A 57,671-nucleotide genomic window follows, 5' to 3' on the forward strand; every position below is an offset into this window, starting at 1 on the left:
CTGGTGGTTTTTGGTCAACTACCAGTCTATATTATACTTATTAATATATTCTTATTAATATCCTTATTGCTATATTCTTACTTATATATTATCCTATCATCTATAGAAGCAAGGTCCTGGCAACCCGTTAATACCATAGCTGCCTCTAGATCTGCCTTTAGTCTTGAAATATACATTTCAACACCTTGAGTCTGACCACCAAAGGAAGCTGTTATAAAGGGCCTACCTATAAGACAGGCATCAGCACCCAGGGCCAACATCTTTAAGACATCCACACCTGTCCTGATACCCCCGTCTACAAATACTTTAATCCTTCCATCTACAGCCTTGGCTATTTCAGATAATACATCTGCAGTTCCTGGAGTATAATCCTGGACCCTTCCACCATGGTTAGAAACAACTATACCATAAACACCAGCCTCTACTGCCATCAGGGCCTCATCAGGAGTCATTATACCCTTTAAGATAAATGGAAGGTCCGTTGAATTTACAAGCTCTCTTATTTCATCTATATTCTTAGCAAATACAGGTGTACCATGTAGCTTAAGTGTAACTAGACCACATGCATCCAGGTCAACACCAACGGCTAATGCCCCAGCCTTTTCTGCTTTTTTGATCTTTTCTATTATATTTCCATTTTCCCATGGCTTGATAAATACAATACCAGCCCCATCATACTTTTCCATAACCTCTAGGTTATCAAGAAGTATCTGTGGTACTGCTGTATCTCCTACCATGGCATAGGTACCCATATTTTTGCAGCCTTCTATTACAGGCTCAATATATTCCTTTTCTGTAACTAGGCCACCCATATTAAGGATTGTACCAGTTATTGGAGCTGCCATCACTGGTAGGTCTAGCTCCTTACCAAATAGGTCTATTGTCATATCTGGCTCAACCACCTTGTGGATAACCCTCATATTCAGCTTTATCCTATCAAGGGCTGCTACATTTTCTATAAAGGCCTTGCCTGTACCCTTACCGCCCATGCCTGGAACCTGACCACGACAGGCTACACCATCACAGACCCTACAGGCCTTGCATGATCCATTATACTTTTCTCTTGCCTTATCCAGCATTTCCTTGTATTCCATATCCATACCTCCATATAAATATACATAAAAATTTACCCTTAAAGATTCTTTAAAAAGCTATTTCTATGTATCTTGGTCCTACCAAATTTTTCTAGGCCTTGGTAGTGGTCACTGGTACCATAGCCCTTATTTGAAGCAAATCCATAACCTGGATATTCCTTGTCATAATCAACCATCATCCTATCCCTGGTAACCTTGGCTACTATACTGGCCGCTGCTATGGATATAGACTTGGCATCCCCCTTTATAATAGGCATTTGGGGAATATCGACCCCAGGTATCCTTACTGCATCATTAAGGAGACAATCCACTTCAACTTCTAGTTTTTCTAAGGCCCTCCTCATGGCTATATAGGTAGCATTTAAGATATTGTGTTCATCTATCTCAAAGTTATCTGCCATACCTATGCCATAGTCTATGGCCTCATTTATTATAATATCGTATAAGGCATCTCTCTTTTCCTCTGACAACTTTTTGGAGTCGTTTATGCCCTCTATCCTGGCATTTGGTTTTAAGACAACTACTGCTGCCACTACCGGTCCTGCCAAGGGACCCCTGCCAACTTCGTCAAGGCCGGCTACAAAGATTGCTCCATTTTTATAGCACTCGTTTTCGTAGTAGTTTAGGAGGTCTAGTCTTTCTTCCTCTGCCTGCTTTCTGGTCAGGGCCTTTTTCAGTTTTTCACAGATAGACTGGACTGACTTTCTCTCATCAGCAGAAAAAATCTCTATAAAGTCCATATATTCCTCTTCAGGAATCCTATCTGCCAGGTCCTTTATTTCCTTTGTTTTTAATTTATTAATTTCACTCAGGTCTAAATCTTTTAACATACAAAGCTCCTTATTTCAGTCAACGACATATATATTGCCGACCCATTACTTATCTTCATAAGTAGTCAACTATAGATACTATTTCTCCATGCCTATAGTAAACCCTAGGTACACGCCTGCTCATCATACACATGACCTCATGGGCTATGGTATCACATCCCCTGGCAACATCATCAACAGAAACCAGGTCATCACCAAAGATAACTACATCATCATTGACCTTTACATCCATATCCATTGGTACCCTAACCATGCATTGGTCCATACATATCCTACCAACTATAGAGCACTTTACCCCGTTTATGTATACGTAGGGGTTTCTCCTCCCCCTCAAAAAACCGTCCGCATAACCAGCTGCAATGCTTATAATCTTTTCTTTTACAGTTGTAAAATAAACCCTGCCATAGCTGATAGATGTACCTGCATCCAATACCTTGACATTTGAGACCTTGGCCTTAAAAGTCATGACTGGCTTGATGTCTATAGAATAGCTCACCTCATTTGAGGGGTATATACCATACTGGATTATACCTGGCCTAACCATATCATACTTTTCGTCACAGTCCAAGATTTCTGCACTGTTAGAACAGTGGATATATTCAATATTCACACCCATGGCTTTGACCTTGTCAACCATTTCGGAAAACCTATGTGTCTGTAGATTTTCAAATTCCTTATTTCTAGCATCAGCTGTTGCAAAGTGGGTATACATACCCTCTAATATTATGCCCTCAAACTGGCTTATATGTTTTATCTCATCTGCAATCTCATCTAACTTGTCATCAAGGACTACGTAGCCTAGCCTAGACATACCAGTATCTAATTTTAGGTGTATCTTGGCCTTAATTCCTATTTCCCTGGCCACCTTATCAATCTCTTGAGCCAATTCAAGGTCAAATACAGTCATAGATACATTGTTTCTAATAGAATCTTCTATAGTCAATGGATTGGTATAACCAAGGTTTAATATAGGTGTGGTAATTCCATGATCCCTTAGCTCCATGGCTTCATTTAACCTGGCTACAGCAAAAAAGTCAGCACCTAATTCTTCATAGAACCTTGCTATTTGAACAGCTCCATGACCATAGGCATTTGACTTTATGACCATGCACATCTTTGTGCCCTCAGGTATCTTATTTTTTATCCCCTTAAAGTTGTATTCCAAATTATCCAAATTTATTTCCAACCAATTAGAGGCCTTATTTACTAATTTATTCATCTAAACTCCTCCCATTCGATAACTTTTCTATCGGTGGATTATCTATAATAAGTTTCCTATAGTAATTATATTTTTTATTTATTTTTAAGTCAAGCACCGAGAAAATCAATCAAATTAGATTGAAGGCATTTCAAGTACTATCTTACCTATCTTACCTTCCCTAAACTCATTCAGGACTGTAGTTGCTATCCTAGTATAGTCAAGTTCCCTATTTCCTAGTATAAATCCCCTCTTCCTGCCTATGGCTTCCATGGTATCAATCCCCTGTGGACCAATAGATTCTAGCTTATATCTCTCCATCAAAAGGTCTGGGGCTATTTCCATAAGCCTTTCAATCAACCTCAAACCAAGTGTTTCAACATCTAGGATTTCATCCTTTATAGCCCTTGTAAAGGCGAGATTTAAGGCAACTTCCTGGTCTTCAAACTTTGGCCAAAGTATACCCGGGGTATCTAAAAGCTCCATGTCACCCCTGATCTTGACCCACTGCTTACCCTTGGTAACACCTGGCCTATCACCAGTCTGAGTTGACCTTCTACCAGATAGCTTGTTGATTAGGGAAGACTTGCCCACATTGGGTACACCAACTATCATAATCCTGATAGCCCTCTCTCTCCTGCCCTTCTCAGCCAAACTTTCCATCATAGACCTGGTAACTGCCTTACACTCAGATATTACCTTGTTAACACCCGTACCCGTCATGGCGTTAATAGGTATTGCCTTTACATCCTCCTTGGCAAAGTAGGCCACCCAGGCATCTATAGCAGGCTTCTCACACATGTCTGCCTTATTTAACAGGACTATCCTAGGCTTATCACCCACCAACCTATCTATGTCAGGGTTCTTACTACTAAGTGGTATCCTTGCATCTAAAAGCTCTATCACCACATCTACTAGCTTTAAATTATTCTGTACCAGCTCCCTGGTCTTTTTCATATGACCCGGATACCAGTTTATATTCAGGTTGTCATCCCTCAAATATTCATCATTGTAACTCATGCTTCCTCCTTCCTGCGACTGGACTGTCACAGCAGGGCTATAATAAAGCCCTCATATATATCAATCCCAAAGGCCCCTTGCCTTAAGGCTCTTTTACACTAAAAAAGGGCATCCTGAGACACCCTAATTTACTAATATACATAATTGTATATGCTAGATTATTTTCTTTTGCCTCTAGCTTCTTTGATCTTAGCAGCCTTACCAACTCTACCTCTGATATAGTTGATCTTAGCTCTTCTAACCTTACCAAATCTTGTAACTTCAATCTTTTCAATCTTTGGTGAATGAACTGGGAATGTTCTTTCTACGCCTACACCGAAAGATATCTTTCTAACAGTGAAAGTTTCTCTGATTCCTCCGCCCTGTCTCTTGATAACAAGACCTTCGAATACCTGGATTCTTTCTCTCTTACCTTCGACGATTTTAACGTGTACTCTTACTGTGTCCCCTGGTCCAAAATTAGGAACATCTGATTTTACCTGTGCGGCTTCTATAGCCTTAATTAATTCGTTCATTTCTTCCTCCTAATATCATAGACGTACATAAATACTTGACCTTTGTAAAAGAGGTACGCCCGTACTCAATAACCATTACATTATACCCTTAGATATTAGTATTGTCAATACTTTAAATGGTTTTTTATTATATTTTTTCAATAATCTTGTATATATCACAAACATATATATAAATCTTTGCTTTTCATTAAAGTCCACTCTTTCAATATAAATGTAAATGTTGTTAATATTAGGAATTGTATTGACAAATACTAGTAATAAGTGTTACAATTACTAATAAAATTTTAAGGGAGGTAGCCAAAATGAAAAGAAACAGTATAGACAATTCGACAAGCAAGTTAAATATAGCAATTTTTGGTTACGTTTATTATTATAAGATTTAAAGGGTCACATAGCAAATTCTAGTGGCTCTATTTCCGATGATAATAAAGGAGCCCTAATATAAACTGATAATTAAGGCTTCTTACATAGGTGTAGGAAGCCTTTTATAATTTGCCCCACTTTAAATTTGTATTTATATAGTGTATAATATATGTGGACTTATTACAAAATTATATACTTATTTAGTTTAGAAATAATATATTTTCAGAAAGAGGTGTACTAATGGGAGTTTTTGAAGAACTACAAGCACGTGGCTTAATAGCCCAAATAACTAACGAAGAAGAAATAAGAAATCTAGTGAATACTGGTAAGGCAGTATTCTACCTAGGATTTGACCCTACAGCAGATTCACTACACGTTGGTCATTTCATGGCCTTATCTATGATGAGAAGGCTACAGTTGGCTGGCAACAAGCCAGTAGTATTAGTTGGTGGTGGTACTGGTTACATAGGTGATCCATCAGGCCGTACTGATATGCGTACTATGATGACACCAGAAACTATCCAGCACAATTGTGACTGTTTTAAGGTTCAGATGTCTAAGTTTATAGACTTCAGCGATGACAAGGCTATAATGGTCAACAATGCTGATTGGCTACTTAAACTAAACTATATAGATATGTTGAGAGAAGTTGGCCCACATTTCTCTGTAAACAATATGTTAAGGGCTGAATGCTACAAGAACAGGATGGAAAAGGGGCTGTCATTCCTTGAATTCAACTACATGGTAATGCAGTCATATGACTTCTACCACCTATACAAAGAGTACGGATGTAATATCCAGCTAGGTGGTAACGACCAGTGGTCTAACCTACTTGGTGGTACTGAATTAATCCGTAGAAAATTAGGTGAGGATGCCCATGCCATGACAATACCTCTATTGACTAAGGCTGACGGAACAAAGATGGGTAAAACTGCTGGTGGAGCTGTATGGCTTGACCCTAATAAAACTTCTCCATTTGACTTCTACCAGTACTGGAGAAATGTAGATGATGCTGACGTTATCAACTTCATCAAAAAGCTAACTTTCCTAACACTTGAAGAAATCAAGCCTATGGAAGCCTGGGAAGGTGCTAAGTTAAACGAAGCAAAGGAACTACTTGCCTACGAAATGACTAGACTTGTCCACTCTGAAGAAGATGCTAAGAAGGCTCAGGAAGCATCTAAGGCCCTATTTGCTGGCGGTGCAGATGATTCTAATATGCCAACTACTGAAATTGACCCGGCAAAGCTGACAGACGGTGCAATAAATGTCACTGACCTTATGTTGGAATGTGACCTAGTGCCATCTAGGAGTGAAGTTAGAAGACTGGTTCAGCAGGGCGGTCTGACTATTGCTGACAAGAAGGTTGAAGACCTTAACCTTACAATCAGCCTAGATGACCTTAAGGAAGGTGTAATCATTAAGAAGGGTAAAAAGAAATTCCATAAGGCCCTTGTTAAGTAGGATTCACCAGGAAAACTAAAAATGGCTCATTAAAATCCAAATGATAAAACAAAGGCTATGCTCCAAATCTTAGATTTTCAGCATAGCCTTTTTATTATGTCTAATTAAGTTTTAATAAATTGTCCTTTAGTGAACTATTAACATAAATATTATATGGGCAAATATACCTGCGCATAGGCCACCTACTGTATGGGCAAGAATCGCCTTGCCTGCCAGGTCCCTAGACTTTAATGCATCCATCATACCTATATGAGTACTCAAGTAACCTGACCAGCACATGCCCATAGCTGTAAATACTGCTATATCGTTTGGTGCTATTGCCCCATTCTTTATAAACTCTGGTACTAGAGATATAGCTGCTCCAACTGCTCCTAGGGCTGTTATTGGGAAGGCTATAGCTTCTGGTGACTTAAATCCAAATAGTGGCTCAAGTATAAAACTTATCTTCTGACCTATATATGGTAATAGCTTTACACCCTCGTAAGCACCACCTGTATACCCATTTTCACCTGGTCCAAAAGTTAGCATCATAACTAGTGTACAAACTATTAAAACACCTGGTATAACTGCAACGCCCATTTCAACACCATTCTTACCACCTTCTAGCAAGGAGTCCAGAATCCTCTGGAATAAGTTCCCTTCTCTTACAAGTCTGAATTCGCCCTGGTCTTTCATATCTCCGCTAGTCATAGTCTCATCATATGGCTCCATAGCCTGGTCACCATAGTACTTCTTAGTCTGTCTTAGCATCAATCTTACACTTATTATAGAACCTATTATAGCTCCTAAGTTACCTATAAGGGCTGGAGCTATATATTCCTTACCCTGGGCTATCATAAATGTAGTAACAATAAGACCCATACCAAAGGCTGTACCTATGTTACAAAGGGCTGGTACCTGGTATTTCTTAAAGTACTGTGTAAATGTCTTATCCTTGGCAAATGGTATAATTGCTGGATTATCAGACAGGTATGTAGCGACAACACCTGTAATACTAGCACCTGGTAGACCCCATATTGGCTTCATCAAAGGTGCAAATATATTGTTGATCAAGGCTATAGCCCCGAATTCTGATAGTAAACTGCTGACAGCACCTGCTAGGACTGCCATTGCCATTATTAAAAATACTGTATTAAGCAGGAGGTCGTGGGCTGTGGCCATCATAGTCTTAAACATTGGACCTACTCCCATAACACTACCTAACCAAGAAAATCCTCCAATAAATATCATCAGAAAGACAAAGGTCTCTATGCCTATCGCCTTAACTTTTTTTCTATTTTCCATATTAATCCGCCTTTCGAGTTCGTCTCTTTTTTTTATTATCTTCCCTGTGAGAGGCCTGGTACTTGTCCCATAAATCTGGCCTCCTATCCTTCGTTATCTTCTTAGACTCTTCAAGTCTCCACTTGTCTATGTTACCATGATTGCCTGACACTAAGACAGGCGGCACCTCCGCCCCCCTAAAGTCCCTGGGCCTAGTATACTGGGGATACTCAAGTAGGTTATTCTCCAAACTTTCATCTTCAAAGCTCTCATTCCTGTTTAAAACACCTGGTATCAACCTAGATATGGCATCAATCATGGTCAGGGCGGGGAGCTCTCCCCCTGTAAGTACATAGTCACCGATAGATATCTCCTCGGTAACAATCATATCTATAACCCTCTGGTCTATGCCCTCATAGTGGCCACACAGAAGGATACAGTCCTCAGAGTGTGAAAAGTCCTTGGCCATCTCCTGGTTAAATATCCTACCCTTGGGTGATAGGTATATAACCCTTGGCTTATCAATATTATGAGTCTTGATTATATGCTCATAAGTTGAAATAATGGGCTGGGGTGTCATCACCATACCTGCCCCTCCACCAAATGGATAGTCATCGACCTTCCTATGCTTGTTTTCCGAAAAATCCCGGATATTATATAAATAAACTTCTAAAATTCCATTGTCTATTGCTTTTTTTATCATGCTTTCTCCTATATATGCAGCAAATATATCAGGAAAAAGTGTCATCACATGTATCCTCATTAGTCCAGTAGTCCCGGTATAGGCTTGATCTTCATCAACCTGTTTTCTGTGTCAATATCCGGCACAATTTCGTATGTTGCAGGAATAAGGTATTCCTTTGAATCCTCTCCCTTAACTACATATACGTCATTTGCTGCATACTGCAGAACATCGACTAATTTTCCAATTTTTTGACCCTCGATAGTCTCTACATCCATACCAATCATATCCGCTATAAAAAATTCATCCTCGTCCAATTGATATGACATCTCCCTATCAACAAATATAAACTTGCCAATCAGGGCCTGAACTGATTCAATAGTGTCATAACCTTTCAACTTAACAACTATAGAATTGTTGGATGCAGTTACAGCTCTTTCTACAAGGTACTTTTTTTCCCTATCATTACCTATAAAAAAGTATTCCAGGTCCTTAAACCTATCTATCTTGTCTGTATGGGGGTATATTTTAATTTCTCCTTTTAAGCCCCTGGTAGTTACTATCTTACCTAGCTTAAAATATTCCAGTTTATCAGTCACTTAATTACCTCCTAGCATTATTATTAAGGCTTTCTTGTTTGAATAAGCCTAGTCTCTAAGTCGCTAAGAAAATTTATTTTTTAGCAAAAAAGGATTAGGCAAGCCTAATCCTCTACTATTTCTAATGTTACATTTACTTTCTTCTTGTTGGACACTGATTTTAATACAGTTCTTATTGATTTAGCAATTCTACCCTTCTTGCCGATTACCTTACCCATATCTGAGTCATCAACCGTCAATTTAAGTAGGACTTCCTTGCCGTCCACAATTTCTTCGACTAGCACTTTGTCAGGATTGTCAACAAGAGCTCTTGCTATTCCTTCTACTAGTTGTTTCATATTCTCGTCTCCACCAAAATTTACTTAGATTCTTTAGCTGCTTCAAACTTTTCAATTATTCCGTTTGATACGAATAACTTCTTAACAACTTCAGTAGGCTGTGCACCTGTTACCAACCACTTGATTGCCTTTTCTTCGTCAATCTTAACCTGCTTAGGTTCTGTTAATGGGTTATAGTATCCTATTTCTTCAATAAATCTACCGTTTCTCGGCGATCTAGCATCTGCTACTATTACTCTGTAAAAAGGTTTCTTATGAGTACCCATTCTTCTTAATCTTATCTTAACTGCCATTTCAAAATACCTCCAAAAAATTTAATATTAATATAATTTATTTTCAAACAATGAATCTGCTGACCTAAAAAGGTAACTTAGGCATACCAGGGAAACCACCCTTCTTCATCTTGCCCATCATTCCACTTGACTGGAACATCTTCATCATTTTTTTCATTTCATTAAACTGCTTAATCAGTCTATTTACATCCTGGACACTAGTACCACTACCCCTTGCTATCCTTTTCTTCCTAGAAGCATTAAGTATCTGTGGATTCCTTCTCTCCTCCAGGGTCATAGACTGGATAATAGCCTTAGTCCTATTTATTTCCTTGCCCTTGCTGTCCAGGTCACCTATCTGACCCTTTATATTACCCATACCAGGCACCAATTCTAAAAGCTTGTCTAGTGGTCCCAGGTTTTGAACCTGTTCTAGCTGCATCAAGAAGTCTTCAAAGTCCATTTCATTCTTCTTTAACTTCTGACCTAACTCCTTGGCCTTTTCCATATCAAGGGCTGATTCAGCCTTTTCTATCAAACTTAGTACGTCTCCCATACCAAGTATTCTAGAGGCCATCCTATCTGGATAGAAAGGTTCCAAGTTATCAAGCTTTTCTCCCATACCAATAAACTTGATAGGCTTTTGTGTTACAGCCCTTATTGATAAAGCCGCACCACCCCTGGTATCACCGTCTAGCTTAGTTAAAACTACCCCGTCAATACCAAGTATTTCATTGAAGCTCTCAGAAACATTTACGGCATCCTGACCCGTCATAGAGTCAACAACCAAGAGTATTTCCTGAGGGTTTACCTGAGTCTTTATATCTTTTAATTCCTGCATCAAGACTTCATCTACATGTAGTCTACCTGCTGTATCTATAATAACCACATCATTTGAGTGGCTTTTAGCATGCTCAAGAGCCTTCTTGGCTATCTCCACCGGTGAAACCTGGTCTCCCATGGCAAATACTGGTAGGTCTAGCTTCTCACCTACAACCTGCAACTGCTTAATGGCTGCCGGCCTGTATACGTCACAGGCAACTAGTAGTGGTGACTTACCATCCTTTTTCAGGTAACCGCCCAATTTACCAGAAGTTGTAGTCTTACCTGCACCCTGTAAACCAACCATCATTATAACAGTCGGTGGCTGTGGCGAGTATGTCAACTTGCTCTGAACATCCCCCATAAGGGCTGTCAGCTCTTCATTTACTATCTTTACCACCATCTGACCTGGTGTCAAGCTCTTCAATACCTCTTCGCCTACACAACGCTCTTGTACAACCTTTACAAAGTCCTTTACAACCTTGAAGTTAACATCTGCCTCCAAAAGAGCCATCTTAACTTCCCTCATAGCTGTCTTAACGTCAGCCTCAGTCAGTTTTCCCTTAGACCTAAGTTTTCCAAATGCGTTTTGAAGTTTATCTGATAATCCTTCAAATATCATTATATCAACTCCCTAATCTTGTCAATTAATTCTATAAGCTGACTTGATTCCTCAAGGTTACCACTTTTCTTGCCTAAGTTTTCTACCTTATCAGCTAGCTTGTTAATCTCTTCATCTATATTCTTGAACTTTTTTACCATACCTAGCTTGGCCTCATAGTCTCTTAGAGACTTCTCCGACCTCTTCAAGGAATCAAATATGGACTGCCTGGATGTCCCTAGTATATTACTGATCTCTCCTAGTGAGTAGTCCTCTTCATAGTACATAGACAAGATATCCCTTTGCTTGTCTGTCAACAAGGGACCGTATTGACTATACAGTATTTCGATTTCTACCATCTTTTGAATATCCATACTGCCTCCTATCTGTAAAGGTCTTACACTTTACATAAATAATATGATAAACCAAGGTTTATAAAAAGTCAAGTATTTTAAGAAAAAAGTGTAAAGTATTTTTACTTTACACTTTTCCTTAAAATAAATGTATGAATCTATCTATCTTATCTACTCAAATAACTAATGTATGCATATTGCTACTACAAGAGGACCTAAGACTGTAAGTAAAATATTTCCCATTGCATATCCTGGTGTATATGCTATAGCAAAAATACTTGAATCACATTCCTCCACAACTCCGTTAAGTGCTGCTGTACACGTTCCAGCACCACATAGAGCACCAATGATATCTACAGCATCTAACTTTAACACAAATCTTCCAAAGTAAACGGAAGCAATATGAGGCAAAATGGTTACCAAAATACCAATTAATAGTACCTTTAAGCCCATAGATTGCAATGCAGATATGAAGGAAGCTCCAGAAGTAAGTCCCACAATGGCTATAAAGAGATTTAATCCAACACTCTTACAAAACCATCGGGTTGCTTTCGGCATCAGTCCATAGTTAGAATGTCTATCTTGATAATATCCGAACAGAAGTCCTCCAATTAAAGCTCCTCCACCAGATCCAAGTGTAATCGGAATTTTGGACACAACGAAGCTGATTGCACCTATTAATAAACCAACTACAAGCCCGATGCTGATAAAAGATATATCTGTCTCAGTTCCTGTATCCTTCACATACCCAAGTTTCTTTACAGCCTTAGAAATAGCAACTTTTGATCCCACCAATGTCAAGTGATCAAGAGCCTTTAACTCCTCCTCTTCAGGGAGAATATCGTTATCTCTCATCCTTTCTGAAATGACGATTCCATTTTCTGAAAGATTCTTTATAACATCTAGAGAGAAATTGTTAGTTAAAACTATTTCTTGCTTTACAACATCTAGCCTAAGAGCTTCTGAATCATTAGTTTCCTTCATGCCAGAAGCTTCAAAATTTAATACTGCATCAAGAAGTCCTATAATCGTAACTGTATCCTTCTCAAGAAGCTGCACATCCGGTGCAAGATTCACCCGTTTACCATCTCGAAGAATCTGAATTATTGTAAGAGAATCATCGTACTGTTCTTCAATGGAACCGATTGTTTTGCCAATAAGTTCTGCTCCTTTTTCTAAGCAAAATGCACGTGCTTTAATATTTCCAACCACAGTGTTTTCCGAAGAAGACTCATGGAAATTTGTTTGCTCAATTTTCTTCTTAACTGTATCTGTCAAATTTGCACCAATTAACTTTGATGCACCATTCCTCAAAAAAACAACTACCCCAATCGTTCCAAAAACATAGGTAAGTGCATAAGCAACTGCCATTTGACTTTCAGCCGTTTTCAGTTCTGTTCCTGAAAGCATACCCTTCATAGTAGAATCCGCTGTTCCTAAGATTGCTGACTGTGTAAGACTACCTGCCAAAATTCCGCCAGCTTCTCCAGCTCCAATATCAAAAGTCTTAAACAAAACAATCGAAACTGCAAAAGCCACCACGGCGAAGAATATGGATAGGACAATAATTTTAAGGCCAGATCTTTTTAAACTTGCGAAGAATGAAGGTCCAACCTCATATCCGATAGTAAAAATAAACAGTGAGAAAAAGATTGTCTTAACCGTTCCGTCAATTTCGTAAGTTCCTGCCCCCTTCAATATTAGGGAAATGAGAAGTCCTACCAACAAAGTTCCTACAGTGGCACCTACCGTAAAGGATTTTATCTTTACCTTTCCAATAAAATATCCAAGTGCAAGACATATAAAGATAGAAATGACTGGATTAGCAATCAAATAATGGGCTATATCAGAGAAGCCTGTTACCGTAATACGTTGTGCTGTTTCCAACACTTCATGTGAGATTAAACCTATATTCATTTAAAATTCCTCCATACTATAGCTTTTTTTTCTCTTTTGTATACTTTTCGTAATATTCTTTCAAAAGGGATATAATACGGTTTGCTATTTCCTTATAATCATTGTCCTCTAGGTTTGCTTCTGAAATTCTAACTGTACCAGGAGTTGCTCCAAAACCAACTCCTTCCATCAACACAACACCATCTTCCTTTGCTAGATGTAAAAGAAAATCTATTTCCTCAAATTCATTTCTAAGCCATGTTGCGAAGTTCTTATCATAATTTGTCTCTGCAAGTTGATATATGTCAATCAGTGTATAATATTTAGCATTGGAATCACTGTTATCCTCAGGTAAGCCTAATGTAGACATTAAATTGTGGTAACGAATCGCTGTAATTTCTTTACAAGCTTCAATGTATTGATCCTTTTCATTTTCAAGAACCAAATGGGTCATAGAGAAAAGAACCATCATAATCTGCTGTGGTGTAGATAGCCCGCTTGTATGATACAATCCAATAGATCTGCTGTCTGCACATATCCTTTCAACAAAGCCCATTTCCGAAGGATTAAATGTAACGATAGAATAATCGCTTTCTAGTTCTTTTTTCTTCTTCTCAGGAAGCTTCTTAATCAGTTCATCAAAAACATTATCTTCATTAATTGCTATAACTCCGAGTCTCCATCCTGTAACACCATAAAGCTTTGAATACGAATAAACCAAAATAGTGTTTCTTGGGCAAACGGAATAAACAGTACGGAAGCCATTTACAAAAGTACCGTATACATCATCTGTTATAATAATAAGATCCGGACGCTTTACAACTACCTTTCTTAACTGTTCCAAAGTCTCATCTGTAAGACTACGAGAACCCGGATTTGATGGATTCACTAAGAAAAATGCCTTGACAGAAGGGTCCAAAAGCTTTTCAAATTCAGAATCTGGAATATGCCACTGATTTTCTTCCCTTGCTTGAAGATAGACCTCTGCTAAATCAAAATTTGATAGTCTCGGAATCTGAATATAAGGAGTAAAGACCGGTGTGTTGATTGCAATGCGGTCTCCATCATTAAGTAGTCCATTATGCTTTAAGGAATCAAATATATAAACAATTGCAGCCGTACCGCCTTCTACTGGAAATACCTTAGTATTTTTTCTTAAATTAGCCTTCCCATATAGAATGCTTTGAAGAAATGCATTGATGATGTGCTCCGTATTCTCCAAACAACGGCTAGGAACCGGATAATTATTTCCTATAATGCCATTTGTAAGCTCCAAAATAAGGCTTTTCTTATCTAAATCTAGATGGTCTACGCTATACTCCACGATCTTTTTAAGAAATACATCCACCTCATCGTCACGATTTAAAAAAGCATTGTACCTCTCCTCAATTCCATTGGAGTCAACATATCCAGCTAAATCTCCTTTATCTAGAGTCCTTTTGCATTCTGACACGCCAAATTCCATCAGTCTTGCAAAAGCTAATCTTCCCAAGGTATTAATCCAATTAGGATTTCCTCTTCCTGCATTTAAAAATTTCAAATGTTTCTCATTCTTTTCTGATAATTTCAACATATCAAAGCTAATTTCAAATGCACCAAGTTTTTCTAATTTTCTTTCGAAGCTCTTTGTAATCATCTTTAATTCTCCTTTCCTTCTAACTGCATAAGTTTTTCTAACCACAATACAAAAAAACCATCAATATCTTTTATATTTTAATTATATCATTCGCAAGCTATTTTGTACATTATTTTTAGTTTAATACCGATAATGATCTCATTGCCAAATCAATATCCCTATTTTATAGCTCCTATATAATATGTAAGTATGTTTTTTACTATCTTGCATTGTTTCAGTCGCATTTTCATTGAAGTGTACAACAACTTCATAGGTAGTCTTTAAGTCCAAGGGTTACCGGCCAGCGTCTAAAGGTGCTGGCTTTCACTCTGTTCAAGCTCGGCCTTTGACTCGTCGCCACCCTTTAAAGGGTATTTGTACTACTTGCCATCCCTAAAGGGATCTTCATATTCTTTGACACTTAATTTATCAATGGCTATATCATGTTTTTCCTGTTCTTGAATATACTTCTTTATAGTTGCTTCATTCAATCCAACTGTACTTACATAGTATCCTTCAGACCAAAAATGCCTATTTCCAAATTTATATTTTAAGTTTGCGTATTTGTCAAATATCATTAGTGCACTTTTTCCTTTGAGATAACCCATAAATTATGATACACTAATTTTAGGTGGTATACTTACTAGCATATGTACATGGTCTGGCATAAGATGACCTTCTAGTATTTCTACACCTTTATACGAACATAACTGTCTCAGAATTTGGCCTATACTTTGTTTATACTGATTATATATTATTTTTCGCCTGTATTTTGGTGTAAATACTATATGATATTTACACATCCACCCTTGTGTCAAGTATTGGATACATATTTTTTTCAAATTTCCAATCCATTTTCCACTTCTATTTTAACTTCAACACCGGATTTTTCAAGAGGTTATCGATAAGGTCAGTATAAATCATCTGATCGACCACTTCCGTTATGCTTGTGATTCTTTGCCCTGCGTCTTTGGAAGACGCTCCGCAATGATAGATTCGCTGATGTTCGGTATTCCAGTCAATAATAATGTATCTGTCATGAAACTCTCCACCGGATTTTTGGAATGTTATCTTTCTAAACGGATATTCCCTAAAGAAATCCTGATATTCAAGGGTATGAAGTCCTTTCCCGATGTTATCGCTGAATATAATGACCTCTACCGATGAAGGGACATCTTTTAACAAGACCAAGGTTTTCACTCCGATGTAGTTATCGACGATATAAATACTCTTTTTCGCTATGCTGTAAATATCCTTATAAGCAAGATTTGCTTCGATCGGTTGTCCGTTCAAGAGTAAAAATCCGTATTTGAGTTGCGGATTGCTGAGATCAAGGATCAAATCAGATAGTTCGGATTTATGCACCACATTATTTAAGGTGTCCATCACTTCCGCCACCTGTTCTTCCACATCTCTTAAATCTCGTCTTAAATCCTGCATTTCCACGACATTACTTGTAATCTGCATCGAAAGCTGCAAAAACTCTCTTTTTCCAATCAACCCTTGGTTTTCTACGATATAGTCTTTCATCTTCTTAAAGGTACGAATCAGAGCTTTACTCTGCTTGACCGCAAGCTCTCCTTTGAGAACTGTCATCAGCATATAGATTCCCTGCTCGGTAAAAGCATGAGGATTGTACTTAATATTACTACCTCTTCCTGCACTCTTGTTCAAGGTCACATTTTGTGACCTTGAAAGTTCAGATACTTCTTCGTCGGTTAATCGGAACATAAAGTCTTCATCAAATTTTTCAATATTCCTTTTTACTTGCTGATTAAAAGCCTTTGTTTCATATCCATATATTTCGGCTAATTCAAAGTCAAGCATAACCTTTTGTCCCCTAATAATATAAATCTTTTTTACAAGGGATTCATGATTTACAATCATCATTTCATCTTTTTTATCCATTTCTTTATCCTCTTTATTCAAATTTCCATTCCATTTCATAGACCCTATTATATCCAAATGTAATATAATTCATCATAATGCTTTTGAAAATTTTAAACTCTCTAAGAAGTATTCCTATCACCCCCTCATGTCAGGTGCTGAATGCATTTTTATTCTCAAATAATGTCTTTAACAACTTTAAATTTCTTTTCAATTTTTTTTGGAAAAACACAAGAAAAATCTTCTAAAATATACTTTCCATATATACCACTAATTATATTAAAAAATAATATGCATTCTTTTTCAGCCACAAATTTTAACCTGTCATTTTTTGTAAATGGTATTATGAATATGAATATTTTATCTAATATCCTTAACTCAGCATAGCAATATGGAATTGCATATAAACCTATGTCTTTTCTTTTAAAAATATACAATTCCGGTTCAATTATCAGTCTATTAGAATTCCTTATTGCTACTTTAGGTAACTCAACATACTCGTTTCCATAACGAAGCCATTTTATAGTTTCATCAAAATATTGTAAAAATTCATTCCCAATAAGCCCCATTACACTTTTTACTAAAGTTTTATATATATGTTGAGGAATGTAATCTTTAACATAGTTAACTTCAAGATCTTTTACTTCACTTATATTTTTATTAGAAATTATAACTGGACCTTTAACCTTATTTTCCTTTACAAATTTTTTTACTACCTCAAATCGGCCCCAATCTATATCATAATTCTCGTTTTCATAATCAAAGAATTTTGCAAATCTCCCATCAGTTAATTGAAATTTCGGCAAATTATTTTTGCCTTTAAGACCGTACTTTAATCTTTCCCAAATTAAATAATTGCATAAATCTTCTTCGGCATTTCTTGAGAAGTATTCATTGCATAAATCACATTCTTCATTTTGAAAAAATTTAATATTTCCCAAAGCTTCCGGTATAGCATGAGCAATGTCTTTAAAGGTCGCTCCATTTTTTATATCATTACCACAATAAATACATCTCCTATTTTCTTTAACTACTTCACCCATAAAAATTCTTCTATCTGGTATTATATTTATCATTTCATAAGGTAGTTCATCCAAAAATTTTTTCGCTTTTTCTTTTTGGTCAATTACTTTTTTCATTTCTTTTACTATCTCACCCTCAGTATAATCATTATTATAATACAATAAGGATTGTTTTAAAGTATCATACTCTTCTTCAAGACAATCATTATACAAAAAAATATAAATATACTCTGCGTTGGATAAATCTTTGAAAAATTTTTTTAAACGATTCATTTCTTTATATTTTGAATATTTTCGTTCCAGAAATTCCAAAACTTTCACCCTGTTTTTATGATCAATTTTTATTGGTTGTTGAGCGTGGTCTTTTTCAAAAATCAAATTAAATAAAATCCCATTTAAAAATTTCATACCTTCTAATCTCGATGATAATTCAATTATTAAGCTTTCATTTTCTTTGATAAAAATTATCTTCAACAAATCTTAATCCTCCATTTCATTTTCAAATTTCCAAACAATCTCCACCTTGTCCTTGTCATAAACATAGATTCTGTCTATGACTTCGTTGATCCAGTCTAAAACAAGTTCTCCTTCGGCTACCGCTTCTCTTAGTTTATCGACATTCAGATGATGTCTTGAAGCGGTATTTTCCTGTATCTTATCCTCTATGATGGCTATTTCCTGTTCGATGTTCTTAGCTCTTTGTGTGAGGGATTCCCGTTTTGAGAGGTATTCGTCTTTCTCTATGATACCTTGCTTATGCCTTTCGTAACACTGCATTTTGGAAATTTGGTTCTTTTGTTGTTCCGCTTCCAATTTTTTCTTTCGCTCAAGCAGGTTCTCACAAATACTTTCTCTGACTCTATACTCAATCATTCTCGTCTGTTCTTCCTCAAGAAAATGCTCGGTGTAAAGCTGAATTTCCTTTGACACGATTTCTTCCAGTACTGAGGCTTGTATCTTTCCTTTCATACAGCCACAGTCTTTCGCCTTGTACCGATACGAACAGTAATATCCGTCACTTTTTCCGGAGTAAACGGTATAGCTCATCTTATGATGACACTTACCACAATAGACCTTATCCTGAAGTATATGAAAATTCTTACGCTCTCTACTGATTAGTTTTGCATTGCTGTTTAGCATACTCTGAACCTTACAAAAATCTTCTTTAGAGATAATAGCTTCGTGCATATCTTCTCTAATTATCCAGTCTTTGCTATCAACCCATTTTCTATTATCAGAACCAACTTCCTGTACCCTTGTCTTTCCACCAACAACAGCTCCTGTATAAACTCTTTGTGTTAAAACATATCTGATAATCTGTCCTGTCCATACTCCACTTCCTCTTTTAAGCCCTATATGTTTTGCCGGCGTTAAAACACCTCTATGATTAAAATCCTTGGAGATGGAAAGCATACTTTCTCCACTCAGGTATCTTTCAAAGACTTCTTCAATGATGTTTCTCACTCTTTCATCGACAAGTAGCTGATGATGGTCTTTTTCATCTTTTACATATCCATACGGTGCTTTTGAACCGAAATAATACCCTCTATTCTGTCTTACTCTTACTGATGAACTGATTTTTTGTGAAATGTCCTTGGAATAGTAGTCGTAGACAAGATTCTTAAAAGGAATTTCTAAACTGCTGATTCCATTCTCATTGTTATTACTGTCATAATTGTCATTCACAGAGATGAAACGAACCTGCATAAAAGGGAATATCTGCTCAATATATGCTCCGGATTCAATATAATCTCTTGCAAATCGTGATAAATCCTTTACAAGAATAGTTCTTATCTCATTTTTCTTCACAAGACCTATCATCTTTTGAAATGCAGGACGATTAAAATTTGTTCCGGTATAGCCATCATCAATATGTTCTCTTATCTTCACTCCGGTAAATTCTTCTCTTGAACTGATATAGTCTTTTAAGATTTCTCTTTGGGAAGTAATGCTGTTACTTTCGTCTTTTAAGTCGTCATCTTCTAAGGAAAGTCTTAAATAAAAATCTACTGTATTCATATCAGCTCCTCCTTGTCTTTCTACCGAGTTTTTCAGTAATCACAGGAGTTTCTTCAAAATTAAATTTGATTTCTATTGTGTTATCTTTCCCTATAAAGATCTTATCAATGATGCTATCTACAAAGTCTTTATCCCATTTCTTTGTTTTACCTTTAAAAAGTGCTGTAAGGTACTTATGCCTTTCTTCAAGTTCAAATACTTCTTTTTCAAAGATAGCAACTTGTCTTTCTTTTAGGCTTTTAAGTTCTGCTTTCTTTTTACACAGAAGTCCTTTTTCCCTTTCAAAATCTTCTTTACTCCACTTGCCCAAAACATATTTTTCATAATACTCACTTTGAAGTCTGCTAAAGCCTAAAATTTTTCTTTCAATTTCAGTTATTTCTTTTTCCTTTTTCTTATCCATCTCTATTTTAAGATTGTCATAAGCATTCAGATAAGCCTTATAACTTTTACTGTTATTTAAAAGAATAGCATCAAAGGCTGCTTTAACAGTTTTTTCAAGAGTAGCCTCTGTAATAGATGTTCCGCATTTTTCTGTTGTAAATTCTCTGAACCGATTACAGCTAAAATAAAATACAGTTTTATTACCGCTTTTTTGCCTGTGTACGCTCATTTTTCTCTTACAAATCCCACAATAGAGTTTTCCTCTAAATACTGTATCATCCTTAGCATTCTTATTTTCTTTTCTGCTATTTTTAATGGAATTAGATTTTGAGGAAATTTTCTCCTGTACCTTTTCAAATGTATCAAGCGAGATAATTGCTTCATGGGCATCTTCTGTTATTGTCCAATGTTCTTCGTCAAGCCTTTCTCTCTTTTTACCTTCAAATAAATGCTTTTGATTTCTGCCTTGAATGAGTGTTCCTGTATATACACGATTTTTAAGCACTTGTAATATTGTTGTTGGCATCCAAGCTCTTATAAGTTCATTTTCATCAGCTTTAGCTTTTCCAAACTTCCTATAATCAGTTGCTATATATACTTTCTTTTCAAGCAGTAACTTTGAAATATCAAGTGTACTAAATCCCTTCAAATACGCATCAAAGATTTCTTTTACGATGGAAGCTGTATTTTCATCAACATATAACCGTCTTACTCCATCTTCATCTTTTCTTGCTGTATAGCCATAAGGAGCTGCACCACAAATAAATCCACCCTGCTTAATTCTAATCTGATGGGAAGTTGATATTTTCTTTGAAATGTCTTTTGCATAAGTTTCATTTACAATATTCTTCAAGATTACCTCAAGAGATTTATTGGGATCTTCCATGTGAAAGGTATCCAGATTGTCATTAACCGCAATAAATCTTACTCCAAGAAACGGAAATATCTTTTCAATGAAGTTTCCAAGCTCCGTATAATTTCTTCCAAAGCGGGATAGGTCTTTTACAATAATGCAGTTGACTTTTCCAGTCCTTACTTCTCCCATAAGTTTTTCAAAGTCAGGTCTTTCAAATTCTGTCCCTGTCTTTGCGATGTCTTTATATATTCCAACCAAATTATGACCATCATTTTTCTTTATATAACTTTCACAAAGAACAATTTGATTTTCAATGGAATCACTCGGCTTTTCTTTTTTATCTCTTGATATTCTTGTGTAAATCGCTGTTTGAAAACTGTTTCCGCTTTCTTTGCTTAACAGAGCTTCTTCCGCTTTTGCCCGCCTGTTCGCTGTCCTTGCCATCTACACCACCTCCTTCATCAGCTCGGAGGATTGCTTTGTGTAGTCGCTTAACTTATCCAGTATATCTGTAGTTTCATCATAGTTAAAATGGATTTCTATCCTTTTTTCTTCCAAAACATAGATTTTATTGACAAGTCTTACAAGAAGCCCTCTTTCTAAGGTGCTTATATTCCTGTACTTTTTAATATCTGACAGGAAGTTTTTGTTTCCCAAACTCTTTTGATAGAGTCTTGAAATTTCTTTATTCTGCTTTTCTAAAATCAGTTCGCTTTCTACGATACGGTTTGTATAAAACTCTCTCATACCATAAAATTCTTCTTCTGAAATGATTCCCTCTTTTAAGTCCTGATATAGGGCCGATTTCAAAAGTTCAAATTTCGCCTTGCTTTTCTTGGTATATTCCTGTCTTTTATCTATTTTCTTAAAAAGCTCATAGGATACTTCCATGTCCCTTACTTTTTCCGAAATGCTTTCATACTTTCCAAGAGAGTTGATGTAATGGCGAATCATCTCAAGTACGCTTACTTTTAAATCCTCCTGTTTGATTGAGTGCCTGCTGCACTGTTTTCCTTTGTTGTATTGGGAGCAGATATAGTAGACAGTGGGAGTTTTCCCTCTCTTATCAACTTTCTTCGTCATCTGAGCATTACAGTCCTTGCAAAATAAAAGACCTGAAAACAAATCCGCTTTCTCCCCAACATTTTTTGCCTTTATATCACATTTCAAAAGTTTTTGGGCAATTTCAAAGTCATAAATATCAATAATAGCTTCATGATTGTCCTCGATTTCAATCCAATCGCTTCTATCCTTGGAAACCACCTTATCCAGCTTATAGTTTATCTTTTCCCGTTTTCCCTGTTGCAGTGTTCCGATATAGATTTCATTGGTTAAAATACGATTAACTGCCGGCGTATCCCATTTGGCAACCGCCTTTGTGCTAAAGCCTGTCTTATACCTTATTCCCTTTGCCTTTTTATGCTCCATCGGTGATGGGATTCCATTATCGTTTAAGTGTTTGGCAATAGAGTATGAGCTGTACCCTTCAAGCTTCATTGAGAAGATTTTCCGCACCACATATTCCGCTTCTTTATCAATTACTATTTTGTGCTTATCTTCCTTATCTTTTTCATAGCCGTAAGGAGCATAGTTTGATATAAACTGTCCCTGTTTTCTCTTTACCTTGCAGACACTTCTGACCTTTGCGGAAGTATCCCTACAATAATTGTCATTGATGAAGCTTTTAAACGGAATGACCAAGTTCTTTTCCGTTTCACTGGCTGTATAGCTGTCATAATTATCATTTAGGGCAATAAATCTTATATCAAGAGAGGGAAACACTCTTTGCAGGTATCTTCCGCTATCAATATAATCTCTGCCAAATCTGGATAAGTCTTTTACAACAATGCAGTTAATTCTCCCTGTGATGACATCTTCCATCATTTTCTTAAATGCCGGTCTTTCAAAGTTTATCCCTGAATATCCGTCATCGACATATTCTTCTATCAGCTCCATATCCTCATTTTTATCAATGAAGTCATTAATCTGAAGTCTTTGGTTTGAAATGCTGTTGCTTTCCACCTTAAAGCCTTTATCATATTTTTCATCATCTTGTGATAATCTAAGATACATGGCAACTTTGAGAACATCTGTATCTAAATTGTTTTTAGACATAACAAAACCTCCAAACTTTCATATTCTTTTTTAAGGAGAAATATGATAACTTGGAGTCTTTCAGCTCTTATGAAGTTGTATCCCTATTTGATTCGTATTATACCATAGATTTGTAAAAAAGTCTGCCCCTTTTATCATATTTTAATCAAGAAGCATTGCTTTCTTTTTTAGGTAAGACAAAAAGCAATCCTCCAAACTTCTTCCATTCTCTGCATAGCTACATTTAACAATGACATTTCCGACTTTCATAAAGTACATGGAAAGCGGCTCTGCATTTTTCTTATCTTTTATATCTTCAATATCAGGGACAATTTTCCTGTCTATCTCTTCCGCTGACATGTTTTTATATATTGCTAATTCTTCTGCATTCATTAGAAAACTCCTTTCCCTGTTGTTTTCTTTTTTAAGTTTTTTGACATTGGTAGGTGTCTTGGCTGACAACATAGGAATCTCACCTCCGCCCCTTATTCAAGACGAGCCGGCATAAACTGTTGAAGTATCATTATCACTGCCTGTATCAACGAACAGACTGCCACATCTGTTTTTTATGTAATCTTATTTGTCGCTCGCTTCCTTGTTTCCTTGATTTTCTCAGTATTCATTGAACCAAAATATTTTTTAGCAGAAAGGTCTTGGCGTAAGTCATAATTCTCCACAAGCAGATAAAGTCCTACCTTGGTCTATTCAGTTGTCAAAGAACAAAATATTTGAAAGGGATTTTTCTTTCTATTTTCCAATTTGCCATAGCAACCTATCTCTTATAAAAGAAAGTAAAAGAGGTCAAACTCCCCTTCACTTTATATAAGGAAAATTTGACCCCTTTGGTTACCGAATTTCTAAATTTCTTCGATAAATTTTTTCAGCTTCTCTAAGATTTTGTTTCTTTTCTTAATCAAAGCCGGGTGTGTGATACTCTTTAACTTTGCTACCGAACGGACTGGTTCATCATGAAAATACAAACGCTCTATGATGTCCTTTTCTTCTGCGTTAAGCCTTGATATAGCGTTTCTGACTGCTTCAATCATCATCTGTGTTTCCACAATCTTTTCTACATCAACGCCTTCATCAACAATATTTTTCTCAAAGTGTCCATCATGATCCAGTGAAGAAAAAAGGAGCAAGTGGTTTTTCCTGTCCACCTGCTCCAAATATTTTTCATGCTCTTTCTCACGCCAGTAGACCTTATATATCTCCTCACTGACTTTCACCTTTTGCCCATTGACATAAAGGTAGTATTCTTTTTTCATTTCAAGTCCTCCATTCTTTTTCTGTCTGCTTGTTTTCAGGCAAAAAAAGGAGGACTACGGCATAATAATAGACTTAGTCCTTTTAAATAAGAAAAACCATTTATACAAATTTGTAAGTTGTATAGAAATTTTTTAACATTTATATCTTTTTTTATAACAAATATTCTTTATTCTTATTAAAAAATATCTATATACATGCATATATTACTCCTCTTCTTAAATTCATCAAATTTGTATATCATCAAATATAAATAAAGTGGCTAATTGATTTTATTTCATATTTGAGTATCATAATTTCCTAATCCAAATATTCTCTAAATTTCATTCTCTTTATTCTTTATGTCTCTAGGCTTAAATATGTATGAAAATCTTGAGTATGTTTTCAGATGATATAAATTTTTACATGGCGTCACTATTTAAAAAGGGCAAGGATATTGCTCCTTGCCCTTTGGTGAACAAATCTGACTCTCTTGCAACAAAGTAAATTTTCTTTGTAACCAGATATCCACCTTCTGATTTAAGCATCTTAGGCTAGGTAACCAACCATCCAAAAACTGCTCCAATTACCCAAAGCACTACTGCTCCAATCGCTGCACCATACTCATTATCAACACTTGATAATCTTAAGCTAGCCGGAGACATATATTGATGTTTCATAAATTCACCTCCCTCCTTATACTCAAATATCCATTTTCAAATATATTTTTTTAAGAGAGCAAATTAAATATAATTAATGAAAATAGAGTCTATTGAGATATTTATTACTATAGTAATATACGTTCATATTACATATAATAATCGCTTTTCTTAGAAATTAATTTCATAACTGCAATTGATACTACAAGTAAAACTACACTTACAAGAATTATTGCAGATCTATTAATTATTATCACTCCTGTAAATTGCCCTATAACAATAGCAATTATTGGAAGTATAATAAACACTGCAGACTGTTGTGCTTCTTCCACAGAATCTGAATTTTGAGATTTTTTAATTATAAAAGTTGTAGATAAAATTGTTATTGCAAGACTAGTAATTGCTAGTATACAAAACCACTTCAGATCGGGAATTAAAAAATTAAAATTAGTAACATATAGAACAATATTTAATATTATAAACATAAATATAAATACTATAATATTTATGGACATACTCAAAAATAAAGAAACTTTTACTTTCGCTATAAAAATATCACTTACTTTTATTGGCGATAAAAATAGTGTTTCCAAAGTTCCCTTTTCTCTTTCCCCAACAAATGAATTTGCAGATATAATAGTTGACATCATAGTAGGTATTAACATAAAAAATATAGGTAAAACATTATATAGAAAAAAATCTACTACAATCTTTCGTTGCTCTACTGAAGTCAAACTGTCCATCTCTATATTAAGTATTTTAGAAAACATATCCAAATTCACACTAATATTTTTTATAGAAACGACAAATACTGTAGGCATAATAATAGTTAAAACTACTGGTACTAAACACATAATTCCAATTATTTTTTTATTTTTTAATATAAATAAAGCATCTTTTTTTATGATTTCATTCGATACATTATTCATAAAAGCCCTTCCTTTCTACAAGTAAAAAATATAATTCTTCTAAACTTGGTTCACAAATTTTTGCTTCAAAAATATTACCACCACTTAAAACTATCTTCTTTACTATAGTTGATACTTCTTCTTTATTCACTATAGGGACTTTATATCTATCTGAATCAATCTCAAAATCATCAAAAAATCTGTCATTCTTATCTAGTTTCGCATATAAATATAGATATTTTTCTAAGTTGCATTTATTCAAAATTTCAGAAAAGTTTCCTGTGCAAATTAGCTTGCCTTCATTTATGAAACCATATTTTGTACAGATGTCTTGTGCATACCTTAATTGATGTGTACACAAAAATACAGTAGCATGTCTTTTTTTTACATAATCACTTATTAATTTATTTATTCTTTTAGCACTTTCTGGATCTAGTCCAGATGTTGGCTCATCCAGAATTAACAGCTTAGGTCTATGTATAAATATTCTTGCTAATGAAAGCTTTTTTTTCATTCCTGTAGAGTAATATTTCAATTTTACATTTCTGTGTTCATACAAATCTACTTGATGCAAAACCATCTCTATTCTGTCATTTATACATCTATCTTCAATTCCAAATAATTTAGAAAAAAAACTAAATTTTCATTTCCTGTCATTTGTTCATACATACCAGCTGTTTCTGTCAGCGTACCTGCCAGAGCATGAATCTTTTCTGGATATAATATCGGATCATAACCTAAAACATCAATTTTTCCAGCATTTGGTCTTATTAATCCATTTAGCATTTTTACAATTGTAGTTTTTCCAGCACCATTTGGACCTAAAAAACCAAAAATTTCTCCCTCAGCAACCTCAAAAGACACATTTTTAACTGCTTCTTTATCACCAAATTTTTTTACAAGAGCTTCAATTTTTATCACAAAATTTCCCTCTATCTCACCGTTCATTGTTCTATTTCCTTTCTTCTAAATAAATATATTGCAAGTAATAATGACAATATAATACACACTAAAGTAATAACAGTTGCAATGCTAGTTTCAGCTATCGTTATTTTTCCTTCCACAATATATACGCACTGGGATAATAGCGAAATTGGTAATATTTTATACATTTGTGGAAAAATTGATATAAACATTTGCAATAGGTTGAAAATAAAACAAAATACAACTGTCAAAATTCTATTTTTCAAAATTAATCCTAACAAAATATTTATTCCTATTATGAGAAGCCCATACTCAAATACAATTAAATTAGAATATGTTACAGGCAAGATAGAAATCTCATTCTTCCAAAATACTCCTACATAATATCTAAAAGCCACAAAACTTATTGTATAGCTGATAGCCCAAATAAGAGATGATGAAAGAAATTTAGAAATAATTATATATTTTCTATCAATTCCTTTTGTTAATACATTGACAATTGTCCTTTTCTCTAACTCCTCTGACATTAGGCTAGATGTAACAAAAATCAACACAATCAATCCAATTTGAGAAAGATTTTTAAAAAACTGAAAATATGCTTCAATTTCTGATGCTTTTCTAACATTTAAGACATATCCTTCGGGAAGAAGTTGTCTAAGTATTTCTCCTAAATATTTTGTTCCTATTGGTGATATTATCCCAATAAGAAAGAAACTTATTAACATAACTAATAATTTATATTTTCTTGAAGATTCCATCAATTCTTTTTTTACAAGAACTATAACTTTTCTCACAATACCATCTCCTATATTATATCATCAACAGACATGTCCGATATTCTAAAGTTGCTTGGGTGTACATTCATATCATTACTTCCAAAATAATAATATATTTTTTTTATGATTTCTTCTTTTGAATTTGAAATTATAAATTTCTTCTTTTCTATCTTATATCCAATATCGTTATTTTTTAAAAATAACTCAAATTTTTCAATAAAGCTAAATTCTTGTCCAATAAAATCAATTTCTATTTTTCTACTCTTTGCAGAAAAATTTGTATTATCTTTTAAATTAATTATTTTTGCTATACCTTTATCTAAAAAAATAATTTCATCACATAGTCTATCTATATCTGTTAAAATATGTGTAGAAAGCAATATACTTGTTTCTTTTTTTATACTATTAAATATTTTCTCCACTTCTTTTCTTCCGTCTGGATCAAGAGCAGACATTGGTTCATCGCAAATAATTAAGCTTGGTTCTCCTATCAAACACTGTGCTATCCCTAGTCTTTGTTTCATACCTCTAGAATAGCTCTTTATTCTTTTATTTTTGTTATCTTTTAAATTTACTAATTTTAATAATTCTTCTACCTCATAATTAGTATCGCTTTTTCCTACTCCTTCCTTTTTTAAACCAATACACATAGACAAATACTCATAAGCATTCATAAAATCATAGAAAACCGGTACATCAGTCAAATAGCCTATTCTTACACTACTTTTTCCATACTGTAATTTTTCTCCATTCAACATAATACTTCCCGAATCAGATTTTAAAAATCCAATCAGCATTCTCATTAAAGTTGTTTTTCCAGCACCATTCTTGCCAATCAGTCCAACAATTGTATTTTTCCTAATCTTAAATGATGCATCTTCTATTATTGTTCGCTTATCAAATCTTTTAGATAAATTATTGACATCAAGGATAGTTTCTGATTTTAGAACCATTATTCATCCCTCCCAAACAATAAATAACTTATCGGTCCTATTATTTGAATAAAAATAACAACACATACCCAAATAATTCTATTTCCAAACTTATATTTATTATTTTTAAGAATATCTTTTAATGAAATAATTACTAATATTAAGTTTATAATTATTAATGGTAGTAAAATATTAATATAAGTATGTATGAAATCCATATCATTCTCCTATTCATAGTTTATTTTTCCTAAAATTATTATATTATCATCAGGAATGAGCCCTCCTATTCTTCCTTCACGCATATACTCCATTGATTCAAGCAATGCTAAACCTTCCTTGTTAGTTTCATTAACTGAAATGTTTACTTTATATTTAGATAAAGAAGACTCATAAATATGTCTTTCTAATTCTTTTATTAGTTTTTTCCCTATACCCCTATTCCTTTGACTCTCACTTACATATAAAACTGCAATTCCCCAATAATTCTTTTTGTTTGATGTAATAGCAGTTGCAATTCCCACAATTCTATCATCTATTTCGCATACTATACCAATTTCTATATTATTTTCAATTCTCATTTTAACCATGTTCTGTTGCTGATACATGCTTAATATTTGGTGATTGTTTGCAAAATTTTCTTGGATATATTGACACATATTATCAAAATTTGTATCACCTAATTTAATAAACTTCATCTTATTCACCTCCTATTAAATCATAAATAAAACTTCTTCTTTAATCAAATAATCAATAAATGAACATACATCTTTCTTTATCGTATCAAAGTCAATGTCATTATATTCATTTTTTAACTTATTACATATTTGTTCCACAGACTGTGTACCATTACAATTAGCAAATATAATACTTGCTACCGGATTGAGAATATCTAGCATTCCAGTAATCGGATATTGATATATAATAAATTCCCCATCTCCCTCATATCTCCATTTCAAATTTAGCAATTTAGGTATTTCATTTTTATACATCATAATTTCCTCCATATTTATAAAAATAATCTATCTTTTAAAGGATCTAACAATGTTCCGTTTTTTCTGGAATTCATGATTTGAGCCAATTCCAACATTTTGGGATTATGCCATCCCTTCTTCATTTTACTCCAAACATTTTTAAATGTTTCAGTTTTTAAGTCCCCAAAATATACATCAATATAAGGTGTTATCCCGACTAGCCCTTCTGAATTAATTCTCATAACGGTTGCAAATCCATTTTTTATTCCAAACTCAATATGTTCTGATGGGCTTCTATATTCTATTTGAATAGGTGCAGTTTTAGAATAAATATACTTTTCCAAATTTGCAAATTGTTCCTCTGTTGCATAGATCTCATCTTCATTGTCTTTTACTCTACCAGATATAGATAATCTTTGTGTCCTTATTGATGAAACTCCTAATGATTTACAAAGCTCAGTTGTGTTTTTAAAATCATCAATATTATATTTCGTTGTAGCAAATGAAACTCGTACCTGTTTTCCTATTGAAACAAAATTCTTTATTGCATTTACAGCTTCATTAAAAGACCCCTCTTTATTACGTACATAATCATGTATTTCTGGCTTTGAACCATCCAAACTTATTTGAACCATATCTATATATTCTGCAATTTTACGAATTTTTCTTTTGTCTAAATTAGCTCCACTCAATATAGTTCCTATCTCCACTCTATTTGTACGCAGATATCTCATCAAATCAAAATATTCAGAACTACAGGTAGGTTCTCCTCCAGTTAAACATACCTGAAAAACTTTAGCTTTTATCAATTCATCTGCAATAGCAAAAATCTGTTTTCTATTAAGTTCATTCCTATTTTTATTATGAGAATCATTATAACAATATATACACTTATTAGGGCATACACTAGTTAGCTCCCACATTACATATATAGGAGAATCAAATCCATTCTCAGGTATCAAGTTAGCATCTATGAAATCTCCAAAATTATCTGCACTATCTAGTATATCTTTATCATAGTTGGTATTACCAAAAACATTTATGAATTTTCTCATAATTTCCTCCTCGAACATTTTCTATACATATAACCGTTTTAAATCCCATAAATTTTTTATAGATTTTTGTTCTAAATCTTCTTTGAAATTTCTCCATGCACATGAAAACCTATTATCCCAAGTAGTTTTGAAACTACCATCTTGGTATATACTTCCCAAATTACTTGGTAAATATACACTTAATAGAAAATTCCCATCAGGAGTTATAACTCCTCCCCATGTTCTGCCAGTTCTTAACCCATTCTCAATTAATTTAAATTGATCAATAAATCTCACACAGGTAGATAATCCCAAATTATCATCTTTAACATGATCATTGTATTTAGAAATAAAGCCATTAACATTTGTTACACATAATTGAAATTCCTCGGCATTTATATCCAGACCACATTGTATAACTTTTTGATTCATTGTTACCATAGGTTGTATTCTTATTTCATTTATTGAATAATTCTCATTAAAAAATTTTACCAAATCACTCATACCAGAATAGTTATTTTTTGTTGCAACTGCTTCGATGCTCATAAAAGAACGTTCTTTTTCGTTTTCCCTTATAAACTCTATTAATTTAAGTGCTTCATTGAGTGCTCCTTTTCTGCCTCGTTGATAATCATTAACTTCCGCATCTACTGAATCAATTGAAACATTAAATGCAATCCCTTTTATTTTTAATAATTTACTTAGAATTTCATAATTTATATTATATCCAGAAGTGCATATCATCACTGGAACATCATTATCTGAAAATATTGATACTATATCTAATAAGTCTTCATTTACTAATGGTTCTCCACCAGATATAGAAATCATAAAAACTTTCATATCACAAATCTCTTTTGCAAGGTTTATTTTTTCTTGCTTACTTATTTCCTTAACCACTTTGGGAAATCCTCCTGAACAATACAGGCACTTAGAATTGCATTTTCCTGTAATCTCCCAAATAAGTGAAATTGGTGCAGAAAACTTTACTGGTATTTCAAATCCATAAGTATTGAGTTTTTTATTTAAATATTCATCAATATCTTTTTGGAGCAGTATTCTCTTGGTAGCCATATCTAACCTCCTCTATTGCAACTATATTCAAGTTTTCCATGTGTTTCATACCTTATTACAGGGCATTCCATTTCACACGATTCATTGCAATGAACGCATTTTTTAAAGTTACTACCTCTAACCATTTTCAATATTTTTGAATTTTCCCAAATCTCTGATAGATCTTCGTGTAGCACATTTCTATTCTCAGCAATCAATAAAGAATGATCTGTAGGACACATTTTCACAATACCAAACGGATTTATAGTACAATGTATCAGTCCTGCGCCACATCGTGGCATCACATTAGCAACATCAAACACTTTTGAATATTTACTTCCATTTCTCGAAAATTGGTTTGGTGTAAATAGAAGCATATCAGTATTTTTATATTTATTATCAAACCAATCATTAACATCTTCATAAAATTCATTCAACATTTTAATGTCTTCTTTGCCAAAACACAATTTCTTTATGTTTTTAGCTCTACCACCCATCTCCAATGGAATTACACACAACTCCCTAACCCCTATTTCATAGGCTGTATCAACTATCTTTTTTAAATCAAATATGGTCATTTTAGTTTCCATAACATTGCATCTTACTTGGATACCTTCATCAAGACACGCCTTAATTCCTGATATTGTTTTTTCAAATGATCCTTTCACTCCCCTGAATCTCTCATATGTTTCTTGATCATATCCATCTAAATTGCTTTCTACTTTAGCACAGCCTGTACGTTTTAAATCTTTAGCCATCTTTTTATCAATTAATGTTGCATTTGTCAGTAAACTATAGCTTCTTCCTTTAGAAGAAATGTAATCACAAATTTTGATGAGATCATCACGCATTGTTGCTTCTCCACCAGATAATAAAATTTCAAAAACATCATTTTTTATGATATTATCTATAATCTTACACCAATCTTCATAACTTAATTCATTCTGAACCATCCTATTCTCACAGCAAAAGTCCGCATCTGCAAAACAATGTATACATCTGAGATTACATGAATAAGTCAGTTCCAACAACACCTTTAGTGGCGATCTCAATTCATATGGTTTCATTCCCAATACAAAATTTTCCATTTCAAAATTCTTCGGGTAAAGGTTATTCATATTTTTATTTTCTATAATAGAATCTATATTGTCTGTATCATCTACTATATACTTGCTTTTTTTCAAATAAATTATAAATTGCTCAACATCTCTTTCTATAAATTTTTTATCAGCATCATACTTATGGTACATAAAATCAACAATTTCACTCATCGACTTATTTGATTTAATTAAGCGTATAATTTCATATCCAATTGTATTTAATAACTCGATGACTAATCTATTACGCTCATAGTAAATTCCACCAAATTTTTCTGGTCTTATTAGCCCAACTAACTGAAATTTTCTATCCATAAAGCCTTCCTCCTAAATGATTTTATAGTTACTATTTTAGGCATATCAAATCGCACACTTTTTGTCAACTATTGTTTGCAAATTTTGTATTTTTTGTTTATTTTTATTACTGTTTATTAGTTCTCTAATATAGTTGTCTTACATTTAAACTGAGTACAAAATAAAATGATCCCTATAAACTGGTTGTTCCAGTTTATAGGGATCTGAGTAATTCATATAGCAAACTTTTTATATTTATCTATCTATATTTATATTTAATAAAACCCATTAAATATAGTAAAACAATTCTTCAATAGATACTTTTAAGACCCTAGCACAATCAAATGCTATTTTTATTGTCGGTTGTTTTTTTAATGTTTCTATATCACTTAAATACTGACGACTAATTCCAACTGCTGTTGAAAGTTCAGTTTGAGTAAATCCTCTTTTTTCTCTAAATTGCCTTAAATTATTTCCCAAGTTATCCCTCCTTTCAAAAAATTTATAGATTTTTATTTTCAAAATACATAGTTTATTTTAATACATTCTCATCAAAATATCAATAATAAAATTTCATTAGTTTCGTTAGTTTCATGTGTTTCCCTCTAATTTTATTTTCCTTTCCCTTATATAGCAATGTAGTGAATTTTATTATTAATTTTGACTTTTACTAATTTTTACTATAAAATTAATATAGCAATCTAATACACGCTTAACGCTTATTACAGATCATTCTTTTGTAGCAAGCACAGTAAGTGTACGGACACTTACGGAAAAATTGATGAAGCAGCCCTTCGGGATTTGCTTCTTTTTTTATCAATTTTTAGCTTGTTAGGGAGACCCTAAGACCCCGAAATTCATATACAGGAGGAACTATCTATGGCAAATAGGATACGAAATGAACGACTTGAAATTAAATTGACCAAAGAAGAAAAGGCTCTTTTTGAAGAGAAACAAAAACTTGCGAAGTGCAGAAATATGAGCCATTTTATCCGCAAATGCGTTTTAGAAAAGGAAATATATCAAGTAGATTTAGAACCTTTCAGAGATTTACAAGGCTTGCTTTCCAATGCTACAAACAACATCAATCAGATCGCAAAGAGAATAAATTCGACAGGTATAATCTACAAAGAGGACATCAGCGATATAAAGAAAGAGATTGAACACTTCTCTAAAGAACTATGGCAAATTCATTCCCTGCTCCTTAACAAGACTTCAGGAGGTGATTAGTTTTTATGGCTATTACAAAAATACACCCTATAAAATCAACCCTTAATCTTGCCATTGACTACATCGTAAATGGAGAAAAAACAGATGAACAAATCTTGGTAAGTACACATAAATGTCATCAAGAAACTGCTCATACACAATTTTTAAGAACACGAAATGATACAGGAACAAAAGGAACTGTTCTTGCAAGACATCTGATTCAATCTTTTTTGCCGGGAGAAACAAGCCCTGAAACGGCACATCGAATCGGTATGGAACTGTGTAAAAAGATATTAAAAGATGAGTATGAATTTGTCTTATCTACTCACATTGATAAAGGGCATATTCATAACCATATCATCTTTAATAATGTAAATATGGTAACGGGCAAATGCTATCAATCCAATAAAAAAAGCTATCATAAGATCCGTTACCAGAGTGATAAGCTGTGCAAGGAAAATAACCTTTCCGTCATTGATGAACACTACGAAAGCTACAAGAAAAAATACAAGACGAGTGGAAAGTCTTGGTATGAAAATGAGCAAACAAAAAGAGGTACTTCTTGGAAGAGTAGGCTTCAATTTGATATTGACCGCATGATAAAACAGTCTAAGGATTGGGAGGAATTTCTAAAGAAGATGGCTGAGCTTGGTTATGAAATTAAGTACGGTAAGCATATAGCTTTTAAGCCAAAAGACAAGCCGAGATTTACAAGAGCTAAGACGATTGGAGAAGATTATACCGAAGAACGATTAAAAGAACGAATAGCTGAAAGCGAGCTTATTAAGACGCCTACCGTTAAAAAACGCATTGGAAATGTTATTGATATGAATACCAATGTGAAGGTAAAGGAAAGCAAAGGCTATGAATACTGGGCGACGAAACATAATCTGAATACAATGGCAGAATCCGTTATCTTTATCAGAGAACATGGCATAAAATCTGTTCAGCAACTTGATGAATTTATCAAGAAAAGTGCTGATGAAAGACAAAATTTACAGGATAAAATCAAGGCGATTGATAAGGAAATGGAACAGTTATCCACTACGATGGAGCAAGTTCATACTGTCAAAAAATATCGTGCCTATTACAAGGAATATAAGGCGAATCCGTCTGATAGGGCATTTTTCGAGGAATATAAAGCTCAGATTACCCTCTATGAAAATGCTCTTTCTGAACTTAAAAAGACTTATTCCAAACTCCCAAATTCAAAGGATATTTTAGATAAACTTGATAAATTACAAGAAAAAAAGAATACCCTAATGCAAGAGTATTCTTCTACAAAATCGACTATGGACGAGCTTTATCAGATACGAAAGAACTATGGAATTTATATGGGTAAGGAGATGGAGAGATAATCTTTATCTCCTTTTTTTGAGCAACAAAAAAGAGCCGGTGCAGTCCTAAGACTACACCGACCATATATTTATCTCTCCGTTTCTTTTGGTTTTTCTTTACCCTCTTTCGGCTTTTGCTTATCTTCCACCTGATATTCTTTGATAGCACCAAGTATGGATTTTTTATCGTTTTCTTTCCCTTTTTCAGAGCCGGTTAAGGTATTTAACTTGGCTTTCATTTTTTCAATATCCTCTCTAATCTGTCCTGACTGCTCCCAAGAATCAGCATAAAATAAGTCTTTTTCTCTTTCTTCTATCTCACTTTTCAGTTTAGCAATCTCTTGACTCTTATCCTGTCCTTTCATCTGTTCTTTCGCCTTTAAGAGCTTTGAGGAGAATATCCTTACATTGCTATGCTCCTTGCCGTTATCATCAATAGAGATTCTAAGCTGTCCGAATAGCTTTACGAAATCTCCCTGTTTAAAGTCCTTTGGAATATCACTCTTTTCTCCATAGGCGGAGCAACTATGATACACCTTATTACCATCATCATCTTTGGAAACTACGGAGAAATTTGCCACCTTAAACGCTTCTCCGTTCTTATTTTCTCTTTCAACTACATCGACCTCTCCAACAATATTTCCAACAATATTTACAATGTCATCTTTTTCCTCCTGAACATAGGGCAGGTCTTTTATCTGTCCCTGTTCCCTTAAATCTTCAATCATATAGTCAAAATCTTCATGAAGCAGATTGATGGTATCCTTTGCCATATAATCATCATAAAGCTTATCCAAAGCACTCTCATCGTTGATGCCTTTTTCCATACTGATAACCGCCTTTACAAAATCTTTGTGGTTATCCTTTGCCATATCTTCAATTCTATCCCTTATTGTTTTGTAATCCATTCTGTTCTCCTTTCATGGTAAAAGGGAGCTTATAAGCTCCCTTATCTTGCATATTCCTGTTCTTTGGTAGTTTGTTTTTCTTCCGTCTTACTCTCATTCTGATAAGCTCTGATTTGTCCTAAAATAGACGGTTTATCTTCCGTTCTTTGAGAAGTTTCCTCTTTTGTATGAAGATTATCTTCCACATCATAGGTTGATTCAAAGTAATCACTGTCCCTGAAATCATTGTCATATCTGTCGATGATACCGTCATTATCTAAGTCCTTTGCAAGCGGATCATAGAAATTTCCCTCATCATCAATGTCAAGTCCCGTTGCTGCCTTTAAATCTTCCGAGTCCACATAGACTAAATCTTCAAAAGAGGATAGCTCTATCTCATTTTTCATATTCCTTAGAGTTTCATTCTCTCCTTTGTTCTCATAATCAAAGCTCTCTGTTTTGATTGGAGTATCATCAATGTACTGTGTCCATGTGTAATCCTCTAAATTCAGTTCGTACTGAATCCCATGTCTTTCATCCGGTGTATTCGTATACGCAATACCTATGTGCTTTAAGTCAGGGTATAGTGTGTCAAATTCATCGTAGCTGTGGTTTTCTTCGTACTCTCTGTTACAGAAGTCAATAATCGCTCTTTTTACATCTTCTACAAGGGGATTATCATTTCTCTTTTCTTCCACTTCTCCCATATCAAGCAGTTTATTCAGTTCCGCAAGTCTTAATACCTTAGTTTTCAGCTCATCAGCCTTTTCAAACGGCTTTTTAAGTTCTTCTTTGGCATTTTCCAGCTGTTCTTTGGTGCTTATGAGCTTTTCTTCAAGTCTATTTAATTTCTCAGGCATTTTCTCAAGTACATTATCCAGTCTTGTTATATTTCCGTCTGCACTTGTGCCAAGCTCTCCGGAATGCTTTGCAGCACCGTTTAAGCTGAAGTTATGCTCATTGGTAAAGAAGTTATAACTGACCTCTAAATCCATATTTCTATACTTTCCTATCATCTTACTTTCGTTGATTTTTACAGTTTTGATAGCTTCAAGTAGCTTTTCTCCGGCTAATTTCTTATCGGTAATCTTCTCGCCTAAAATAGTAATGGAAGTAAACTTTTCCTCACCTACCGCTTTAGGTTCTACACTTGCTATATCATTCTTAACAGCTTCAATGAGTTTTTCCGTCCTTGCAATTTCTTCCGGATAATTTTTTGCGACCTTATCCTCTAACCTATAACGGTTGGACTTGTAGTTTGCTTCCAGCATTTTAAGTTTTGTAACCTCATTATCCAAGTCCATCTTTTCTTTGATTTTCGGATCACCTGTGGCAAGAGCCTTTATCTCAGCATAGTTTAGGCTGCTTTCGTCCACATCTTCCGCAACACGAACGGGAGTTTTTGAAGTCATAATCTGTGAAATGAACTTCTGCTTATTTTCTATGGTCTGCCAAAGGTACGCATCAAAGGTATTCTCCGTTACATAGCGATAGATATTTACTTCATTGTTTTCATTGCCTTGACGGACAATTCTACCACTTCTCTGTTCCAAATCCGCAGGACGCCAAGGCACATCCAAATCATGAAGTGCAATCAGCTTGTTCTGCACATTTGTACCGGCTCCCATTTTTTGTGTTGATCCCATAAGGATACGAATTTCTCCCTTACGTACTTTTGCAAAGAGTTCATCTTTTTGTTTATCTGAATTAGCTTCGTGAATAAAGGCTATTTCTTGTTTCGGGATTCCCATTGCTACAAGTTTATCCCTAATATCATCATAAATATTAAACTCTCCATCGCCTTTTGGAGTTGACATATCGGAAAATAGAAGCTGTGTGGATTTATTCTCCTTGGTCTTATCCCATATCGCAAATACATTTTTTACACATACGTTGACTTTGCTATCAGGATTGTCAGGAAGTAGGGGATTGATCAGTCTTTGGTCAAGGGCAAGTTTTTTGCCGTCATTCGTAATTTTGAGCATATTATCCTCATCAGGTTCTACCACTCTATTTCTAACCTTATCCGCTCTTTCAGATAATCCCTTTAGGATTTCTTTTTGTTCCTCGCTCGGCAAAGTTTTAATCACTTCATAATGTGCTTCAGGTGTAGGAAGATTAAGCATATCCGCAGTCTGAATATCTGCAACTTCTTTGAACATACTCATAAGCTCAGGCAAGTTATAGAACTTGGAAAATCTTGTCTTAACCCTGTACCCTGTTCCTTCAGGAGCAAGTTCAAAGGCGGACTGTGTTTCTCCAAAGGTACTTGCCCAAGCGTCAAAATGTTCCAAGTGATTTTTCTTTAGGTTTTCATACTGAAGATAACGCTGCATGGTGTAAAGCTCAGTCATAGAATTTGATACAGGCGTTCCTGTTGCAAAGACTATTCCTTTCCCGTTTGTCATCTCGTCCATATAGCGACACTTCATAAACATATCAGAGGACTTAAAGGCTTCCGATTGCCCGATTCCTGCAACATTACGCATTTTTGTATGAAGATACAAATTCTTAAATCCATGTGCTTCATCGACAAAGAGCTTATCTACACCCAGTTCCTCGAAAGTAATGACATCGTCTTTCTTAAAATCATCGTTTAGTTTCTCAAGCCTTGCTTCCAGTTTTTTCTTGGTCTTTTCAAGTTGCTTAACCGTAAAATTTTGGTTTCTGTCGTGCTTGTATTCCTCAATATAGTTCAAAATTTCATCAATCTGATCCTGAATATGTTTCTCCTGATACTCTTTGCTCATTGGGATTTTTTCAAACTGCGTATGACCGATTACAACCGCATCATATTCTCCGGTAGCAATCTTTCCAATAAACCTCTTTCTGTTTTTCGGCTCAAAATCTTTCTTGTCAGCCACCATAATGTTAGCCGACGGGTATAACTGCATAAACTCTCTGCCTATTTGACCTGTCAGGTGATTCGGTACGACAAAGAGCGATTTACTGCACATTCCAAGCCTTTTACTTTCCATTGCGGAAGCTACCATCTCAAAGGTCTTTCCACTGCCCACCACATGAGCAAGTAAGGTGTTTCCACCGTACAAACTTCGTGCAATTGCATTTCTTTGGTGCGGTCTGAGTTTGATTTCCGTATTCATTCCTTCAAAAGAGAGATTACTTCCGTCATATTCACGATTTCGGATAGAGTTAAAACGCTCATTGTAGAGCTTTACAAGTCTGCTTCTTCTTTCCTGATCGCTAAATATCCAGTTTTTAAATTCTTCTTTTAGAAGCTCCTGCTTCTGTCCTGCAAGGAGAGTTTCCTTTTTATTTAGTACAGAACTTTTCGAGCCGTCCGGATTTTCAATCTGGTCAAAGACTTTTGTTTCTTTAAGATTTAAGGCATCCTCAATCAGCTTATATCCGTTTACTCTTGATGTTCCGTAGGTCATTTCAGCAAGGTCATTACCCTTATCCCTGCTTTTTCCTTCAATATTCCATTCGCTTGTAAGGTTTGAGAATTTGACTTTAATATCCCATCTTGCCCATCCCGGAGTTTTTAAGGTTTCAAAGATGAATTTTTCTATATCCTTAATCGGTATCCAAGTTGCACCAAGACGAACGCTTATTTCACTTGCTTCAAGTTCTTTTGGTAAAACTTTTGTAAGCTCAGCTTTTTGATACTCCAAACGGTTCATCTCATAGCTTATCAGTTCTTTTTCTTTGCCATCTTCCGCATACCCCAGATGAGGAAGTTCTCTTTCGGTCTGTCTTAGCTTTGAAAGATAGCTGTCAACAATGGCGATTTTATCCCTGATATTTCCTGATAGGTATTCATCTTTTGTTACATAGCCATATTTATATGAATTACTGCCATTTGCACAGGCGAAAGGTAAATCTCCATCTTCGAGATTAAAGGATAATGGTCTATAAAAGTTTTGTTCTTCTCTGATGTTTAGGTATATTTCTCCCCTTAATTCTTCTATCAAAGTAGGTCGGACTTTTCCTGTCAGACTTTCCATATAGTCAAAGTCCACATAACCTTTTTCAGACATAGATAAGACAAGAGCTTCTAAAGAAGTATCTACATGGTCAATGGTCTTTGCCTTTGTAATGGTTCTTTTGGAAAATATATCTCCTTTTTCCTTGAAGTTTTCTTCTTCATCAAGGATTTCAATGGACGATACCAAAGGGAAGTTGCTGTCCTCTTTCAAAGCTCTGGTATTGGAAAGGTTATTGACAAAGCCATGCTTTTTAGAAAAGCTGTCATAGACTTCATTGAGCTTTTCTTGAGCTTTCTTTACTTCGTCATCGGAATAGTCCTCTTTCTGCTTGTAGATAACATCTTTAAGGGCAGTATTCAGTTCAAGATAGTCCTTAATCTTTTCCTTATTTTTGTCGGTTATCTCTTTCTTCACAAAAAGGGAGTTTTCTCTGTAATACACTTCATCATCAATAACGGTATATGAGAAGTTCTTGACATCGTCCGTTGCAGGGATTGATGTGATTTCATCATCTAAAAGCTCAATTTCTTCATACTTTGCGTTATTTGATATTTCTGTACTTGCTTTTGTAAGTAATTCCTTTAAGTTAGCATTTTCTTTTGGAAGGCAAGCTATCGTATTTCCAAATCTTCCTGATACTTCCTCCATACTTCCAAGCATCATCTCAGGATGTTCCACAAAGTATTTGTTATATACAAGTCCCTTTTCATCTTCAGATAGATGTATCCAGTCCTCGTCCCTTTCTCTGATACTGTCTCTTTTCTTTAAAAAGATAATGTCTGATGTTACTTCTGTTCCGGCAACACCCTTAAAAGTATCGTTCGGAAGTCTGATGGCTCCTAAAAACTCCGCCCTTGCTGCGAGGTATCGTCTAACACTTTCGTCCTTTTTATCCATCGTACCTGAAGATGTTATAAAGGCGATGATGCCTCCGTTTCTGACTTTATCAATGGATTTCGCAAAAAAATAGTCGTGGATCAGGAAGTTATTTTTGTTATACTCCCTGTCATTGACCTTGTACTCTCCAAAGGGGACATTACCGATAACTGCATCAAAGAAGTTATTGGAAAAGGAAGTTTCTTCCAGTCCTTTAATCTGTATATCACTTTCCGGATATAGAAGTTTTCCAATTCGACCGCTTACCGAGTCAAGTTCTACGCCATAAAACTTGGACTTATTCATTTCATCAGGGATATTGCCTATAAAGTTTCCGATGCCCATTGACGGCTCTAAGATATTACCACTCTTAAAGCCCATTCCTGACAGGGTAGAGTAGATACTGTCAATTACTGTTTTCGGTGTGTAAAAGCTCGTTAAGGTAGATTCTTTTGCAGAGTCATATTCATCCTGTGATAAGTTCTCCTTTAGAAAAGCTCTTGCTTCTTTCCACTGACCTTCCTTGCTCTCGTCAAAGACTTCGGATAGTCCGCCCCAGCCGATATATTTTGCCAAGACTTCCTGAGCTGTGCTGTCAAGCTCTCTTTGTCCGCTCTCCACTCGGTTAAGCATAGAGATTGCTTCAAGGTTTTGGTTTAACCTTTCGCTTGGCGTTAATTTTTCAGGGAGGATTTCTTCGGTAATCTTAAAGTTATGAACTTCTGTTTTAGGTTTTTCTGCCTTTTCATCAATGTCTTGAATTATATCTTTCGATTTCTTGTATGTCAGATTTTCAAATATCCTCTCAAGATCGCTTTCTAAACGATAGGGAATGACATCTGAGCCGGTTATCATACCGCCGAGATATTCGGTATTGTCCATAACCGTTACGGTCTTTAGGTTTTTTCCCATATTGTCAAAGCGGGTAATGGTACAGTCCTTATCCTTGTATCTCACTTCATCGCCAACCAAAAAGTTTGGTCTTTCAAGGCTTATCTTTTTTAGCAGTTCCTCATTATCCATAAACGGTACGATTGCAATTTGCCTATTTCCATCTCTTGCCGGATACAGCCATACCTCCAGCTTTCCGTTTACTTTATTTTTTTCAATATCCCTTGCAATATATGCTTCATGATCAAAATAGACGGTATCGCCTTGTTTCACTACAAATTGTTCTGCAAGGCTTTCTTCTTTTTCATTCAGCTCTACTTCTTCTTTTTGCTGAATGTAGTCAAATAGGGTAGATTGAATAGGACTTTTTTCAAGTGCTTCTTCCATTTCTTCAAAATTTTCATAAGTTTTATACTCGGCTGTATCTATTCTTAAATGTTCTTTTAGTTCATACGCTGTATAGCCGTAGCTGTCTATCAGTTCATCAACCTTTTTGCTATCTTCATAGCTCTCTCCATAAAACAGCTTGTACTTTACACCACCAAGAGCCACGCTATTTTTCGCTTCGGATAAATTGATATGAGCTGCATCAGACTTATCTGCCAAAATAAACTCTGTACCGACCTTAATGGCAATTTTTTCATCAGGGGAAGTCCCTTTGTTATCGGTATCCTCTATGCTAATACCTGATAATTTGTTCCTATCGTTGATAATACTCTCTGCTTCTTCTAAGGAAATTCCCATTTCATCGCTAAGATAAAAGATGTCCTGTTCCTTTTGATTATCTTTTGAGGAAAGCTGTCCGTTAAATACTCGGTCTATTTCTTCCTCGCTCATCTGTTTTACAAGCTCGGTATCTTTGATTTCTTGAAAAGTCTTTGGAAAATCTTCCAACACAAGTCTTTGAGCATTCAGTTCTTTCAATTCATTCAGATTGAAATATCCCCATTCAGGTTCAATCCCTAAAACAAGACCAAAAGCATCACCGCTTTCTCTGTCGTACTCCGTCATATACCAAGTCCAGTTAGAACGGAAAGGAATGATATATGCTGCATGAACTTCCTTATCCGCTAAAGATACTTCTTCCTGTGCGTAAAGCTCAGGAACTCTTTCAAGCATTTCATCAGTCATCAGATTTTCAGGATCATCTTTAGAATAATATTGTAGTTCTTTTGCTTCTTCTCTCTCTGCCTTACTTTCTATTTTCTTTTCTTCATAAAGATTTTTAGAAAGCAGCTCATCAATATGCTTTGCCACACTTGACCAAGTAAGAAAAACATCTTTACAATCATTCTTTTCCAGTTTTATTCCTTTGGCATCGTGCCATTCTCCACTGCCTGTCAAACCTGATACCGCATGGCTTCTTCCTCCTGTTCCATATTCATCTTTTAAAAAGTCGGCTTTTTCCTGTAAAGTATGGTTCTCTTTGAAAAACTCGGTAATTCTCTCTTTTCCTCTATCTACTCCGCTTCCCATTGAAAGTGTGGCAAGAACTTCATCTTCCGTAATAAAGGCTTTTACTTTCGGAAGTTCAGTCAGATTGGTACTGTATTCTTTTCTTGACAGTTCAAGCTCCTGTAACTTCTGATAAAGGCTGTCCACCTTATGATAGTGAAACCTTAGTACATCTCTATCTTCTCTATATGCTTCTAAAAATCGTCCATACTCTTTGATAACATTTACAAGGTATTCAGGATTTTTCAGTGCCTCGGATAATCGTTTTGTTTCATCCGGAAAGCCACCTCCCTTTTCGAGAAATTCAAAAAAGCCTTGTTCTTTTCCTTCCACACTCAAATCGTGAATAAGATACCATAGGGATTCTGAAATTCTGTCTCTTTCATAGTCTAAGGCTTCCTGTAGTTCCACATTTGTGGCAAATTCTCCGCTGTTAAGAAGTTCATTGATCCTCTTTGCAGCATCACTCCAACTTAAAACCTGCGTATGATCTTCCCTTGCCGATGTTCCGGAAGCAAAATGAATCCCCTTATCCGAATACCACGCTGAGATTTCATTTCCGTCAATGATATAGCCGTTTCCCCCTTGAAAAGTATTTTTAAGGTATTCTCCCAATTCTTCATTGCTTTTTCCTTTAGAAAACTCGGCAATAACAGGAAGTCTGCCACCATCGTGATTTCCTCCGTTAATAAGGACAGTGTCTATATCTTTCTGAGCAAGAGGGATGCTAAGCCTTATCTGTCCATAAGAATTTTCAGGCAAAGAAAAAGAAGCCTTGTCCGCTTCTCTTATCTCTACTTTAGTATTTTCTTTTAGATTTCCACGATTTCCTTGATGGTCATTTCCTTCAAGGCTGAAATCATCGCCCCATACTGTGGATTGTTCTCGTCCTCTATCTTCCAAGACTTCATCAGCTTCGGCTTCTCTGTCCTCATAAATGCTATCGCCTGTTTCTGAATATCCATCAGGTGTTCTGTCAGCTTCTTCTCCTTGTATAGATCCACTAACATCTCGAAGCGGCTCTGCTCCTCGCTCTGTGAAAGATAATCCAGCCTCATCACTGCGTAGGTCGGATTCGGATATTCCTTGATGAATTCCATCTGTTTCTCCAAGCTGCTTAGTGTATTCTCCCTGATTTTGACTGCTATCTCCTCCGTACTCCCCATTTCTGAAAACTCGCTCGGTTTCACTAATTCTTTCCTTATCATCTCGTCGAAGTACATGGTTTTCTCCTTCCTCAATTTCTTCTTGTATTTGATTATATCCTGCTTCTCTATTTCTTAAAACTCCTTTTTGAAGCTCCAACTCTTTACTTTTTTGAATGGTTGTATCTATGATACTTCCGCTAATATCCGATACGGTTTCACCAAGACTCATAAGGGATATGCTGTCCAATCTTTTGAAGTTTTCTATTAACAGCTCCTTATCCATAGGGTAGTATAACTTAAATCTTGAAGCTACTGCATAGCTGATGGAATCCCTTACAAATTTAACAAAGGATATTCTGTCCTCATCAGCTATTCTAAGCTCATTCATCAGGCTATCTATCTTTTCATCACCATAGATTCTGCTTAAAGAAAAGATATTTTCAAGGTTACTTTCGCTTTCTTCATAGCCTTCGCTTGCTATCATCTCCTTTAAGACCTCTTGATAGGCTTCTTTATCAAATCGCCAAAGATTGACCTCATTAACATCTCTGTTTCTTGAAACGGTCTGGCTTACATCAAAGATGTAGTCCACTTTTTTGTATGTGCCGTAGTCCTCTAAAATCGGAATTCCTTTTTGTCCTCGCATAACGGTTCGATGAAAGCGTTCACGCCAATAGTCGAACTTGGCACAGGCTGTCGCTTCAGGATTTTTATCATAGATACTTAATTGACTTCTAAAATCATATCTTTGATTGTTCCCGACAACCTTCAGGAGCTTTAAATATTCCGCTTCACTATGCAGAATGTCCTGTTTTACAAGCTCCAAAATGTTATGAAAATCATTGATTCGCATTTTTACCTCCTTTTTTCAAATAAAAAAGGTGGTCAGATGTTACTCTAATCACCTTTAAATTCTGTAATTCTGTTTTTTCTATTTCATTACTATCCATTTTCCTGACTTAGTAGAGCCTTCTCTTGTAATAATTCCATGAGCTTTAAGATTCCTTATATGGTAGCGTACTCCGTCTGCTGTTATCTCTTTAATTTCATTCGCTATCTGCTCAGCAGTAATACTCGGATTGTTTTTCATAAGAAGCACTATTTGTTCTTGGATGTTATTTTTTTCTTTGGTAGTTTCTTTAGTAGTTTCTTTGGTAGAACTACCATTAAAACTCTTTAGAAACTCAGTGTTTATTTCCATCACTGCATTTGTATAATTGTCTACATCATTGTCCGGATAGAATTTAAGCTCTGGAGAGCCATTTTCAATAAGTGCGTCTTTTGCCCGTCTGATACCTGAACCGTAAGATTCTATCAGATTGAGTGAAAAAAACATATCTTTCAATTCTTTATTTAGGTACTGCCTTCTATCAAAACTTCTATCTCTGTTAAGAGCTTCGATTGTTACAGGAGGAAGCGGTCTGTTATGATTTACAAAAGAAATTCTATCCTTGTAGATATATATTCCTACATATTCAGGTGTATCATATTCTTTGTGTAAAATCGCATTTGTCGCAAGCTCTTCAAACGCTGTAAGAGGGTAGTTATAGATAATCTTATGTTCTATTTTATCCGACTCTCTTATGGTGTAGGAAGCCATAATATTATCTTCAAAATACTTGCTGACCTGTTTTGCCTGTATCCAAACCGGTCCGTCAAATCTTTTCGACTCCATTTTATCCGTTCCGTCAATCTCTCTTATGATTTCTACTTGGGCGTTCGGAATGAATTTATTTGGCATTTCCGCAAACATCAAAACAGCAAAGTTTTTGGCTCTGTAACCTCCATACTCACTTTCACTTACAAGTCCCATGCTCTTTGCCATATCAAGTTTAGACATTTCTCTAATATCTTTTTTCGCACCTGTTTGCAGCAAATACTCTTTCATATACTCATAGCTTAAATCATCTATGGTTGCTGTATCATTTAGGTTAGAGCTGAAAGAAAAGCCTGCAAATTTTTTCAAAAGTTCAAATTCTTCTGTCGGATTTGGAAGTCGTGAATCCCTGCCTACCCTGATATATCTGCCTGCCTTTAATTTTATGTCTTTATCTTTTTCCGCCTTTTCACTTGTTTGAAACGGTCCTCCGCCGCCACTTTCAACAGCAACGACAAGATAATACTCTCCATCAAGTTTATCTGAAATAATATGATAATTGATTTTAGGGCGAATATTTGCAAGAAGTGATTTTAATTCATTCTCAATTCCTTCAACCTTGGACTCTTTTATACCTTCTATCGGTCTTTTCGGAATTGCTTTTTCTCCTGTTTCCTTATCGTCAATTTCTTCTATACCGATGAATAACAAGCCAATTTCGTTATTCATATAATTATTGGCAAAGGCACAGGCAGTTTTTAGAATTTTATCTTTAAAGTTTGCCGACTTTTTATATTCAATAAAACTGCTTTCTATGTTTTGGTTTTCAAGAATGTTACGAGCCATTCTTTTTATATCTAAAAGCTGCATAATACCTCCTTTTCAAAAATTATTTTAGTATATTATACCATTTTTAGAGCCTTTTTTCTACTGCATACCGTACCTTATAACTTTATTTTATCCATCTAAGTTCTGTTACTCCTGCATAGCCTACCTCCCACACAAACCAAGAAAAAGCAATGGCACTGCTTTTATATTTCTCAAATTCAGCATTCTTAGCACAATTAAGCCTTTTGGAAAATACATATACTCTTTCAGGCGGATATTTTTTAAACATCTCATATCTTTTTTGTCCTTCCAAAAATGCCAAACGAAAAAGCATCGCTATTTTTGTTCCTGATTTAGATATTTCAAGAGCGTGTTTTATAAACCTGTCAGCACAAAAATAGGGCGGATTGGTTACTATGTCTAAGGTATTTTCTTTAACTGTGAAAAAATCTACTTCTCTTTCTTCTCCATAACCTCTGTAACAAATATCTGTCGCTTTCACCTTATATCCATATTCTTTAAGCACCTTACCAATATGTCCTTGACCACACGCAGGCTCATAGACTGTTGTTTTGAATTTTTCTCTATTTAAAAGTTCTTCTATGGCTCTTTTGTCGGTTGCATAAAAATCTAAAATCTCTCTGTTTTCATCAAGTTTCATTAAAGTATCAAACATAGGCTAAACCTCCTGATACTTAGTTATAGTATCTTTTATTTCCGCCTCTATACCCTCTAAAAACTCTTTTTTGGAAGATTTGCCCTGTGCTATATCAGACAACTCCATTTCCCACTGTGCCGTCATTTCTGCTGATTTAAAGTTATCTGCAACAATCTCAATCAGACTTTTTCCTTTCAGTGTTGCAATCAGATTCTTCTTATCCCTTTCAATAAAGCCTTTGTAGATCAAGTTCTCTATGATTCCGGCACGAGTTGCAGGAGTTCCCAGTCCTTTTCGTTCGACTTCCACATTCTTGTCTAAACTGTCATTTCCGGCTATCTCCATAGCCTTTAAAAGTGTGTCCTCTGTAAAGTGTTTCGGAGCTTGAGTGTACTTTTCTTTAATCTCTTTATTTTCAATGCTTAAAACATCGCCAATACTGACATCAGGAAGCTCAATATCCTCATCTTTTTTCGCCTTATATTCTTTCAAATACTTAGTAAAGCCCTCGTCTTTAATTACCTTTCCTGAGCTTGTAAATTCAAAGCTGTCAAATTCAGCCACAATCTTCGTTGTATTTTCCACTAAAGGATAGCCCACACTTGCATGGAGCTTATTAGAAATAAGCCTATATACCTTTGCTTCACTCTCAGGAATACCCGATAAATCTTCACTCAGTGAGCTTACTGTAGGAATAATCGCATGGTGATCCGTAACTTTTTTAGAGTTGAATACTACCTTGATACGCTCTGTATCAAAGTCATTTTTCCCTAAAATGCTGTTGACTGTGCTTGTAATCATATCTTCGGTTAAATATCTGCTGTCTGTTCTTGGATAGGTAATCAGCTTTTTTTCATACAGGCTTTGTGCATAGTCAAGTGTCTGCTTGGCACTATATCCGAAATGCTTGTTGCACTCTCTTTGAAGTGTTGTCAAATCAAATGGCAAGTCAGGTTTTGCAACTTTTTCTTTCTGTATCACATCCGTAATTTCTATCCTGCATTCGAGTAAGTTTTTAAGCTGTTCCGCCACTTCCAAGCTGTTGATTCGTTCTGTCGAGAGAGTAAAGCCGTCAAGTTCAAGTTCTACCGTATAGTATTTTTCTTTCTTAAAGTTTGCTATCTCGTCATCTCTTTTTACAATCATGGAAAGGGTAGGTGTCTGAACTCTGCCAACACTATAATTTTGCTTATATAAGCAAGAATAGAGCCTGCTGATGTTCATTCCAACAAGCCAATCTGCAATGGCTCTTGCCTGTGCTGATTCAAAGAGATTATCATAAACATTTCCGTCTTTTAGATTATCAAAGCCCTCTTTAATAGCACTATCTTCCATGGAGGAAATCCAAAGCCTTTTCATCTTCTTTTTACAGCTTGCCTGAAGATATACAAGTCTAAAGATTGCTTCTCCCTCACGACCTGCATCGCAGGCATTGATAACAGTATCAATCTCCTTATCATTCATCAGCTTTTTAAGGGTATTAAACTGCTTTTTCGTTGCCTTTGCCACATCATACTGATACTCACTTGGAATAATCGGCAAGTCATCAATATTCCATTTTTCATACTTTTCATCATAAGAATCGGGATTTGCCATTTGTATTAAATGTCCCACACACCAGCTTACCCTGTATCCGTTTCCCTCATAATATCCGTCTTTTTTATTCTTTGCTCCAATCACTTTGGCTATGGATAGGGCAACACTCGGTTTTTCTGCTATCGCAAGTTCCATATCGTTTTTCCTCCCGTTTTCAATATAAGAGGGCGAAAGATTTTCTCTCGCCCTGTGTTTTACAGCAAATAGTATCTTTTTTACTCCTAATCTTCTTCGCTGTCCTCTGTTTCATCTTCCAGTTCCTGATTTTCAACTTCTTCATTTTCCATTTCTTCATTGACTTCCGCTTCCGAGAAAAAATCATCATCTTCCTCTAAGGCTTCCAGTTCCTTATCTTCTTTCTTCTTTGCTATCTTAAAATAATATCCTGCTCCCAATGCACCCAAAGTTACAAGAGCAAGCAGGATATATGTTCCGGTGCTGCTTTTTTCTTCCTTTTTTTCAGGCTTTACTTCTTCCGTTTTCTCTTGTTTTACAGGTTCTTCCTTGACTACTTCTTTCGGTTTTTCCTTTGCTTCAACCATATTGAGCAGATCATCTTCGGAAACTTCGGTAAGGAGCATTACATTTTCTCCCTGTTCATCGTGATTGATAATGAGGTGAAAGGTCTTACCGTTCTTCGTCTTAAAGGTAATAAACTGTCTGGCATCAGCGGAATATTTATCGGTTTCCTTATTCTCCTTATCGCTGTTATGATGAATCGGATAATCTTGGTTTGCATTATCCTTGTTTTCCGTAACGGAAGCCCTTGCTTTTGAGGGAGCGGAAGCCACTCCCTTATTTGTATTTGCCTTTTCACCATTTGAAGCTGCATTACTTTGCTTTAAGTTCTCCGGCTCTTTGGCATTTAACTTATTGGGATAGCGGACTTCTTTTTCTTCTTCCTTTTTAATAACTGTAATTTCCGGTTTTTTCGGTTCTTCTTTTAGTGTTTCCTGTGCTGCTTCTTTTTCATCAACCTGTGCATAGGCTACCGATGGGTAAGCTTCCATAATGACCATAACTGCAAGAAGCAAAACTGTCATTAGCCTTGTAAATACCTTATTTTTCATAACTGTTTTCATCTTTTTTCTCCTTTTTCGTTTCTGTTTGTTCCTTTTTAACCTTTGCCATTAAATCTGTAATTGTAATGTTGTTCTTCCTGCAAATGGCAACAATCTCCTCATTTTCAAGTTCTTCTTCACGAATCAATAAAGGCTCCAATTCTTCATCAATCAGAGCCTTCTTATCCCTTAACTTCTTTATCTTGTTTTTTACTGCTGTAAGTTCTTTTTTCACATTTTACCGTCCTTTCTTTATTTTACTCTGCCGAAGCCGTAGAAATGCTCTCTCCAGTAAGGTGTATTGATACTGACAAAGCGGATAGGATCACCGGCGTGTATCATCATACCGTTTCCTGCGTAAATGCCGACGTGAGATATTGGACTTCCACTGTTATAGGTGTTTTTGAAAAAGATTATATCTCCCGCCTTTGCTTCCGATGGAGATACAGGATTGCAGTAAGTTTTGTAAATTCCCCAAGCGGTTGTTCGTGGCATATTTTTTACTCCCGAATGGGTAAAGCTCCAACACACAAAGGACGAACAGTCGAAGTTATTCGGCCCGTTCGCCCCAAATACATATCTCTTTCCGATATGCTTTTCCGCTTCGTTAAACAATGCCTTCACCGTTACATCATCAAAGGCAATTCCCGGATTTGAAAAGTCGGGATTCTCTACAATCTCCGATAAATTTCCGTTTCCGCTTCCAAAGACAGTTTCCATATTTCCTTTAGATGCAAGCAGTGCTTCATAGTGAAGAACATTATCGGGATACTCTGCAAAGATTTCTCTTACAACACTGTCCATTTCTCTTTTCTTCAGCGTTACTATGAGCTTCTTATACTCATAGGCTTCTTCATGGCTTTCGGTATGCTCATTGCCATCTTCATCGGTATATGTTTCCGTAACTGTCCTGTATCTGATTTCAATTTCTTCCCGATAAGATAAATCATACATCTTTGTAAAAAGGTCATTGATGATGCTTTGAACTTCCTTTGAATCCTTAATTTCTCCACATCTTGAAGTGATGTAGGATAAAAGTTCATGGGTATTGTGTCCGATTTCTCCCTCTTTTTCTATGATGTATTCATCATAGCCGGGATAATTTCCCTCTACGGAATCTATCTCCTCCTGTAGTCCTTCCTCCAATCCCGAAAACTGCTGATTGATTTCACTTAGCACAGTTTGGTTGGAAAGATAGGTTGTGGTTAATACTCCGCTTGTAGAGTTCATCATTCCAGTCATAGATGTGCCTGCAAAGTTGGTAAAGAAAGTCAGTAAAATAATAAGACCTATGACAATTATCATAAGTCCCTTTGCTTTTCGTACAATCATTTCCTTTGAACTCTTTAAGGTGTTAATAACTCCTTCCTTAATCCTGTCCCTAAGCCTTGATTTATTCTGCTTTCTTATAGTATCTTTCATTTGCTTACGCTTTTGAAATCTCTTAAAGGTATCAGCTTTCTTGTACTCATCCGTTTTCTTTAATTCCTCTTTGGCTTCCCGAAACTCCAGCTTTGATTTACGCTTTCGTATCTTGTAATCTTTTTTGCTTAGATCATAGCTTTTCTTAGCCTTTTTCTTATTAGCATAATTTTTTATCCCATGAAGTAATTTTGAGTTTACATCTGCAATCTTTTCTCCTGTTTCCACACCCTGATTTTCATCACTGCCATGGGAAAGATAATCCCTTACCGTTTCACTTCCTTTTGCAAGTCCTGATAGAGCAGACACCTTTGCGACCTTATTTTTCAGTGCCTTTTTTTGTTCTTTGGAAAGCCTGTTCTTTTTTTCTTTGTCATAGACAGTTTTTTTACCGGTATTTTTGCTTTCAGCCTTATCTTTAGCATTTTCTTCTTTTGAAGTCTTCTCCTTACTTCTTGTATAGAGCTTATCTGAATAGTTTTTCTTCTTATACTTTTCCTTTCGAGCCTTATGCTTTTTTGAGAATTTTTCTGTCATATCCTCTTTTATATGAAGATTATCTTCCACATCATAAGTTGACTCAAAATAGTCGCTGTCCCTAAAGTCATTGTCATATCTGTCGATGATACCGTCATTATCAAGGTCTTTGCCTAAAGGATCGTAGATTCGTCCGTCTTTCACATCGGTATTATAGTCTGACTTTATTTCGGCATTTCCTTTGTTGTCATTTCCTTGACTGTTATTTATCTCAACAGATTTTCTATGCCTTGCATTTTTCTTGGAACTTCCCTGAGTAAGCTCATTCTTAGAAATTCTCTTGCTTATCTTTTCGTGTATCTTATCCTGAAATCTATCTTTGTCATGAATAATCTTCCCTCTATAATCATCCCCATGCTTTAGCTTACTACTTTCGTCAATATCAAAACTATCTTTCCCTAAAAGTCTTGCTTCTTCTTTTATCTTCTGCCTCTCGGCAAAGTCTTTTTTCATCTTTTTACTCATAAGCCTACCTCACTTCTTCGGGTTTTGTCGTCATTTTCTTATATAAAATGGTGTCTTTCGGAAATTTGTCAATAAACGGAACTATTGTATTTCCAAAGAATAACAGTCCCTCGCCCTCATTGGAGTTGGTAACATATTTAAGCTGAGGTTTTGAGATTTTAAGCTTTCTTGCAAGTATTTCTCTATCGCCGGACGCTTGATTAAGCATTAGTACAAAGTCCGTATTGTCAAAGATATTTTCTATTTCCTTACTCATCAGAAGGTCTTTGACATTTTGCGTAATGCCTGTCGGAATACCTCCCCATTTACGAAATCTTTTCCATATTTCAACGGAATATGACGCAGTCTGTTCGTCTTTTAAAAGCAGGTGGAACTCGTCTATATAGTACCTTGTTGCCTTATTTCCTCTGTTTAAAGATACCTTATTCCACACCTGATCCTGTATCACAAGCATGCCTATTTTCTTTAACTGACTTCCAAGCTCTTTGATGTCAAAACAAAGGAGTTTCTTATTCAAATCCACATTTGACTGATGGTTAAATACATTAAGAGAGCCTGTTACATAAATCTCCATCTCAGTTGCCAGTTTCTTACCAACTTTTTCTTCCTGATTTTTAAGCATATCGTATAAATCCTGAAGTATCGGCATATTTTCTTTTATCGGATTATCAAAATACTTCTCATAAATCTTAGGCAAGCACCTGTCTATTACCGACTTTTCTTCCGCTGTAAGTCCGCTACCGCCAACTACAAGTTCAAGCATACTCATTATGAAGTTTGCCTTGTCTTTAAGCGGTGCGTCCCCATCTCCGTAGTTCATATTGATGTCAAGAGGATTGAGGTAATCCTTTGACTTACTGCTGACTTTAATGACTTCCCCGTCAAACTGTCTTACAAGATTTCCGTACTCTCCTTCGGGATCGCAGATAATGACATCATCATCAGTTACTATAATAGCATTAGCCATTTCTCTTTTCGCTGAAAATGACTTACCGCTACCCGGTGTACCAAGTATCAAACCGTTCGGATTTTTGAGCCTTTTCCTGTCTGCCATAATCAGGTTATGACTGAGGGCATTTAATCCGTAATACAAACTGTTGCTTGAGTTGATGAAAAGTTCTTCCGTTGTAAAGGGCATAAAGACTGCCGTAGATGAGGAAGTAAGTCCTCTGTTAATCTCAAGCTTATTTACTCCAAGAGGAAGCACACTTACAAGTCCCTGTTCCTGTGTGTGGTCAAGCCTTTTTATCTTACAGTTATGCTTATTGGCAATGGAGCTTATCTGTGCAATAGAGTTTTCAAGTTTTTGTATTGTCCTTGCAAAATTCATAAAGACAATGGTTACAACAAACATTCTCTCATCTCTTGTCTGCAAGTCTTTTAACAGGCTTTTTACATCTTCCCCATAGGTGATTAAGTCTGACGGTAAGATGTCCATATCATAACCCGATCTTACCGCCTTTTTATTTTCCTCAATTCGCATCTTATCAATATCGGTATTTTTCCTTTTTACCATCTTAATGGCTTCGCTCTGTTCTATTGCCCTGATATGAAACGAGATATTGATGTTATCATCAATGTCTAAAAACTCTGAAAGCATACGGTCTGAAAGCTCACTTGCAAGGATTTGAAAATGGCTTGTTGCTCCGATGAATTTGCCGAACTTAAAATATCTGCTTGGTGTAAAGTTAAATTCATCAGGTGTAATATATGTCTTTGTACTTTCTTTTCTTTGCAAGTCATTATATGAAAAGTAAAATGTCTTACTTGGATTTAATATATCATGAAGAATCTTTAACCTTTCTTCGCCGGTAAGGCTTTCCGCCCTTACTCCCATATTTTTAAGATTGGATAAGATGTCTATCTCAAGTCTTTCAAGTTTTGAGATTGCCTGCTCCATATTGTTCGCCTCTACTGTAAATGTTACATACTTTGATTTTTTCAGTCCGTTATTTCCCTTTACTATCTGGCTTTTTAGCATTTCTCTAAACTCTAATCGTATATCGTCAAAGCCGTCCTTTTTATCCGGTATTTGTATTGCCGACTGCATTTCTTCATTTCTTCCAAGCTGATTAATATATGAAAGCTCGATACTTACACTCGGATCAAAGGAGTTTAGAAAGTTTGCAAACTGGTTAAAAATCAAGTCCCTATCTTCATCTAAGGCAAGCTGGTAGTTAATGTCCTCAAAGACGATACTTTTATTAAAGTACCTTTCATCTGTTTGGCATATACCGCTTTTTAACATTCTAAGATAGGGAATGGTATCTTCTACGGTATGGCGTTTCGGCTCTTTCTTTAAGATAAGACTTAAAAATCCGCTTCTCTCTTTTTTCATCTTTGTTTTATCTTGCTTTAAGTCCTGTTTACCCCTTTTTAGTGCCTTTTTGTTTCTTTCTAACTTTATCTGCTGAATTTTTCTTTTGCTGTTCAAGGTAAACCTCCTTTCTCACACGCTTCATCGGTTGGTAAAACTTGTGCAAATAGATATGCTTAAAATACTTTTCAAAGGGCAGTCCGTCCTTTTCAAAAAGAGTTGCGAAAAATATAGGAAGCGTTGATACAATAAGAAGTATGACCGCTATATCATTTGGTACAAATTTTCTTGTAAAGATATATACGGGGATTCCTATCAGTCCTGCAACGCTGAATCCTATGAGCTGTCTTTTGGTAAGATTAAAAGCAACTTTTGTTTTAACTTTATTTAAATCTTTTGGAATTGGTACATACGCCATAAGCTACCTCCCATCTTCCTTTATTCTCAAAAGTTCCTCTATATGTCCATATACGCTTGAAACTTCGTCCCTTACTTCTTCGATTTCTCTTTCCATCTCATTATTTTTCTCACTTTGAAACATCAAAATGGAATTGCTGTCTCTTTTGACAGTATCAATCTTTTTCTCCAGTCTGCTTAGTTTTCTCCTGTTTAGTGCAGTAAAAGCTACTGCAAATCCTGCAAGGAAAACTTCCACAGATAAAAAGAGTCTTTCTTTATTTTCTGTTGTTTTCATCTTATCCTCCTTAATGCGAGTTCATCACGCTTTTTGCAAGTGTTCCGCTCTTTAACATCATCAGTCCCAGTAATACGGCATATCCGAGTACCATAAATATGCTCGTGTGTATGTCCGTAAAGTTTATCGTTTTAACCAATACTGCATAAATTCCAAGACAAACCATTAGAATCAATCCCTGAAGCCCTAAAGCAAACAGTCCTTTGATGTAGTTTGTTCCTATCTGCCCCCATTCTTTGTTTCCCATCGTCGCAAAAGGAATGGCTGAAACAGATGAGTACACATAGATTTCAAACATTCTTCCATAAACTACAAGCATAATCACGATGGATATTGCCTGTATTGCAACTTTTACAAGTGAGATTTCAAACAGAATCATTAAAAGCTCACCCAGTCCTTTATCCTTTAGGGCATCCACCATCTGAACAATCTGATCTCCGGAAACGGTGGCAGAGGTGTTGATTACCCCCGCCGCCTTGTTTACCATACTTTGTGCAACATCAAAAACCGCCATTGAAAACTCAAAGGCATGAGATACTAACCATACAGCAATCCACATCTTGATGATGTATTTGAAAAACTCAAAGGTGTCCGTATCGTGCATATTGTTCTTTTGCATGACCATATTGATAAGCTCGATACAAAGGACTGCCGTTATTATTAGCCCTGCTATGGGAATAATAACGGAATCATTAATATTTTTAATAAAGCTGAATACTTCTCCGTTCCACCCCATAGGTGTCTTTCCTACATCTGCTGCAACGCTGTTTACCTGATTGTTTATGTCAAGAAACATGGACTCTAAGTTTGCCTTGATACCTCCGAGCAGAAGTTCTCTGAAAAATTCTTCTATCTTATCGAAAATACCAAACATAGATTTCTCCTTACTTCAAAAGATTTGCAAGTAGCGGAATAAGCTTTAAGCCGATAAGGACAATACCTCCTCCAGCCATAAGCTGCTTTATACCCTGTGATTTTGCTCCGGGATTATCTGAACCATATCCTTCCATCAGGTTGATAACTCCCCACGCTCCAAGTCCTGCCCCTACTGCTGTTACCAAGATTTTTAATACATTTACCGCCTGTGTAAAAAATTCCATTTTATTCTTCCTCCTTATTTTCTTTCTTCTCAATTTTGTTGTATGACTTTACTACAAAGTTTTTGTAAGTCTTACCGTCTTTTTCACGCTCTTTGAAATATCCAAAGATATGAATGAGATCGCCTTTTTCAAATCCTTTTGCCACTTCCGTTTTCTCTCCATAAGCTGCACAGTTGATATATTCCTTGCCTTTCCCGTATTTTTTTACAAGAGTAAAGTTTGCAACTTCTACTGTTTCCTCATCTTTTTCAAAACTTGAAAAAGTAGGCTCTGCAACCAAGTTGGCATTGATGTTAATCATTTCCTGCTTCATTTGTCTTTATCTCCTTTTTCTTTTCAATAAAAAACGACTGAAAGTTTTATTTTCCAATCGCTTCACAACCTCGATATTAAATTTTTCCTGCCTGTTAAGTGGGATTTCTTATCCTTATCATCTTTCCTCCTGCTTTTTACATGAAAAAAGCAGCAAATCTATTTTTAGACTTACTGCTTATCATCACTGCTGTTTACTTGTTTTTCTTCTTTTATCTTTTCTATCTTCTTCGTATCTACAAAGTGAGTAG

Annotated in this window: 53 protein-coding genes and 1 pseudogene (1 of these 54 running past the window's edge); 3 read left to right on the plus strand and 51 right to left on the minus strand. The window is 35.4% G+C overall.

The features are described from left to right. Positions 1 to 77: 77 nt before the first annotated feature. The 5 genes from HMPREF0634_RS07085 to rplS all read right to left on the minus strand — a co-directional run bounded on the left by HMPREF0634_RS07085 (position 78) and on the right by rplS (position 4,657). Positions 78 to 1,094, minus strand: a complete 1,017-nt coding sequence (locus HMPREF0634_RS07085) for an alpha-hydroxy-acid oxidizing protein (RefSeq protein ID WP_007790412.1) — start codon at positions 1,092 to 1,094, stop codon at positions 78 to 80. A gap of 38 nt (positions 1,095 to 1,132) precedes the next feature. Continuing rightward, positions 1,133 to 1,924, minus strand: coding sequence for a ribonuclease HII (locus tag HMPREF0634_RS07090; protein WP_007790433.1), 792 nt, complete (start codon positions 1,922 to 1,924; stop codon positions 1,133 to 1,135). A 55-nt stretch (positions 1,925 to 1,979) separates the two neighbouring features. After that, entirely contained in the window at positions 1,980 to 3,143 is a 1,164-nt protein-coding gene (gene alr, locus HMPREF0634_RS07095; protein WP_007790392.1) for an alanine racemase, read from the minus strand. A 114-nt stretch (positions 3,144 to 3,257) separates the two neighbouring features. Then, entirely contained in the window at positions 3,258 to 4,142 is an 885-nt protein-coding gene (gene ylqF, locus HMPREF0634_RS07100; protein ID WP_007790351.1) for a ribosome biogenesis GTPase YlqF, read from the minus strand. A gap of 158 nt (positions 4,143 to 4,300) precedes the next feature. After that, the gene (rplS, locus tag HMPREF0634_RS07105) at positions 4,301 to 4,657 is read right to left on the minus strand and encodes a 50S ribosomal protein L19 (RefSeq protein WP_007790376.1); all 357 of its coding nucleotides are present in this window, start codon (positions 4,655 to 4,657) and stop codon (positions 4,301 to 4,303) included. 603 nt (positions 4,658 to 5,260) lie between these two features. Here rplS and tyrS point away from each other — a divergent pair. Beyond that, entirely contained in the window at positions 5,261 to 6,484 is a 1,224-nt protein-coding gene (gene tyrS, locus HMPREF0634_RS07110) for a tyrosine--tRNA ligase (protein WP_007790437.1), read from the plus strand. A gap of 126 nt (positions 6,485 to 6,610) precedes the next feature. On the opposite strand, the gene HMPREF0634_RS07115 is transcribed toward tyrS, so the two are convergent. The 31 genes and pseudogenes from HMPREF0634_RS07115 to HMPREF0634_RS07250 all read right to left on the minus strand — a co-directional run bounded on the left by HMPREF0634_RS07115 (position 6,611) and on the right by HMPREF0634_RS07250 (position 33,560). After that, the gene (locus tag HMPREF0634_RS07115; RefSeq protein WP_007790344.1) at positions 6,611 to 7,768 is read right to left on the minus strand and encodes a CD0519/CD1768 family membrane protein; all 1,158 of its coding nucleotides are present in this window, start codon (positions 7,766 to 7,768) and stop codon (positions 6,611 to 6,613) included. A 1-nt stretch (position 7,769) separates the two neighbouring features. Further along, positions 7,770 to 8,510, minus strand: a complete 741-nt coding sequence (trmD, locus tag HMPREF0634_RS07120; RefSeq protein WP_007790370.1) for a tRNA (guanosine(37)-N1)-methyltransferase TrmD — start codon at positions 8,508 to 8,510, stop codon at positions 7,770 to 7,772. Continuing rightward, positions 8,510 to 9,028 (minus strand): ribosome maturation factor RimM, encoded by a 519-nt coding sequence (rimM, locus tag HMPREF0634_RS07125; protein ID WP_007790340.1) that lies wholly within the window; start codon positions 9,026 to 9,028, stop codon positions 8,510 to 8,512. The genes trmD and rimM overlap by 1 nt, the downstream gene beginning before the upstream one ends. Before the next feature lie 104 nt (positions 9,029 to 9,132). Then, positions 9,133 to 9,366 carry a KH domain-containing protein gene (locus tag HMPREF0634_RS07130; protein ID WP_007790397.1) on the minus strand — a complete coding sequence of 78 codons (234 nt, stop codon included), beginning with the start codon at positions 9,364 to 9,366 and terminating at the stop codon, positions 9,133 to 9,135. 20 nt (positions 9,367 to 9,386) lie between these two features. Beyond that, the gene (gene rpsP, locus HMPREF0634_RS07135; protein WP_007790354.1) at positions 9,387 to 9,659 is read right to left on the minus strand and encodes a 30S ribosomal protein S16; all 273 of its coding nucleotides are present in this window, start codon (positions 9,657 to 9,659) and stop codon (positions 9,387 to 9,389) included. Between the two features lie 64 nt (positions 9,660 to 9,723). Continuing rightward, positions 9,724 to 11,082, minus strand: coding sequence for a signal recognition particle protein (ffh, locus tag HMPREF0634_RS07140; protein WP_007790381.1), 1,359 nt, complete (start codon positions 11,080 to 11,082; stop codon positions 9,724 to 9,726). After that, positions 11,082 to 11,435 carry a YlxM family DNA-binding protein gene (ylxM, locus tag HMPREF0634_RS07145; protein ID WP_007790391.1) on the minus strand — a complete coding sequence of 118 codons (354 nt, stop codon included), beginning with the start codon at positions 11,433 to 11,435 and terminating at the stop codon, positions 11,082 to 11,084. Before ylxM ends, ffh begins: the two co-directional genes overlap by 1 nt. A 162-nt stretch (positions 11,436 to 11,597) precedes the next feature. Beyond that, complete coding sequence (aspT, locus tag HMPREF0634_RS07150; RefSeq protein ID WP_007790358.1) at positions 11,598 to 13,331, minus strand: aspartate-alanine antiporter; 1,734 nt, start codon at positions 13,329 to 13,331, stop codon at positions 11,598 to 11,600. Between the two features lie 16 nt (positions 13,332 to 13,347). Next, complete coding sequence (locus HMPREF0634_RS07155; RefSeq protein WP_007790371.1) at positions 13,348 to 14,946, minus strand: bifunctional aspartate transaminase/aspartate 4-decarboxylase; 1,599 nt, start codon at positions 14,944 to 14,946, stop codon at positions 13,348 to 13,350. A 138-nt stretch (positions 14,947 to 15,084) separates the two neighbouring features. Beyond that, positions 15,085 to 15,216 carry a hypothetical protein gene (locus tag HMPREF0634_RS10190; protein ID WP_083799401.1) on the minus strand — a complete coding sequence of 44 codons (132 nt, stop codon included), beginning with the start codon at positions 15,214 to 15,216 and terminating at the stop codon, positions 15,085 to 15,087. Between the two features lie 89 nt (positions 15,217 to 15,305). Next, positions 15,306 to 15,728 (minus strand): annotated as a pseudogene (gene tnpA / locus HMPREF0634_RS07160) (IS200/IS605 family transposase). Positions 15,729 to 15,789: 61 nt separating this feature from the next. Beyond that, on the minus strand, positions 15,790 to 16,833 hold the full coding sequence (locus HMPREF0634_RS07165; protein WP_007790357.1) for an ORF6N domain-containing protein: 1,044 nt from the start codon (positions 16,831 to 16,833) through the stop codon (positions 15,790 to 15,792). 155 nt (positions 16,834 to 16,988) lie between these two features. Then, on the minus strand, positions 16,989 to 18,311 hold the full coding sequence (locus HMPREF0634_RS07170) for an HNH endonuclease (protein ID WP_040565884.1): 1,323 nt from the start codon (positions 18,309 to 18,311) through the stop codon (positions 16,989 to 16,991). Between the two features lie 3 nt (positions 18,312 to 18,314). Continuing rightward, the gene (locus HMPREF0634_RS07175) at positions 18,315 to 19,853 is read right to left on the minus strand and encodes a recombinase family protein (protein ID WP_007790410.1); all 1,539 of its coding nucleotides are present in this window, start codon (positions 19,851 to 19,853) and stop codon (positions 18,315 to 18,317) included. A gap of 1 nt (position 19,854) precedes the next feature. Then, the gene (locus HMPREF0634_RS07180) at positions 19,855 to 21,537 is read right to left on the minus strand and encodes a recombinase family protein (RefSeq protein WP_007790338.1); all 1,683 of its coding nucleotides are present in this window, start codon (positions 21,535 to 21,537) and stop codon (positions 19,855 to 19,857) included. After that, on the minus strand, positions 21,538 to 23,208 hold the full coding sequence (locus HMPREF0634_RS07185) for a recombinase family protein (RefSeq protein WP_007790383.1): 1,671 nt from the start codon (positions 23,206 to 23,208) through the stop codon (positions 21,538 to 21,540). 141 nt (positions 23,209 to 23,349) lie between these two features. After that, positions 23,350 to 23,652, minus strand: coding sequence for a DUF6870 family protein (locus HMPREF0634_RS07190; protein ID WP_004633820.1), 303 nt, complete (start codon positions 23,650 to 23,652; stop codon positions 23,350 to 23,352). A gap of 392 nt (positions 23,653 to 24,044) precedes the next feature. Then, on the minus strand, positions 24,045 to 24,455 hold the full coding sequence (locus HMPREF0634_RS07195; protein WP_007790365.1) for a sigma-70 RNA polymerase sigma factor region 4 domain-containing protein: 411 nt from the start codon (positions 24,453 to 24,455) through the stop codon (positions 24,045 to 24,047). Positions 24,456 to 24,986: 531 nt separating this feature from the next. Further along, a complete protein-coding gene (locus HMPREF0634_RS10065) occupies positions 24,987 to 25,112 on the minus strand; it encodes a hypothetical protein (protein ID WP_276324355.1) in 126 nt (41 codons plus the stop codon). Positions 25,113 to 25,240: 128 nt separating this feature from the next. Next, positions 25,241 to 26,020 carry an ABC-2 transporter permease gene (locus HMPREF0634_RS07200; RefSeq protein ID WP_040565885.1) on the minus strand — a complete coding sequence of 260 codons (780 nt, stop codon included), beginning with the start codon at positions 26,018 to 26,020 and terminating at the stop codon, positions 25,241 to 25,243. Then, a complete protein-coding gene (locus HMPREF0634_RS10070) occupies positions 26,013 to 26,612 on the minus strand; it encodes an ATP-binding cassette domain-containing protein (RefSeq protein ID WP_408634994.1) in 600 nt (199 codons plus the stop codon). Before HMPREF0634_RS10070 ends, HMPREF0634_RS07200 begins: the two co-directional genes overlap by 8 nt. After that, positions 26,594 to 26,947 carry an ATP-binding cassette domain-containing protein gene (locus HMPREF0634_RS10075; RefSeq protein WP_007790355.1) on the minus strand — a complete coding sequence of 118 codons (354 nt, stop codon included), beginning with the start codon at positions 26,945 to 26,947 and terminating at the stop codon, positions 26,594 to 26,596. Before HMPREF0634_RS10075 ends, HMPREF0634_RS10070 begins: the two co-directional genes overlap by 19 nt. Then, positions 26,944 to 27,717 (minus strand): ABC transporter permease subunit, encoded by a 774-nt coding sequence (locus HMPREF0634_RS07210; RefSeq protein WP_040565886.1) that lies wholly within the window; start codon positions 27,715 to 27,717, stop codon positions 26,944 to 26,946. Before HMPREF0634_RS07210 ends, HMPREF0634_RS10075 begins: the two co-directional genes overlap by 4 nt. An 11-nt stretch (positions 27,718 to 27,728) precedes the next feature. Continuing rightward, positions 27,729 to 28,652 (minus strand): ABC transporter ATP-binding protein, encoded by a 924-nt coding sequence (locus HMPREF0634_RS07215; RefSeq protein ID WP_007790361.1) that lies wholly within the window; start codon positions 28,650 to 28,652, stop codon positions 27,729 to 27,731. Further along, positions 28,652 to 28,849: a PLD nuclease N-terminal domain-containing protein gene (locus HMPREF0634_RS07220; protein WP_040565887.1), complete on the minus strand. Its 198-nt coding sequence runs from the start codon at positions 28,847 to 28,849 to the stop codon at positions 28,652 to 28,654. The genes HMPREF0634_RS07215 and HMPREF0634_RS07220 overlap by 1 nt, the downstream gene beginning before the upstream one ends. A gap of 9 nt (positions 28,850 to 28,858) precedes the next feature. Continuing rightward, positions 28,859 to 29,326 (minus strand): GNAT family N-acetyltransferase, encoded by a 468-nt coding sequence (locus HMPREF0634_RS07225; RefSeq protein ID WP_007790367.1) that lies wholly within the window; start codon positions 29,324 to 29,326, stop codon positions 28,859 to 28,861. 15 nt (positions 29,327 to 29,341) lie between these two features. Next, positions 29,342 to 29,623, minus strand: a complete 282-nt coding sequence (locus tag HMPREF0634_RS07230; protein WP_040565888.1) for a PqqD family protein — start codon at positions 29,621 to 29,623, stop codon at positions 29,342 to 29,344. Between the two features lie 14 nt (positions 29,624 to 29,637). Then, complete coding sequence (locus tag HMPREF0634_RS07235; protein ID WP_007790334.1) at positions 29,638 to 30,657, minus strand: radical SAM protein; 1,020 nt, start codon at positions 30,655 to 30,657, stop codon at positions 29,638 to 29,640. Positions 30,658 to 30,678: 21 nt separating this feature from the next. After that, positions 30,679 to 31,710: a radical SAM protein gene (locus HMPREF0634_RS07240; RefSeq protein ID WP_007790387.1), complete on the minus strand. Its 1,032-nt coding sequence runs from the start codon at positions 31,708 to 31,710 to the stop codon at positions 30,679 to 30,681. A 2-nt stretch (positions 31,711 to 31,712) separates the two neighbouring features. Continuing rightward, entirely contained in the window at positions 31,713 to 33,101 is a 1,389-nt protein-coding gene (locus HMPREF0634_RS09410; RefSeq protein WP_007790336.1) for a PqqD family peptide modification chaperone, read from the minus strand. 267 nt (positions 33,102 to 33,368) lie between these two features. Further along, entirely contained in the window at positions 33,369 to 33,560 is a 192-nt protein-coding gene (locus HMPREF0634_RS07250) for a helix-turn-helix transcriptional regulator (protein WP_007790390.1), read from the minus strand. A 399-nt stretch (positions 33,561 to 33,959) separates the two neighbouring features. Here HMPREF0634_RS07250 and HMPREF0634_RS07255 point away from each other — a divergent pair, with 399 nt between their 5' ends. Next, on the plus strand, positions 33,960 to 34,310 hold the full coding sequence (locus tag HMPREF0634_RS07255; protein WP_007790333.1) for a plasmid mobilization protein: 351 nt from the start codon (positions 33,960 to 33,962) through the stop codon (positions 34,308 to 34,310). A gap of 5 nt (positions 34,311 to 34,315) precedes the next feature. Then, positions 34,316 to 35,647, plus strand: a complete 1,332-nt coding sequence (locus tag HMPREF0634_RS07260; RefSeq protein WP_007790395.1) for a relaxase/mobilization nuclease domain-containing protein — start codon at positions 34,316 to 34,318, stop codon at positions 35,645 to 35,647. A 68-nt stretch (positions 35,648 to 35,715) separates the two neighbouring features. Here HMPREF0634_RS07260 and HMPREF0634_RS07265 read toward each other — a convergent pair whose 3' ends face one another. From HMPREF0634_RS07265 to HMPREF0634_RS07335, 15 genes are all read right to left on the minus strand, one after another. Next, positions 35,716 to 36,534: a hypothetical protein gene (locus tag HMPREF0634_RS07265; RefSeq protein ID WP_007790440.1), complete on the minus strand. Its 819-nt coding sequence runs from the start codon at positions 36,532 to 36,534 to the stop codon at positions 35,716 to 35,718. A 41-nt stretch (positions 36,535 to 36,575) separates the two neighbouring features. After that, a complete protein-coding gene (locus HMPREF0634_RS07270; RefSeq protein ID WP_040565889.1) occupies positions 36,576 to 45,686 on the minus strand; it encodes a helicase-related protein in 9,111 nt (3,036 codons plus the stop codon). Positions 45,687 to 45,764: 78 nt separating this feature from the next. Continuing rightward, positions 45,765 to 47,300: an AlbA family DNA-binding domain-containing protein gene (locus HMPREF0634_RS07275; RefSeq protein ID WP_007790337.1), complete on the minus strand. Its 1,536-nt coding sequence runs from the start codon at positions 47,298 to 47,300 to the stop codon at positions 45,765 to 45,767. 82 nt (positions 47,301 to 47,382) lie between these two features. Then, positions 47,383 to 47,934 carry a conjugal transfer protein gene (locus HMPREF0634_RS07280; RefSeq protein ID WP_007790368.1) on the minus strand — a complete coding sequence of 184 codons (552 nt, stop codon included), beginning with the start codon at positions 47,932 to 47,934 and terminating at the stop codon, positions 47,383 to 47,385. A gap of 3 nt (positions 47,935 to 47,937) precedes the next feature. Further along, a complete protein-coding gene (locus tag HMPREF0634_RS07285) occupies positions 47,938 to 49,647 on the minus strand; it encodes a DNA topoisomerase 3 (RefSeq protein WP_007790408.1) in 1,710 nt (569 codons plus the stop codon). Positions 49,648 to 49,733: 86 nt separating this feature from the next. Then, positions 49,734 to 50,594, minus strand: a complete 861-nt coding sequence (locus HMPREF0634_RS07290) for a CD1107 family mobile element protein (protein ID WP_007790359.1) — start codon at positions 50,592 to 50,594, stop codon at positions 49,734 to 49,736. Next, positions 50,572 to 50,808: a hypothetical protein gene (locus HMPREF0634_RS07295; RefSeq protein WP_007790404.1), complete on the minus strand. Its 237-nt coding sequence runs from the start codon at positions 50,806 to 50,808 to the stop codon at positions 50,572 to 50,574. Before HMPREF0634_RS07295 ends, HMPREF0634_RS07290 begins: the two co-directional genes overlap by 23 nt. A 17-nt stretch (positions 50,809 to 50,825) precedes the next feature. Continuing rightward, positions 50,826 to 52,997: a C40 family peptidase gene (locus tag HMPREF0634_RS07300; protein WP_007790356.1), complete on the minus strand. Its 2,172-nt coding sequence runs from the start codon at positions 52,995 to 52,997 to the stop codon at positions 50,826 to 50,828. A gap of 4 nt (positions 52,998 to 53,001) precedes the next feature. Then, complete coding sequence (locus HMPREF0634_RS07305) at positions 53,002 to 55,431, minus strand: VirB4-like conjugal transfer ATPase, CD1110 family (protein ID WP_007790379.1); 2,430 nt, start codon at positions 55,429 to 55,431, stop codon at positions 53,002 to 53,004. Then, positions 55,364 to 55,732: a PrgI family protein gene (locus tag HMPREF0634_RS07310; RefSeq protein ID WP_040565890.1), complete on the minus strand. Its 369-nt coding sequence runs from the start codon at positions 55,730 to 55,732 to the stop codon at positions 55,364 to 55,366. The genes HMPREF0634_RS07305 and HMPREF0634_RS07310 overlap by 68 nt, the downstream gene beginning before the upstream one ends. A 3-nt stretch (positions 55,733 to 55,735) precedes the next feature. Beyond that, a complete protein-coding gene (locus tag HMPREF0634_RS07315) occupies positions 55,736 to 56,008 on the minus strand; it encodes a hypothetical protein (RefSeq protein ID WP_021003069.1) in 273 nt (90 codons plus the stop codon). A 10-nt stretch (positions 56,009 to 56,018) separates the two neighbouring features. Next, on the minus strand, positions 56,019 to 56,882 hold the full coding sequence (locus HMPREF0634_RS07320) for a VirB6/TrbL-like conjugal transfer protein, CD1112 family (protein ID WP_004634419.1): 864 nt from the start codon (positions 56,880 to 56,882) through the stop codon (positions 56,019 to 56,021). A 10-nt stretch (positions 56,883 to 56,892) separates the two neighbouring features. Beyond that, complete coding sequence (locus HMPREF0634_RS07325) at positions 56,893 to 57,108, minus strand: Maff2 family mobile element protein (protein WP_004634421.1); 216 nt, start codon at positions 57,106 to 57,108, stop codon at positions 56,893 to 56,895. A gap of 1 nt (position 57,109) precedes the next feature. Continuing rightward, positions 57,110 to 57,421 (minus strand): single-stranded DNA-binding protein, encoded by a 312-nt coding sequence (locus tag HMPREF0634_RS07330; protein ID WP_007790430.1) that lies wholly within the window; start codon positions 57,419 to 57,421, stop codon positions 57,110 to 57,112. Between the two features lie 170 nt (positions 57,422 to 57,591). Next, positions 57,592 to 57,671 carry the 3' portion of a hypothetical protein gene (locus HMPREF0634_RS07335; RefSeq protein WP_007790373.1) on the minus strand. 358 nt of this gene lie beyond the right edge of the window, so only the last 80 of its 438 coding nucleotides appear in the window; its start codon lies off the right edge, out of view — the gene reads right to left on this strand; the stop codon is at positions 57,592 to 57,594.

Source organism: Peptostreptococcus stomatis DSM 17678, assembly GCF_000147675.1.
GTDB lineage: Bacteria > Bacillota > Clostridia > Peptostreptococcales > Peptostreptococcaceae > Peptostreptococcus > Peptostreptococcus stomatis.

Bases quoted from the DNA above. Each gene is read 5' to 3' on its own strand.
- HMPREF0634_RS07085 (WP_007790412.1), bottom strand. From the start codon at position 1,094: ATGGAATACAAGGAAATGCTGGATAAGGCAAGAGAAAAGTATAATGGA.
- HMPREF0634_RS07090 (WP_007790433.1), bottom strand. From the start codon at position 1,924: ATGTTAAAAGATTTAGACCTGAGTGAAATTAATAAATTAAAAACAAAG.
- alr (WP_007790392.1), bottom strand. From the start codon at position 3,143: ATGAATAAATTAGTAAATAAGGCCTCTAATTGGTTGGAAATAAATTTG.
- ylqF (WP_007790351.1), bottom strand. From the start codon at position 4,142: ATGAGTTACAATGATGAATATTTGAGGGATGACAACCTGAATATAAAC.
- rplS (WP_007790376.1), bottom strand. From the start codon at position 4,657: ATGAACGAATTAATTAAGGCTATAGAAGCCGCACAGGTAAAATCAGAT.
- tyrS (WP_007790437.1), top strand. From the start codon at position 5,261: ATGGGAGTTTTTGAAGAACTACAAGCACGTGGCTTAATAGCCCAAATA.
- HMPREF0634_RS07115 (WP_007790344.1), bottom strand. From the start codon at position 7,768: ATGGAAAATAGAAAAAAAGTTAAGGCGATAGGCATAGAGACCTTTGTC.
- trmD (WP_007790370.1), bottom strand. From the start codon at position 8,510: ATGAGGATACATGTGATGACACTTTTTCCTGATATATTTGCTGCATAT.
- HMPREF0634_RS07130 (WP_007790397.1), bottom strand. From the start codon at position 9,366: ATGAAACAACTAGTAGAAGGAATAGCAAGAGCTCTTGTTGACAATCCT.
- rpsP (WP_007790354.1), bottom strand. From the start codon at position 9,659: ATGGCAGTTAAGATAAGATTAAGAAGAATGGGTACTCATAAGAAACCT.
- ffh (WP_007790381.1), bottom strand. From the start codon at position 11,082: ATGATATTTGAAGGATTATCAGATAAACTTCAAAACGCATTTGGAAAA.
- ylxM (WP_007790391.1), bottom strand. From the start codon at position 11,435: ATGGATATTCAAAAGATGGTAGAAATCGAAATACTGTATAGTCAATAC.
- aspT (WP_007790358.1), bottom strand. From the start codon at position 13,331: ATGAATATAGGTTTAATCTCACATGAAGTGTTGGAAACAGCACAACGT.
- HMPREF0634_RS07155 (WP_007790371.1), bottom strand. From the start codon at position 14,946: ATGATTACAAAGAGCTTCGAAAGAAAATTAGAAAAACTTGGTGCATTT.
- HMPREF0634_RS07165 (WP_007790357.1), bottom strand. From the start codon at position 16,833: ATGGATAAAAAAGATGAAATGATGATTGTAAATCATGAATCCCTTGTA.
- HMPREF0634_RS07175 (WP_007790410.1), bottom strand. From the start codon at position 19,853: ATGAATACAGTAGATTTTTATTTAAGACTTTCCTTAGAAGATGACGAC.
- HMPREF0634_RS07180 (WP_007790338.1), bottom strand. From the start codon at position 21,537: ATGGCAAGGACAGCGAACAGGCGGGCAAAAGCGGAAGAAGCTCTGTTA.
- HMPREF0634_RS07185 (WP_007790383.1), bottom strand. From the start codon at position 23,208: ATGTCTAAAAACAATTTAGATACAGATGTTCTCAAAGTTGCCATGTAT.
- HMPREF0634_RS07190 (WP_004633820.1), bottom strand. From the start codon at position 23,652: ATGTTGTCAGCCAAGACACCTACCAATGTCAAAAAACTTAAAAAAGAA.
- HMPREF0634_RS07195 (WP_007790365.1), bottom strand. From the start codon at position 24,455: ATGAAAAAAGAATACTACCTTTATGTCAATGGGCAAAAGGTGAAAGTC.
- HMPREF0634_RS10065 (WP_276324355.1), bottom strand. From the start codon at position 25,112: ATGAAACATCAATATATGTCTCCGGCTAGCTTAAGATTATCAAGTGTT.
- HMPREF0634_RS07200 (WP_040565885.1), bottom strand. From the start codon at position 26,020: ATGAATAATGTATCGAATGAAATCATAAAAAAAGATGCTTTATTTATA.
- HMPREF0634_RS10075 (WP_007790355.1), bottom strand. From the start codon at position 26,947: ATGAACGGTGAGATAGAGGGAAATTTTGTGATAAAAATTGAAGCTCTT.
- HMPREF0634_RS07215 (WP_007790361.1), bottom strand. From the start codon at position 28,652: ATGGTTCTAAAATCAGAAACTATCCTTGATGTCAATAATTTATCTAAA.
- HMPREF0634_RS07220 (WP_040565887.1), bottom strand. From the start codon at position 28,849: ATGGATTTCATACATACTTATATTAATATTTTACTACCATTAATAATT.
- HMPREF0634_RS07225 (WP_007790367.1), bottom strand. From the start codon at position 29,326: ATGAAGTTTATTAAATTAGGTGATACAAATTTTGATAATATGTGTCAA.
- HMPREF0634_RS07230 (WP_040565888.1), bottom strand. From the start codon at position 29,623: ATGATGTATAAAAATGAAATACCTAAATTGCTAAATTTGAAATGGAGA.
- HMPREF0634_RS07235 (WP_007790334.1), bottom strand. From the start codon at position 30,657: ATGAGAAAATTCATAAATGTTTTTGGTAATACCAACTATGATAAAGAT.
- HMPREF0634_RS07240 (WP_007790387.1), bottom strand. From the start codon at position 31,710: ATGGCTACCAAGAGAATACTGCTCCAAAAAGATATTGATGAATATTTA.
- HMPREF0634_RS09410 (WP_007790336.1), bottom strand. From the start codon at position 33,101: ATGGATAGAAAATTTCAGTTAGTTGGGCTAATAAGACCAGAAAAATTT.
- HMPREF0634_RS07255 (WP_007790333.1), top strand. From the start codon at position 33,960: ATGGCAAATAGGATACGAAATGAACGACTTGAAATTAAATTGACCAAA.
- HMPREF0634_RS07260 (WP_007790395.1), top strand. From the start codon at position 34,316: ATGGCTATTACAAAAATACACCCTATAAAATCAACCCTTAATCTTGCC.
- HMPREF0634_RS07265 (WP_007790440.1), bottom strand. From the start codon at position 36,534: ATGGATTACAAAACAATAAGGGATAGAATTGAAGATATGGCAAAGGAT.
- HMPREF0634_RS07270 (WP_040565889.1), bottom strand. From the start codon at position 45,686: ATGCGAATCAATGATTTTCATAACATTTTGGAGCTTGTAAAACAGGAC.
- HMPREF0634_RS07275 (WP_007790337.1), bottom strand. From the start codon at position 47,300: ATGCAGCTTTTAGATATAAAAAGAATGGCTCGTAACATTCTTGAAAAC.
- HMPREF0634_RS07280 (WP_007790368.1), bottom strand. From the start codon at position 47,934: ATGTTTGATACTTTAATGAAACTTGATGAAAACAGAGAGATTTTAGAT.
- HMPREF0634_RS07285 (WP_007790408.1), bottom strand. From the start codon at position 49,647: ATGGAACTTGCGATAGCAGAAAAACCGAGTGTTGCCCTATCCATAGCC.
- HMPREF0634_RS07290 (WP_007790359.1), bottom strand. From the start codon at position 50,594: ATGAAAACAGTTATGAAAAATAAGGTATTTACAAGGCTAATGACAGTT.
- HMPREF0634_RS07300 (WP_007790356.1), bottom strand. From the start codon at position 52,997: ATGAGTAAAAAGATGAAAAAAGACTTTGCCGAGAGGCAGAAGATAAAA.
- HMPREF0634_RS07310 (WP_040565890.1), bottom strand. From the start codon at position 55,732: ATGGCGTATGTACCAATTCCAAAAGATTTAAATAAAGTTAAAACAAAA.
- HMPREF0634_RS07315 (WP_021003069.1), bottom strand. From the start codon at position 56,008: ATGAAAACAACAGAAAATAAAGAAAGACTCTTTTTATCTGTGGAAGTT.
- HMPREF0634_RS07320 (WP_004634419.1), bottom strand. From the start codon at position 56,882: ATGTTTGGTATTTTCGATAAGATAGAAGAATTTTTCAGAGAACTTCTG.
- HMPREF0634_RS07325 (WP_004634421.1), bottom strand. From the start codon at position 57,108: ATGGAATTTTTTACACAGGCGGTAAATGTATTAAAAATCTTGGTAACA.
- HMPREF0634_RS07330 (WP_007790430.1), bottom strand. From the start codon at position 57,421: ATGAAGCAGGAAATGATTAACATCAATGCCAACTTGGTTGCAGAGCCT.